Annotated in this window: 55 protein-coding genes and 1 pseudogene (1 of these 56 only partly in view); 21 read left to right on the top strand and 35 right to left on the bottom strand. The window is 46.7% G+C overall.

The window, feature by feature from the left end:
• The 6 genes from HMPREF1548_RS23535 to HMPREF1548_RS30680 form a co-directional block, all read left to right on the top strand.
• Positions 1–459, top strand: partial view of a sensor histidine kinase gene (locus tag HMPREF1548_RS23535; protein ID WP_021639187.1) — the end only. Its footprint begins 1,371 nt before the window's first position; only the last 459 of its 1,830 coding nucleotides appear in the window; its start codon lies off the left edge, out of view; it ends in the stop codon at positions 457–459.
• Positions 456–1,817, top strand: a complete 1,362-nt coding sequence (locus HMPREF1548_RS23530; RefSeq protein WP_021639186.1) for an alpha-L-fucosidase — start codon at positions 456–458, stop codon at positions 1,815–1,817. The genes HMPREF1548_RS23535 and HMPREF1548_RS23530 overlap by 4 nt, the downstream gene beginning before the upstream one ends.
• Before the next feature lie 200 nt (positions 1,818–2,017).
• Complete coding sequence (locus HMPREF1548_RS23525) at positions 2,018–2,482, top strand: spore coat protein CotJB (protein ID WP_021639185.1); 465 nt, start codon at positions 2,018–2,020, stop codon at positions 2,480–2,482.
• Positions 2,483–3,109 carry a manganese catalase family protein gene (locus HMPREF1548_RS23520; protein WP_021639184.1) on the top strand — a complete coding sequence of 209 codons (627 nt, stop codon included), beginning with the start codon at positions 2,483–2,485 and terminating at the stop codon, positions 3,107–3,109.
• Positions 3,110–3,348: 239 nt separating this feature from the next.
• Positions 3,349–4,104: a GNAT family N-acetyltransferase gene (locus HMPREF1548_RS23515; RefSeq protein WP_035323616.1), complete on the top strand. Its 756-nt coding sequence runs from the start codon at positions 3,349–3,351 to the stop codon at positions 4,102–4,104.
• Between the two features lie 218 nt (positions 4,105–4,322).
• A complete protein-coding gene (locus tag HMPREF1548_RS30680) occupies positions 4,323–4,448 on the top strand; it encodes a hypothetical protein (RefSeq protein WP_268890904.1) in 126 nt (41 codons plus the stop codon).
• 25 nt (positions 4,449–4,473) lie between these two features.
• Here HMPREF1548_RS30680 and HMPREF1548_RS23510 read toward each other — a convergent pair whose 3' ends face one another.
• Positions 4,474–5,511, bottom strand: coding sequence for a BtrH N-terminal domain-containing protein (locus HMPREF1548_RS23510; protein ID WP_035323613.1), 1,038 nt, complete (start codon positions 5,509–5,511; stop codon positions 4,474–4,476).
• A gap of 208 nt (positions 5,512–5,719) precedes the next feature.
• Here HMPREF1548_RS23510 and HMPREF1548_RS23505 point away from each other — a divergent pair, with 208 nt between their 5' ends.
• Positions 5,720–6,070: an MGMT family protein gene (locus HMPREF1548_RS23505; protein WP_025489910.1), complete on the top strand. Its 351-nt coding sequence runs from the start codon at positions 5,720–5,722 to the stop codon at positions 6,068–6,070.
• 83 nt (positions 6,071–6,153) lie between these two features.
• Here the strand turns inward: HMPREF1548_RS23505 and HMPREF1548_RS23500 are convergent, their stop codons facing one another.
• The gene (locus HMPREF1548_RS23500) at positions 6,154–7,407 is read right to left on the bottom strand and encodes a galactokinase (RefSeq protein ID WP_021639178.1); all 1,254 of its coding nucleotides are present in this window, start codon (positions 7,405–7,407) and stop codon (positions 6,154–6,156) included.
• Between the two features lie 184 nt (positions 7,408–7,591).
• Here HMPREF1548_RS23500 and HMPREF1548_RS23495 point away from each other — a divergent pair, with 184 nt between their 5' ends.
• The 5 genes from HMPREF1548_RS23495 to HMPREF1548_RS23480 all read left to right on the top strand — a co-directional run bounded on the left by HMPREF1548_RS23495 (position 7,592) and on the right by HMPREF1548_RS23480 (position 11,411).
• Positions 7,592–8,665 carry an AraC family transcriptional regulator gene (locus HMPREF1548_RS23495; protein ID WP_021639176.1) on the top strand — a complete coding sequence of 358 codons (1,074 nt, stop codon included), beginning with the start codon at positions 7,592–7,594 and terminating at the stop codon, positions 8,663–8,665.
• Positions 8,650–9,213, top strand: coding sequence for a YdeI/OmpD-associated family protein (locus HMPREF1548_RS23490; RefSeq protein WP_021639175.1), 564 nt, complete (start codon positions 8,650–8,652; stop codon positions 9,211–9,213). Before HMPREF1548_RS23495 ends, HMPREF1548_RS23490 begins: the two co-directional genes overlap by 16 nt.
• A 621-nt stretch (positions 9,214–9,834) precedes the next feature.
• On the top strand, positions 9,835–10,218 hold the full coding sequence (locus HMPREF1548_RS23485) for a hypothetical protein (RefSeq protein ID WP_243003111.1): 384 nt from the start codon (positions 9,835–9,837) through the stop codon (positions 10,216–10,218).
• Positions 10,219–10,404: 186 nt separating this feature from the next.
• Entirely contained in the window at positions 10,405–10,659 is a 255-nt protein-coding gene (locus HMPREF1548_RS29215) for a glycoside hydrolase family 3 C-terminal domain-containing protein (RefSeq protein ID WP_021639170.1), read from the top strand.
• Positions 10,660–10,808: 149 nt separating this feature from the next.
• A complete protein-coding gene (locus HMPREF1548_RS23480) occupies positions 10,809–11,411 on the top strand; it encodes a fibronectin type III-like domain-contianing protein (protein WP_320919948.1) in 603 nt (200 codons plus the stop codon).
• On the opposite strand, the gene HMPREF1548_RS23475 is transcribed toward HMPREF1548_RS23480, so the two are convergent.
• Positions 11,408–12,481: a helix-turn-helix domain-containing protein gene (locus HMPREF1548_RS23475; protein WP_021639168.1), complete on the bottom strand. Its 1,074-nt coding sequence runs from the start codon at positions 12,479–12,481 to the stop codon at positions 11,408–11,410. The two genes, HMPREF1548_RS23480 and HMPREF1548_RS23475, sit on opposite strands and share 4 nt — an antisense overlap.
• Positions 12,482–12,692: 211 nt before the next feature.
• Between HMPREF1548_RS23475 and HMPREF1548_RS23470 the strand changes: the two genes are divergently transcribed.
• Genes HMPREF1548_RS23470 through HMPREF1548_RS23460 form a run of 3 tightly spaced genes read left to right on the top strand, consistent with a single transcriptional unit; the run spans position 12,693 to position 17,817 of the window.
• Complete coding sequence (locus HMPREF1548_RS23470; RefSeq protein ID WP_035323609.1) at positions 12,693–15,164, top strand: glycoside hydrolase family 2 TIM barrel-domain containing protein; 2,472 nt, start codon at positions 12,693–12,695, stop codon at positions 15,162–15,164.
• Positions 15,165–15,187: 23 nt separating this feature from the next.
• The gene (locus HMPREF1548_RS23465; RefSeq protein WP_021639165.1) at positions 15,188–16,444 is read left to right on the top strand and encodes a glycoside hydrolase family 1 protein; all 1,257 of its coding nucleotides are present in this window, start codon (positions 15,188–15,190) and stop codon (positions 16,442–16,444) included.
• Between the two features lie 23 nt (positions 16,445–16,467).
• On the top strand, positions 16,468–17,817 hold the full coding sequence (locus HMPREF1548_RS23460) for an MFS transporter (protein WP_021639164.1): 1,350 nt from the start codon (positions 16,468–16,470) through the stop codon (positions 17,815–17,817).
• 433 nt (positions 17,818–18,250) lie between these two features.
• Here the strand turns inward: HMPREF1548_RS23460 and HMPREF1548_RS23455 are convergent, their stop codons facing one another.
• The 7 genes from HMPREF1548_RS23455 to HMPREF1548_RS23425 all read right to left on the bottom strand — a co-directional run bounded on the left by HMPREF1548_RS23455 (position 18,251) and on the right by HMPREF1548_RS23425 (position 25,907).
• Positions 18,251–19,747: a Rep family protein gene (locus tag HMPREF1548_RS23455; RefSeq protein ID WP_198168677.1), complete on the bottom strand. Its 1,497-nt coding sequence runs from the start codon at positions 19,745–19,747 to the stop codon at positions 18,251–18,253.
• Between the two features lie 329 nt (positions 19,748–20,076).
• Positions 20,077–20,460, bottom strand: a complete 384-nt coding sequence (locus HMPREF1548_RS23450) for a plasmid mobilization protein (RefSeq protein WP_021639162.1) — start codon at positions 20,458–20,460, stop codon at positions 20,077–20,079.
• A gap of 122 nt (positions 20,461–20,582) precedes the next feature.
• On the bottom strand, positions 20,583–21,722 hold the full coding sequence (locus HMPREF1548_RS23445) for a plasmid recombination protein (RefSeq protein ID WP_035323606.1): 1,140 nt from the start codon (positions 21,720–21,722) through the stop codon (positions 20,583–20,585).
• 536 nt (positions 21,723–22,258) lie between these two features.
• A complete protein-coding gene (locus HMPREF1548_RS23440) occupies positions 22,259–22,855 on the bottom strand; it encodes a GNAT family N-acetyltransferase (RefSeq protein ID WP_198168676.1) in 597 nt (198 codons plus the stop codon).
• 168 nt (positions 22,856–23,023) lie between these two features.
• Entirely contained in the window at positions 23,024–23,473 is a 450-nt protein-coding gene (gene dtd, locus HMPREF1548_RS23435; RefSeq protein WP_035323604.1) for a D-aminoacyl-tRNA deacylase, read from the bottom strand.
• 30 nt (positions 23,474–23,503) lie between these two features.
• Complete coding sequence (locus HMPREF1548_RS23430) at positions 23,504–24,547, bottom strand: GNAT family N-acetyltransferase (RefSeq protein WP_021639156.1); 1,044 nt, start codon at positions 24,545–24,547, stop codon at positions 23,504–23,506.
• A gap of 25 nt (positions 24,548–24,572) precedes the next feature.
• On the bottom strand, positions 24,573–25,907 hold the full coding sequence (locus HMPREF1548_RS23425; RefSeq protein ID WP_021639155.1) for an AI-2E family transporter: 1,335 nt from the start codon (positions 25,905–25,907) through the stop codon (positions 24,573–24,575).
• Between the two features lie 185 nt (positions 25,908–26,092).
• Here HMPREF1548_RS23425 and HMPREF1548_RS23420 point away from each other — a divergent pair, with 185 nt between their 5' ends.
• The gene (locus HMPREF1548_RS23420; RefSeq protein ID WP_021639153.1) at positions 26,093–26,830 is read left to right on the top strand and encodes a tRNA lysidine(34) synthetase; all 738 of its coding nucleotides are present in this window, start codon (positions 26,093–26,095) and stop codon (positions 26,828–26,830) included.
• Between the two features lie 63 nt (positions 26,831–26,893).
• Positions 26,894–27,946 (top strand): tyrosine-type recombinase/integrase, encoded by a 1,053-nt coding sequence (locus HMPREF1548_RS23415; protein ID WP_035323654.1) that lies wholly within the window; start codon positions 26,894–26,896, stop codon positions 27,944–27,946.
• A gap of 51 nt (positions 27,947–27,997) precedes the next feature.
• Here HMPREF1548_RS23415 and HMPREF1548_RS23410 read toward each other — a convergent pair whose 3' ends face one another.
• From HMPREF1548_RS23410 to yneA, 7 genes are all read right to left on the bottom strand, one after another.
• The gene (locus HMPREF1548_RS23410) at positions 27,998–30,472 is read right to left on the bottom strand and encodes an ABC transporter permease (protein WP_021639151.1); all 2,475 of its coding nucleotides are present in this window, start codon (positions 30,470–30,472) and stop codon (positions 27,998–28,000) included.
• A complete protein-coding gene (locus HMPREF1548_RS23405) occupies positions 30,469–31,203 on the bottom strand; it encodes an ABC transporter ATP-binding protein (protein WP_021639150.1) in 735 nt (244 codons plus the stop codon). The genes HMPREF1548_RS23410 and HMPREF1548_RS23405 overlap by 4 nt, the downstream gene beginning before the upstream one ends.
• Before the next feature lie 108 nt (positions 31,204–31,311).
• Entirely contained in the window at positions 31,312–32,457 is a 1,146-nt protein-coding gene (locus HMPREF1548_RS23400; protein WP_051358460.1) for a sensor histidine kinase, read from the bottom strand.
• Positions 32,427–33,104 carry a response regulator transcription factor gene (locus HMPREF1548_RS23395; protein WP_021639148.1) on the bottom strand — a complete coding sequence of 226 codons (678 nt, stop codon included), beginning with the start codon at positions 33,102–33,104 and terminating at the stop codon, positions 32,427–32,429. The genes HMPREF1548_RS23400 and HMPREF1548_RS23395 overlap by 31 nt, the downstream gene beginning before the upstream one ends.
• Positions 33,105–33,179: 75 nt before the next feature.
• Positions 33,180–36,032 (bottom strand): histidine kinase dimerization/phospho-acceptor domain-containing protein, encoded by a 2,853-nt coding sequence (locus HMPREF1548_RS23390; RefSeq protein WP_021639147.1) that lies wholly within the window; start codon positions 36,030–36,032, stop codon positions 33,180–33,182.
• A complete protein-coding gene (locus HMPREF1548_RS23385; RefSeq protein ID WP_021639146.1) occupies positions 36,007–36,729 on the bottom strand; it encodes a response regulator transcription factor in 723 nt (240 codons plus the stop codon). The genes HMPREF1548_RS23390 and HMPREF1548_RS23385 overlap by 26 nt, the downstream gene beginning before the upstream one ends.
• A 322-nt stretch (positions 36,730–37,051) precedes the next feature.
• The gene (gene yneA / locus HMPREF1548_RS23380) at positions 37,052–37,405 is read right to left on the bottom strand and encodes a cell division suppressor protein YneA (protein WP_025489924.1); all 354 of its coding nucleotides are present in this window, start codon (positions 37,403–37,405) and stop codon (positions 37,052–37,054) included.
• Between the two features lie 222 nt (positions 37,406–37,627).
• On the opposite strand from yneA, the gene lexA reads away from it, so the two are divergent.
• Complete coding sequence (gene lexA, locus HMPREF1548_RS23375) at positions 37,628–38,248, top strand: transcriptional repressor LexA (protein WP_021639143.1); 621 nt, start codon at positions 37,628–37,630, stop codon at positions 38,246–38,248.
• 246 nt (positions 38,249–38,494) lie between these two features.
• Here the strand turns inward: lexA and HMPREF1548_RS23370 are convergent, their stop codons facing one another.
• On the bottom strand, positions 38,495–38,722 hold the full coding sequence (locus HMPREF1548_RS23370) for a hypothetical protein (RefSeq protein ID WP_035323601.1): 228 nt from the start codon (positions 38,720–38,722) through the stop codon (positions 38,495–38,497).
• 119 nt (positions 38,723–38,841) lie between these two features.
• Positions 38,842–39,621, bottom strand: coding sequence for a GNAT family N-acetyltransferase (locus HMPREF1548_RS23365; RefSeq protein ID WP_021639140.1), 780 nt, complete (start codon positions 39,619–39,621; stop codon positions 38,842–38,844).
• 163 nt (positions 39,622–39,784) lie between these two features.
• Between HMPREF1548_RS23365 and HMPREF1548_RS23360 the strand changes: the two genes are divergently transcribed.
• Complete coding sequence (locus HMPREF1548_RS23360) at positions 39,785–40,627, top strand: AraC family transcriptional regulator (RefSeq protein ID WP_035323599.1); 843 nt, start codon at positions 39,785–39,787, stop codon at positions 40,625–40,627.
• Between the two features lie 95 nt (positions 40,628–40,722).
• Here HMPREF1548_RS23360 and rsfS read toward each other — a convergent pair whose 3' ends face one another.
• The 13 genes from rsfS to HMPREF1548_RS23295 form a co-directional block, all read right to left on the bottom strand.
• On the bottom strand, positions 40,723–41,082 hold the full coding sequence (rsfS, locus tag HMPREF1548_RS23355) for a ribosome silencing factor (protein WP_021639138.1): 360 nt from the start codon (positions 41,080–41,082) through the stop codon (positions 40,723–40,725).
• Between the two features lie 10 nt (positions 41,083–41,092).
• Complete coding sequence (gene yqeK / locus HMPREF1548_RS23350; RefSeq protein WP_021639137.1) at positions 41,093–41,725, bottom strand: bis(5'-nucleosyl)-tetraphosphatase (symmetrical) YqeK; 633 nt, start codon at positions 41,723–41,725, stop codon at positions 41,093–41,095.
• Positions 41,718–42,410 (bottom strand): nicotinate-nucleotide adenylyltransferase, encoded by a 693-nt coding sequence (gene nadD, locus HMPREF1548_RS23345; protein WP_051358467.1) that lies wholly within the window; start codon positions 42,408–42,410, stop codon positions 41,718–41,720. The genes yqeK and nadD overlap by 8 nt, the downstream gene beginning before the upstream one ends.
• Before the next feature lie 35 nt (positions 42,411–42,445).
• The gene (gene yhbY / locus HMPREF1548_RS23340; protein ID WP_021639135.1) at positions 42,446–42,736 is read right to left on the bottom strand and encodes a ribosome assembly RNA-binding protein YhbY; all 291 of its coding nucleotides are present in this window, start codon (positions 42,734–42,736) and stop codon (positions 42,446–42,448) included.
• 21 nt (positions 42,737–42,757) lie between these two features.
• The gene (gene obgE, locus HMPREF1548_RS23335) at positions 42,758–44,047 is read right to left on the bottom strand and encodes a GTPase ObgE (RefSeq protein ID WP_021639134.1); all 1,290 of its coding nucleotides are present in this window, start codon (positions 44,045–44,047) and stop codon (positions 42,758–42,760) included.
• Positions 44,048–44,149: 102 nt separating this feature from the next.
• The gene (rpmA, locus tag HMPREF1548_RS23330) at positions 44,150–44,434 is read right to left on the bottom strand and encodes a 50S ribosomal protein L27 (RefSeq protein WP_021639133.1); all 285 of its coding nucleotides are present in this window, start codon (positions 44,432–44,434) and stop codon (positions 44,150–44,152) included.
• A 5-nt stretch (positions 44,435–44,439) separates the two neighbouring features.
• On the bottom strand, positions 44,440–44,769 hold the full coding sequence (locus HMPREF1548_RS23325; protein ID WP_021639132.1) for a ribosomal-processing cysteine protease Prp: 330 nt from the start codon (positions 44,767–44,769) through the stop codon (positions 44,440–44,442).
• Between the two features lie 9 nt (positions 44,770–44,778).
• Entirely contained in the window at positions 44,779–45,084 is a 306-nt protein-coding gene (gene rplU / locus HMPREF1548_RS23320) for a 50S ribosomal protein L21 (RefSeq protein WP_021639131.1), read from the bottom strand.
• 199 nt (positions 45,085–45,283) lie between these two features.
• Positions 45,284–45,931: a hypothetical protein gene (locus HMPREF1548_RS23315; RefSeq protein ID WP_021639130.1), complete on the bottom strand. Its 648-nt coding sequence runs from the start codon at positions 45,929–45,931 to the stop codon at positions 45,284–45,286.
• Positions 45,932–46,047: 116 nt separating this feature from the next.
• Positions 46,048–46,584 (bottom strand): NUDIX hydrolase, encoded by a 537-nt coding sequence (locus tag HMPREF1548_RS23310; RefSeq protein WP_276946432.1) that lies wholly within the window; start codon positions 46,582–46,584, stop codon positions 46,048–46,050.
• 74 nt (positions 46,585–46,658) lie between these two features.
• A complete protein-coding gene (locus HMPREF1548_RS23305; RefSeq protein WP_021639128.1) occupies positions 46,659–47,891 on the bottom strand; it encodes a ribonuclease E/G in 1,233 nt (410 codons plus the stop codon).
• On the bottom strand, positions 47,888–48,661 hold the full coding sequence (locus tag HMPREF1548_RS23300; RefSeq protein WP_021639127.1) for a TIGR03936 family radical SAM-associated protein: 774 nt from the start codon (positions 48,659–48,661) through the stop codon (positions 47,888–47,890). The genes HMPREF1548_RS23305 and HMPREF1548_RS23300 overlap by 4 nt, the downstream gene beginning before the upstream one ends.
• Positions 48,658–50,709 carry a TIGR03960 family B12-binding radical SAM protein gene (locus tag HMPREF1548_RS23295; protein WP_021639126.1) on the bottom strand — a complete coding sequence of 684 codons (2,052 nt, stop codon included), beginning with the start codon at positions 50,707–50,709 and terminating at the stop codon, positions 48,658–48,660. The genes HMPREF1548_RS23300 and HMPREF1548_RS23295 overlap by 4 nt, the downstream gene beginning before the upstream one ends.
• Before the next feature lie 1,140 nt (positions 50,710–51,849).
• Here HMPREF1548_RS23295 and HMPREF1548_RS23290 point away from each other — a divergent pair.
• Both HMPREF1548_RS23290 and HMPREF1548_RS23285 read left to right on the top strand, forming a co-directional pair.
• On the top strand, positions 51,850–52,404 hold the full coding sequence (locus HMPREF1548_RS23290; RefSeq protein ID WP_021639123.1) for a TetR/AcrR family transcriptional regulator: 555 nt from the start codon (positions 51,850–51,852) through the stop codon (positions 52,402–52,404).
• Positions 52,394–54,427 carry a DHA2 family efflux MFS transporter permease subunit gene (locus tag HMPREF1548_RS23285; protein ID WP_021639122.1) on the top strand — a complete coding sequence of 678 codons (2,034 nt, stop codon included), beginning with the start codon at positions 52,394–52,396 and terminating at the stop codon, positions 54,425–54,427. Before HMPREF1548_RS23290 ends, HMPREF1548_RS23285 begins: the two co-directional genes overlap by 11 nt.
• 339 nt (positions 54,428–54,766) lie before the next feature.
• Here the strand turns inward: HMPREF1548_RS23285 and HMPREF1548_RS30950 are convergent.
• The 3 genes and pseudogenes from HMPREF1548_RS30950 to HMPREF1548_RS23275 all read right to left on the bottom strand — a co-directional run.
• A pseudogene (locus tag HMPREF1548_RS30950) lies at positions 54,767–54,931 on the bottom strand (hypothetical protein); the annotation flags it as partial.
• A gap of 109 nt (positions 54,932–55,040) precedes the next feature.
• Positions 55,041–55,436: a hypothetical protein gene (locus HMPREF1548_RS23280; protein WP_021639121.1), complete on the bottom strand. Its 396-nt coding sequence runs from the start codon at positions 55,434–55,436 to the stop codon at positions 55,041–55,043.
• Positions 55,437–55,513: 77 nt separating this feature from the next.
• Positions 55,514–56,890 (bottom strand): MATE family efflux transporter, encoded by a 1,377-nt coding sequence (locus HMPREF1548_RS23275; protein ID WP_021639120.1) that lies wholly within the window; start codon positions 56,888–56,890, stop codon positions 55,514–55,516.
• Between the last annotated feature and the right edge of the window lie 781 nt (positions 56,891–57,671).

The raw sequence follows: 57,671 nt of genomic DNA, 5'->3' as shown, positions 1-57,671 counted from the left end.
GTTTACCAGCTGCGCCATAACAACCGGCTGCACCTGGATACTTCCGTTGACAACGAGGATATCAGCATTCCCAAATTTACCCTGCAGCCGCTTGTGGAAAATTCCGTGCGCCATGCCAAAACGGTGGATGGGGAGGATCTGTGCATTGACATACACGCCTGGAAGGAAGGCCGTACGGCGCTGATAGAGGTCCATGACAATGGCAGAGGCTGTGACGCACAGGAACTGAACCGCCACATACGTTATGAAAAAACAACGCTGCAGGTTTCCAGCGGCTTTGGCATCCGTAATGTAAATGAACGGATCGCGCTCTGGTATCACGGAGGAAGCGGCCTGATTTTCCGGAATGAGGAGGATGGGAGCCTGACAGTACGCATTATACTGGATATCACACAGGAAAAAGAAAATCCTGACAAAAGCAGTTTGCCCGGGGAAACGGGCGGAAAGGCAGAAAAATGAAAAAAGAAATTGTAACCAACGGCGTGCATACCTACACAGCCGCCGAGCAGTATGTGCCTCCGAAGGAGCCTGAAGTACAGGCGCATGTAAAATGGTTTATGGGGCTGAAGCTGGGCTTTATGATGCACTGGGCGCCGGGCTGCCAGCTGGGAACCATGGAATCCTGGCCCCTGTCAGACGGCGATGCTTCCTGGTCACAGGCGGATGTGGACTGGACCGATATTGAAACCTTCAAGCAGCAGTATATCAATGCCAACAAAACCTTCAATCCTGTAAAATTCCGTCCGGATAAATGGGCGCAGCTGGCTGAGGAATGCGGTTTCAAATACCTTCTTTTCACCACCAAGCACCATGACGGCTTCTGTATGTTTGATACTGCGACCACCGATTATAAGATTACCGATCCTTCCTGTCCCTTCCATACAAGTCCTTATGCCGATATCACGCGCAGCCTGTATGAAGAATTCAGGAAAAGGGGAATGGCCATTTCCGTTTATTTTTCCAAACCCGACTGGCACTGTGATGATTACTGGCATCGTGATTTCGGAACAGCGCCCACAAGAAATGTGAACTATTCCATTCAGGAATACCCGCAGCTGTGGGACCGCTTTGTATCCTATACGCACAGGCAGTTGGAGGAGCTTGGCACCGATTATGGAAAAATTGACTGTCTCTGGCTGGACGGAGGCTGGGTTAACAAGGATAACCTTAATCAGGATATCCGCCTGGGGGAAATCGTGGAGAAGCTTAGAAAAGGCCCGCAGCCTCACCTCATTGTCTGTGACAGGACGGTGGGCGGAGAATACGAAAACATTGTAACCCCTGAAAAACAGGTGCCGGAGGAGCCGCTTTTTATCCCCTGGGAAACCTGCACCACAGTAGGAGAGAAATTCTCCTTTCATTATACGGATCACTTCAAATCCGGCAGGCAGCTTGTCCATCTTCTTTTGGACATCGTCTCCAAAGGCGGCAACCTGGCCCTGAACCTGGCTCCGCAGCCGGACGGCGAGCTTCCTGCCGGGGCTGTGGCTTCACTGCGCGATATGGGCAGATGGCTCAGGATGCATGGAGAGGGCATTTATGAAACCGATATTATCAAACCCTATTTTGAAAGAAATGTGAAATACACTGCCAAAAATAATATCCGATATGCTTTTTATCTCTACGATGACTGCGTCCGTCTGCCCCTGCGCGTATACCTTACTGCCACTGAAGACATAAAGAGTGTCAGGCTGATGAGAACCGGCCAGGAAATTCCTTTTAAAAAACAAGGCAGCCAGCTCCTCCTGGATACTACAGACGTAGACAGAAACTCTGCCTTTTATGCAGACTGCTTTATCCTGGAAGCTATGCCGTAATATAACAAAAATGACAGCTGCAAATAAGTAATGTATCAAACTCCCAACATAAATACATTCTCCCGGAAGCATACTAAGCTTGTCGGAGGATGTATTTTTTTGTGGTAAAAAGACCCTTTTTTACTTAAAAAAAATACAGATTCCGGCGGCATGAAGCTACGAACTCCATGTCATTTTATGCAACAGAAAGGAGTTTTACAATGGATAAAAACGGTAACCAGCTTGCTATTGCAAGCATTCCCTGCCAGAAGTGGAAATCAGTCTATGAACCTGCGGCGGCATTGAGAAAAGGAACCATTTTCCCGGAGCTGAACCTGCCATTTTTTATGGCTGACGACACAGAGGAAATCCCCGCGGGCCAGGGTTTTGACAACGGCGCTGAAGAAAAAAGTACGCAACAGGAGGAAAGAGAACAGCTGCTTTCCAAAATTGACGAAGCCGGCTTTGTGGTAAATGACCTGACACTGTATCTGGATACCCACGAAGAAGATGAGGAAGCCCTCCGCATGTTTGAGGAATATTCCAACCGTAAAGTGCAGCTGACAAAGGAATTCGCGCAGAAATTTTACCCGCTTTCCGAAGCAGCCATGGTCCTTTGCGGCAAGGAAATGAAAAAATTCAGCTGGACAGACGGTCCGGCCCCCTGGGAAGGAGCGTGTGTATAAATGTGGGCATATGAAAAAAGACTGCAGTACCCCGTAAAAATTACCAAAACCTGTCCGAAAACAGCACAGCTGATCATCAGCCAGTACGGAGGGCCGGACGGTGAGCTGTCCGCCTCCATGCGTTACCTGGCGCAGCGTTATTCCATGCCGGTAAAGGAAGTGGGCGGCCTTCTTACAGATATTGGTACAGAAGAGCTTGCGCATATGGAAATCATCTGCGCCATGGTTTACCAGCTGACGAAGCACCTGACCGTAGAGCAGGCACAGGAAGCCGGCTTTGACGCATATTATATCGATCACACCGCGGCCCTTTGGCCCCAGGCCGCCGCAGGCGTCCCCTTTACAGCACTTGAGTTTCAGTCCAAGGGCGATGCCATTGCGGACCTTACAGAAGACCTGGCGGCAGAACAGAAGGCCAGGACCGTATATGACAACCTGCTGCGCATGATTACCGATCCGGAAGTCAGGGAACCTCTGAAATTCCTGCGTACCAGGGAAATCGTCCATTTCCAGAGATTCGGTGAAGCGCTGGAAAAAACAAAGGATAAACTGGATCCCAAAAACTTTTATTATTTCAATCCTGAATTTGATAAAGAAATGAAGGATAAGAGCAAATTTAAGCTTTAACCCTCGCACCATATCCGGTAAAGGGGCCGCCTGCAAGCATCAGATGAACGCTGCAGGCGGTCCCTTTTTTCACCAGCCGAAAATGCAGCCTTTATCCTGCCAGACAGCCTGTACGGGACCACTTGGAGCATGAAATTACTTGGATTATGGAACCACTTCAATTATGGATCCGCTTCGATAGACGGGCTTACCGGTTTATGATAAAATATTGACAAACAGTGAAACAGGAGGGGCATTACATGAATATGGATTTTGTAAATTTAACACCGGAAAACCTTGCCAACGAGCATTTATGCTGTATCATCCGCAGTAAAAAGCCGCACCAGGGGGTGGAGGCAAAACGGCAATGGCTTTCGGATCGGCTGGCGGAGGGCCATGTATTCAGAAAATTGAATGAAAAGGCCACGGTTTTTATTGAATATGCCCCTCTTGAAACTGCCTGGGTACCCATTATCGGTGACAATTATTATTACCTGTATTGCCTGTGGGTATCCGGCAGCTGCAAGGGGAAAGGGTATGGGAAAGCCCTGATGGAATATTGTATTGCAGATGCCAGGGAAAAGGGAAAATCCGGCATTTGTATGCTGGGGGCCAAAAAACAAAAGGGCTGGCTTTCCGATCAGGCGTTTGCGAAAAAATATGGCTTTAAGGTGGCTGACACCACCGAAAACGGATATGAACTGCTTGCCCTTTCCTTTGACGGAACCATGCCGGAATTCACTCCCAGGGCCAAAAGCTCCAGAATCGAAAATAAAGAGCTGACAATCTTTTATGATATGCAATGTCCGTTTATACCGCAGTATATCGAAAGGATAGGAGATTACTGTGAAACAAATCATATCCCTGTTTCTTTCATCCGGGTGGACTCACTCCGGAAAGCAAAAGACCTGCCCTGTGTATTTAATAACTGGGGCATTTTTTACAATGGGATTTTTGAGACAGTGAACCTGACAGATGCTGCCGGCATACAGAGAATACTTAAAAATAATGCCTGAGCAGCTTTTTTCAATTTAAAACAGCTATATAGTTAACATAATTTATTTATGTAACCTTAATACAATCTTATAAGGATATGAAGTTAACATAATATATTTATGTTAACTTCATGTAAAATGACAAAATTAGGATCCGGCAGACTGACATGCAATTCTTTATCAGGGGAATACTAATCTCAGATAAAATTCACCCCAGCATTCCACATTGGAGAAAATTCATGAAAAGTAAAAAGCCCGGTCTGTTATATGTCCTGTTCAGCTTCAGCACCGCCTGCGCCATGCTTTATCTGTTGGGAGCCCATGCGCTGAGAAAAAGTCTGCTGTATTTTCGCGTTATCTATTGAAAACCGCGTCTTTTTCTGTGCGTGTTCAAAGCTTCGTCAGCTGGCTGTATAAATCATATTCCGCGTCATGCAGCGCCCTGATTTCTTCAGATATATGGAGCAGGAGACTGCTATGCCCATCTTCAGACACCTCCCACAGTTCATTTGCCACAATATCCCACTCCTCTGCAATTTCAAAGAAGCGTGAGCCAATCGTCCGGATACGGCTGTTTTCAAGCAGTTCTGCCGCCTCAAGCAAAAATCCGCCGTACATTTTTCTGAAAATCCCGCCGCCGGTCCCCCCATCCGCACTTATCTGAAAATAGTTGGTTATTGCCGCTGTCCGCAGCTTTGCCGCATCGAAGGAACCCCATTTTATAATTTCCTTCCCAAATTTTTCAATACCGCAGATTCCCTTCAGCCTGGCCTGGGGATTTAACATTTTATCACACACTGCCATGATAGCCTGACGAATTCCTGCATTATCCGCATTTTTAAAATTACTGAAATCAAACATGATATACTTATTATTCGCAGGAAAAGGCCGGAAGGCGCTGGCACGGGCCAGTTCCATCTGTTCATAGCTCACCATATGATAAGCTTCCGCAATCATTCCCCCGGGAGTCCTGACCGGGAAGTCCGGGTTATCACGATCACTGACGTAAAAGCAGCCCTGTTCGTCATCATAGCCGAACAAAACAACGGCATGGCCGCCGAAATGGCTGTCCGGATCCAAGGACATATACGGAAGATATGGCATATCCGCATATATAAGTACCGGCTGGTTGTCATCAATCATTTTCCTGGCCGCTTCAAAGCTCTTGTTGTTATCGCGTCCTTTCCTGAATTTCATCCCCACCCCAAGGCGTTTCGATAATATCCCCTCAAATTCCATTATTTTCGAACGCCCCGATACCATCGGCGAATGGGCCATATTTATGTATGCAAAGTCAAGGCCTTCGCCAAGCCCGAACAGCATTTCCTCCGATAAAGGATGCCCATAGAAATTAAAGATTTGTTTCATTGCGTTGGTGATGCAGTGCATGCCGCCTGCAGGCTGAAAATTATCCACTGTTTTTTTCATTCCTGTTCCCGCTTTCTGTAATGAATACCGGCATTTATTTCCAGATCCGCCGTCTTGATTTTGGTTGCTGAATACAGCATAACGCCTCCTCTGCGGGGGAAGGTCAAGGGGCATTTGGTTTATCAGGTGTACATTGACGCAGGCCGGCCCTCATTATATAATCAGGTTGAAAAACAGGAAAATGGCCGATGTTATGGGAGGGATAAGGATGGATTTTTATAAAAGACTGGCGCTGGTTGGTTCACAGATTCCCTGTGGGAAAGTGGCTACCTATGGGCAGCTGGCGCTTTTATGCGGCCGGCCGCGCAATTCCAGACAGGTAGGCTACGCCCTGAACAGAGGGCTTGCCGGTGATCTTCCGGCGCACCGCATTGTTAATTCCCAGGGGATTCTTTCCGGTTCCCCCGCCTTCGATACGCCGGATATGCAGCGGCTTCTATTGGAAAAGGAAGGTGTCCCGGTAAAGGATAACAGAGTGGATTTGAAAAAATATGCCTGGGACAATACCATGGAGGATGCGCTTTATTTGAAAACATGCTTTGAAGAACAGGGAATATAAAAACGTATCCCAGCGCAGGAAAAAGCATCCGCATATATAAGTACCGGCTGGTTGTCTGGCATTTCCTGCGCCGGCATATTATTTTACCCCAGATGAATTGCGCCCTGACTGCGGATTGTGATGGGAAAAACATTGTCACATCCCGCATAAGCGGAAATATATTCCCTGTATACATCGGCAGCTTCCCGGGGAAGGATGCACATGATGACACCGCCAAAGCCTCCTCCATGTATCCGGCAGGCCCCTTTTCCGATTTTGGCCAGAAACAGCTCTGTAAGAGCGAGCATTACGCTCACGCTTTGCTCTGCCGGCTCAGAAGGGACACAGCAATTCTGAAGATATTTCCAGGAAGAATTGCCTGACTGGCAGACAAGAGAAAGGAAACCGGGAATATTGCCTTGACCAAGCGCTTCCCTGGCGTCGTCAACCCGTCTGTTTTCTTCAAAAAAATGGATGGCTCGCAGCAGGCTGCGGTCACCGCAGGTTTGCCGGACAGCCGATGCTTCCTGCAGGAGCGATTCCAGGCTGGTATCAGACAGCTGCCGTTTTCCAAGACAGGAAGCTGCCTTTTTCATCTCCGAAGGGATTTCCGAGTATTCCCGGCTCAGGTTTCCGTGGCCTTTTCCGGTATTTACCAGGATGATTTGATAGCCCTCCTGTTCCAGCGGGAGAGTGAGTTTTTCCACCACCGGATTCTCCTTATCTGAAAAATCAAGGAAGACCGCTCCGCCCACCGCACAAGCCAGCTGATCCATCAGCCCGGACTGCTTTTTCCAGTAATGATGCTCCGCATACTGCCCGATTTTTGCATAGTCAAGGCAGGACATACGGCCTTCATTGAAGAAATGATTGATAATGGCGCAAATCAGCATTTCAAAGGAAGCGGAAGAGCTGACGCCGGCCGCGCTGATCACCTCAGTGGAAATACAGGCATAAAAGCCTTCTACCTTAAAACCAAGGGAACGGCACCCCCGGAAAATACCTGCCAGCAGGGAAAGGGTTCCGTCCCCCTCCGGTACTGCATCCAGATGTCCCAAATCAAAAACAAAGGGCTGTGAAAAGCCCTGGCTTCGCACAATGACACACTCGGAATGATTCGGCCAGGCAGCAGCGATGGTATCCATCCCAATACTGGCCGCAAGCACCTTGCCTCCATTATGGTCCGTATGGTTCCCTATTATTTCCGTTCTTCCCGGAGCAGTAAAATATTCGGCTCCCTCCGCATTAAATTCTGTTTTCAGCTGCCGTTCAAGCACAGTGAAGCGGGCAAGGCTCCGGGTTCCTTCGCCATAAACAGCATAGAGCATTTCCTTCAGACTTTCCTTTGATTTACACATTTTTTTCTTTCCTTTCCGTTTTTATCCGGGCGCCCTTTACAGTTATTATTATAGCGGTTTTAGCTATGTACTCCTTAAAAATTCTGCGCATTATAAGGAATATATTGCGCAGAATGTAAAATAGTAATTGCATAGTCAGTCTGATAATGCTATCCTTCTTATAAGAAGGTTGTAAGCAGGGAATGTGGGCAGATTGCAGAAGGAACAGTCCCTTACACGGACAGGAGAGCAGATGGACAGGCAGGAAGAAAAAACACAGATAATCACCAACCCCTCCGGCCGGGAATTAAAGGAGCACGGAAGCTATCGATTTCCTTTCCTGGTCAGCAGGGAAAGGCTTTCCCGCTATGAGACAGGCTCTTTTCTCTGGCACTGGCATACGGAAATTGAATTTACGCTGGTAACGGACGGATGCATGATTTATCAGATAAATGACAGCAGCATCAGCCTGAATGAAGGAGACGCCCTGTTCGGCAATTCAGGAACGCTCCATTCGGCGCACAGAGCGGATGAAGGAGACTGCCGCTACATTTCCATTACCTTTTCTCCCAGGCTGCTCTATGGCTATGAAGGCAGCCTGCTCCAGGAAAAGTATGTGGAACCTCTGATCCATAATTCCGGCCTGGCTTTTCTGCATTTTCACAGGAAAGAATTTTTTCACGGCAAAGAAAATTATTATGGCAAAGAAAGCTTTAACAGCGAAGAGAGCTGGCATGGGGAGGTAATAGAAGGCCTCCGGCATATTACCGCCGTATATGAAGAAAAGAAGCCCTTATATGAACTGCGCCTGCAGGAGGAGCTGCTTCACATCTGGAGACTGATGCTGGAGCACTGCTGCCTGGACAGAGCCTGTAACAGTAATGGAAGGGATGAAAAAAATTATGAAAGAATCCGCAGAATGATTACCTTCATCCAGGAAAATTACCAGCAGAAGCTGGAGCTGGATGATATCGCCCGGCATGTGCACCTGTGCAAAAGTGAATGCTGCCGCATTTTCAAACGATATATGAAGGAATCTCTGTTTGACTATTTACTGAAGTACAGAATTGAACAGAGCCTCCCTGACATTCTGGCAGGAGAGGAGAGTCTCACGGAAATTGCCCTGCATTCAGGTTTTGCGGATTCCAACTATTTTTCCAAAGTTTTTCACAGGCTGAAGGGCTGTTCTCCCCGGGATTACCGCAAAAAAATCTATCATTTTAAATCAGTTCCAGAAAAATCAGATCCAGAAAAGGAGATACCATGGACGACAATATAATGCAATTTGCCAACAGAACAGAATTCAGGGCCTGGCTGGAGGAAAACTGCCAGACAGCCAGCGGCATATGGCTGCTGTTTGGCAAAGCGGGCGGCCCTGAAACGCTGACGGCCGGCGAGGCTCTTGAAGAAGCACTTTGCTTTGGCTGGATTGACGGTCAGATGCAGAGAATTGACGATAAGAGTTATAAAAAATATTTTTCCGCACGCAGGGCAAACAGCAAATGGTCAGAAAAAAATAAGGCTCTGGTCCAAAAACTTGAAGCCCAGGGCATTATGACAGATTATGGCAGGATAAAAATTGCGCAGGCCAGGGAAAACGGGCAATGGAATGCCAGAAAGCCGCCGGAGATTACCGAGGAGCAAATAGCCTTAGTATCCGGCCTCCTTTCAAGATTTGAACCCGCCCATACGAATTTTATGGCAATGCCTCCTTCTGTTAAAAAGACCTATACACGTGCCTGGCTGGATGCCAAAACAGATGCCGGCCGTGAAAAAAGACTGGCCTGGATGGTTGAACGGCTGAATAAAAACCTGAAGCCCATGTAAACAGGGATGCCTGGTGCCTGTCATTTCTCCTGTAATACGTGGACTGCATTTTTAGCTTTTGTTCTTTTAAATGATAAGTTACCCGGACAGATTAAATTTGATGAATTAGTGAAAATTTTATTGAACTAATAGCGAAATATAGATCCTTGATAATTGAATATTGATGGTTTAAAGCTTATAATGATGATAAAAATATGCATGGAGGTACATATGAAAGAATTAAAAAATGATGAGTTGATATCATTATACATGGCATATGAAAGTGAATGAGAGTATAGAGATTCTTCTATATGGAATATTGTAACAAAAATGTTTGTAGTTACATTGACCGCCATTTTAATTCCGTTTTTATATAAAGAATATTGTGGAAATTATGTACCTCTCATTATTTTTCCTGTTGCAGGTATTATAATGGCTTCATTTACTTTTTTTATGCTTTTAGGTATTCTAACAATAATTGTTTTAATGCTTCCTAAAAAATAAGTTAGTCAACCATCAATATTTGATGGTTGTTTTTTTGTGCGTTGCATGGCTAAACTGAAATTTAGATGGGAGAATATTTATGGTAGGAAAATATAAAGTAATTACATTATGTGGAAGCACAATATTCAAAAAGAGTTTATGGAAACGCAAAAACTTTTAACATTACAAGGATATATTGTTATATCTGTTGGTTTATTTGGACATTCAGGAGATGAAGAGGTCTGGGAAGGTATGGATGAAAATACATTGACTCAGACAAAAGTCATGCTTGACGATATGCATAAAAGAAAAATTGATATGGCAGATGAAATTTATGTAATTAATGTTGGTGGATATATTAGTGAATCAACTAAATCTGAGATTAAATACGCCAAAGAACAGAAAAAGCGTGTAAAGTATTTGAAGCATCCTTTAATTGGAAAAAATATTCAAATTAACAAAAATGAAGAAATAAGAATTATCACAAATGTAACGAAACATGAGGGGGCTCCAGATACTGGAGCCCCTTTTTGTTGGCTTTAGGCAGCTGAAAGAGGCAGCGACTGCTTTGTAGGACGGCATATAAGCCAGGATTTTCATTGTAGTGATGAATTCGAAGAGTCATGCAGCTATTCAATTCCCCATTTCATGAGCCGATGATTCCGAAGATCCGTGATGAGGACATTCAAAGGGCAGAAACAGATATTGCCATTTATGTGATTGCCCGTAATGCCGGAGAGGGAAAAGACCGCCAGCTATGAGAATGTCATTGTCATTCTAAATGTCTGCGGAGTAATCGATACGAAGTATCTAAGACAGCAGCCGGGGATCGGGGCAGTGCTTCTGATGAGTCAGTCCGGAAGTATCGGAGGATATGCACTGGCGGACGTATTGACCGGAAAGGTGTCACCGAGAGGTCACCTGACAACTACATGGGCCAAACAATACCGAGACTATCCGGGGCGGAGTCATATAGTTTTTTAGATGATGAGTTCTACCGGGAAGGAATCTATGTGGGGTACCGGTATTTGACACATTTAATGTTACTCCGGCCTATCCGTTTGGATATGGAAAGGTAAGCCATAGTCATTTTCTTATACAGAGTTTGAACTTGCTGTGGAAAAGGTTACGGCATCTGCACAGAATGTTTCGGTAACGGTAAAAGTCACAAACGTCGGGAAGAAATTGCAGGTCGCGAGGTTGTACAGGTCTATTATTCCGCCCCCAAAAGAATGCTGGAGAAACCTTACCAGGAACTGGCGGCATACGGAAAGAACGGCGTGCTTGCCCCGGGGCAAAGTGAGGAGCTGCAGATTACATATCCGCTAAAGACAATGGCTTCTTACGATTCTGAACGTTCCATGTACATTCTGGAAGCTGAGGAATATTTTATCCGGGTGGGAAGTCATTCACGGGATACCAGCATTGCAGCGGCAATAAGGCTGGATGAAGAAGCAGTTACCGTGGCTGCCAAAGACTTACTGCCCCTTCAGGAAGACTTGCGGGAGCTGAAGTCAGAGGGCATTGTGCCTTATAGTTATCAGGAAGAGGCGCAGGAGAAGGACGCAGCAGTCAGGATTCCGGTCTCGGCGAAAGAGATTGATAAGCAGGTGTATGTCTATCAAAAGGAAAATAACCGGATGCATACAAACACACATGTAAGTGAGCGTACGGTCCGTGAAATATATTTGAAAGGATTTGAAATTGCCGTAAAAATTAGTATCCAAAACAGCTAAAAGTTACGATAATTATGGCGGTATTCATCTAATGTCACCTGATATTTCTTCTTAAACTGACGATAAAAAGCAGTGCGGTTTTCAAAGCCGAGCCGGTGAATGATCGCAGAAGCGCTCAGATCAGTATTTAACAACAGGCTTGCAGCTTCCCGCAGGCAGACATTCCGGATATAATCAGCGAGGGTCTGCCCGGTCTGCTTATAGAAGATCTGGCTGATGTAATCGCCATTATAGTTCAGGGCATCAGCCAATTCACTTCTGCTGACCTTTCTCTTTTGAAGATTGATGTAAGTGACGGTATCCTCAAACAAATTTTGCTCCCGAATCGCTTTCAGCCGGACATAGGAGTGGGTATACTCAATCGGCGACTGCAAATGAAATAGAAGTCGTTTCAGGCTGCCGGAAACAATATCTTCATAACCGGGGGCTTTGTCTTTGGATTCGCTTACAATCCGATAGATAAGCTGCTCCATGCCATTTGAAATACCCTCATCCGGTGCGGGCATCGGAGTAAAATCAATATAATCTTTACGGTCTTTCTGATCAGCCTGAATATTTTGGCTGAGAAACCAGGGAAGGCCGTCTTTTTGTGTATCCAAAAATAGATGCTTGGTCAGAGCAGACAGGTATTGGGGGGAGAAATTGAGGTAGACCGCCAGAAAGGCGCTGCGGTACTCTTCCACATGGCGGGCATTGCAGTTGATCAGACAAGCCTCTCCGCTCTCATACCGATGATGGCTCCCCTCAATCATAATATCCAAATGCCCATCTAAAATATAAAATAGTTCGAAGTAGTCGTGTTTATGCAGGCGGCTTAACTGCCTGGTGTCAACCGCAATGGAGAAGGCCGTTTCTGCCCCTATAAAGGCGAAGAGATAAGGTGCGTCGGGCGTATAGTCAATGATGGTCAGGCTGAAAGGCGAGTTCATCGTATAAAGGTCATATGATTCCTGTTTTTCGGGATTAAAGGGCAGGAGTTGGAGAAAATCACGGTTTTTATGATGCGATTTGGCTTCTACTTGTAAGGCTGAAACGAGTTTTTTTAATTCTATTTTGTAATCAACAGACATTTTTGACCTCCTAAGATATACGGAAATAATACAGCTTAATTTTTTGAACTACGGAAGAAACATTGAAGAGGACCGTAGAAATCATTAAAATCATGTTAAGAGTTATAGATATTTTATCATGAATGAACAGGTGTATCAACCACAACAGTGGGAAGTTGCAGCTGGAAGGTAATGAAAATGATACAAGATACAAGTGAAGGAGGAAATAGAGATGATCAAAATCCCATTTAGTCTGGGCTGGGAACGGGCAATCGGACAATCAAAAGAATTTTGGCTGGGGAATGATAATCCCAGAGTCAAGGTGGATCTCCCCGATGATTTTATTATTAACCAACCAAGGACGGCAGAAGCAGTTGGCGGAGCTTCCACAGGATATTTTACGGGCGGCCGCGCGGTTTATACAAAATGCTTTGAGGCACCGGCCGAGTGGAGCGATAAGACGGTGGTGCTGGATATTGACGGTGCATACATGAATGCGGAAGTGACAATGAATGGGGAAGCCTTGGGTGTGCACCCATATGGATATACACCATGGCAGCTTGACTTGAAGGACGCAATCATTCCGGGTGAAAAAAATGAGCTGGAAGTGGTCACGAGGTGCATTCAGCCGAATTCACGCTGGTATTCCGGCGGCGGATTATACCGGGAAGTCAGTTTATGGATCGGTGAGGCATGTCATATCCGGCCGTGGGATATTGCGGTGACAACCGCCAAAGTGCGTGATTCCCATGCGGTGATACATATAGAAGCGGTAGTGACAAATGAATCAGAAAAGGATGCTCAGGGAACTTTACAGATCAGGGTGGGAGAGACAAAAGCCTCATTACCGGTGAAGGTGGCCGCCGGCAGTACACGAAAAATGGAATCGGATATCGAAGTGGTGGGACCTGTGCTTTGGTCAGCCGAGTCTCCGCATTTGTATCATCTGGAACTGGAATTGCAGACAAATCTCGGCACCGACCACAGCGAGCTGCCGGTGGGAATCCGTAAGATCGAGATCGATGCAAAGAACGGTATGCGCGTAAACGGTCAGCCGGTAAAATTGTTGGGCGGATGCATTCACCATGATAATACGCTGCTGGGTGCAGCGGCCTTTCCGCGGGCGGAAGAACGTAAGATTGAACTGCTTAAAACCGCCGGATATAATGCGGTCCGGTGTTCGCATAATCCGCCTTCCGAAGCCCTGCTGAATGCCTGCGACCGGCTGGGGATGTATGTGATCGACGAAACCTTTGACTGTTGGCGGGTCGGGAAGAACGATCAGGATTACCATCTGTACTTTGATGAGTGGTGGCAGCGGGATACTGAAGCGATGGTACGGCGTGACCGCAATCATCCATCGGTATTCTGCTGGTCGGTTGGCAATGAACTGGTGGAAGCCGGCGGCATGAGTAAAGGCGTGGAGCTGGCCGGGATGCAGGCAGACTTCGTACGGAGCCTGGATCCGGACCGACCGGTCATGGCAGCCTTCCACAGCATGATCAAAACAAAGCGTGAGAAGGATAAGCCGCCCCGCATGCCGTTTGCAGCAGCCAGCCAAAAGAATGATTCAGAAAAAGGCGGCAGTGAAGAGGTTATGAAGCGGATGGCTGATCCGGCTGTATTTGAAAAAATGATCGAAAACATCGCGACCAATAATATGGGCGATGGGTTTGTAAACGGCGAAGACGTCTGGGGCGAAATCTCAGAAGACTGTGCGGCTATGTTGGATATCGTTGGTTACAATTATCTGCCCAAACGATACACAGCCGATGCAAAAAAATATCCGGACCGAATCATCTGCGCCAGTGAAACACATGCCAATAATACGTATGATTATTATCAGGCGATGATGGAAAACAGCAATGTAATCGGTGATTTTATCTGGACGGCATACGATAATCTGGGCGAAGCCGGTGCTGGCCGGGTCCTGCGGAGCGTGCAGGATATGGCGAGCGGGATGCTGGGAGCCTGGCCGTGGCTCAGCTGTTATCAGGGAGATTTTGATCTGGATGGCAATCGCAGGCCCCAAAGCTATTACCGGAAGGTGATGTGGCAGAAAGACGATGGCATTCATCTTTTTGCCAAGCCGCCGCAGTATACCGGGAGAAAGTCTCAGGGGTTGGGATGGCAGTGGAGTGATGTCTGGAAAAGCTGGACCTGGCCGGAAGCCTACATCGGGAAAGATATCGATGTAGAATGTTATGCGGACTGTGATACGGTTGAATTCATTTTAAATGATGAGGTGGTGGGAACCGCTCCGGTGACACGTTTTAAAGCGGAGTTTACGTTACCTTATCAGCCGGGGACACTCAAAGTGATTGCGCACAAAGAGGGAAGAATAACCGCCGAAGATACACTCATTACCGCGGGTGAACCGAAAGGAATCCGATTGATACCGGACCGAAAGGAGATCCGGGCAGATGGTATGGATCTGTGTTTCGTTAAGGTCTGCCTGGTCGACGGTGAAGGTGAGATCGTTCCGACCGATGACCTGGAGGTGACAGCGGATGTGGAAGGCGGCAACCTGGCGGGATTTGGTTCAGGAAATCCCTGTACCGATGAAAACTATGGTACCGGGAAACGAAAACTCTGGAAAGGGCAGGGGCTGATCTGTCTGCGGGCACCGATGGAACCTGGAAAAATAACTTTAAAAGTGACGGGTAAAGGGTTTGAAGAAGAGCTGGAAATCAGATGTAGCTAAGTGAAAAAAGGAGGCAGGATATTATGGAAGGAATGAAACAGTTTATGCTGGGGGCATCAACAGCAGCCTATCAGGTGGAGGGAAATAATGTCCAGAGTGATTTCTGGGTAATGGAACAATTGGAGCACAGTTCATTCAAGGAACGCTCCGGTGATGCGGTAGATCACTATCATCGTTATGAAGAGGATATTAAGCTGATGAAAGCAGCCGGCCTGAATGCTTACCGTTTCTCCATCGAATGGGCTAGGGTCGAACCGGAGAAGGGAAGATACTGTGAAGCGGAAATCAACCATTACCGTGAGGTTCTGGCGTGCTGCCAGGCCAATGGAATTACACCGGTTGTTACCATGCACCATTTTTCTTCACCTCAGTGGCTGATCAAAGAAGGGGGCTGGGAGTCGGAAAAGGTGGTTGCATATTTTCGGGATTACTGCGCTTATGTCGCGGCGCAGCTGGGGGATCAGATGAAATATATCTGTACCATAAATGAAGCGAACATGCGCCTGCAAATGACTTCGGTCATGCGGACCTTTGCTAAGAATATGGGCATCAATCTGCAGATCGGTGTGAATCTGGAGCTGCCGGAACAGTTTATGGTGGGACGAAGAGAGGCTTGTGCGGCTTTTGGTGGTGTGGCAGCGGTGAATACCTTCCTGGATCCATGTACGGAAGCGGGCGATCTTTTGATCATGCAGGCTCATGAAGCGGCCCGGGATGCGATGAAAGCAAAATGCCCGCATCTGGCCATCGGTATTACCCTTTCATTGCATGACATCCAGCCGGTCGAAGGCGGGGAAGAGGTTGCCAGGCAGCACTGGGCGGAGGAATTTACCCATTATCTTCCGTATCTGCAAAAGGATGATTTTTTCGGACTGCAGAACTACACCAGAACGCTGGTCAATGCTGAGGGTGAGCTGCCGGCACCGGAGCATGCCAAGCGGACCCAGATGGAGTATGAGTTCTATCCGCAGGCACTTGAGCATGTGATTCGCAGGGTACACAGTGAGCTTAAAATTCCGATTCTGATTACCGAGAATGGAATCGCAACACTTGATGATACGGAACGGGTCGCATTTATCGAAGAAGTACTTGGTGGAGTCAAACGTTGCCTTCAGGATGAAATACCGGTAATCGGCTATCTGCACTGGTCACTGATGGATAATTTTGAGTGGCAGCTGGGATACAGCCGGAATTTTGGTTTGATCAGCGTGGACAGGGCGACACAAACGAGAAAGCCCAAAGACAGTTTTTATCAATTAACCAAGTCGTGGAATCAATGAGAGGATGAGAAGGAGGAAGCAAAATGAAATCTGAAGGTAAGAAAAAGGCGAATAAAGTGCCGACAAAACTGATGTTAGCCTGGAACTCACGTTCCGTTTCGATGGCGATCAGTGTGGTGCTGATGATGCAGGTGACCTATTATTCAACCGAGATCCTGGGGATCGGTTCAGCGGCAGTTGGAGCATTGTTTATGGCAGCGAAGCTATTTGATGGGGTAACCGACCTGATTGCCGGTTTTATCATCGATAAAACCAATACAAAACTGGGGAAAGCAAGGCCTTATGAATTATTTATCATTCCCTTGTGGCTGCTGATCATTGCATTTTACAGTACGCCGGATATCGGAACCACCGGAAAGATGATCTACATATTTGTTACATATGTCCTGATCAACTCTGTCTGTGCTACTTTTCTGCAGTCCTGTGAAACCGTTTTCCTTGGCCGGGCGGTGAAAGAAGATGCCAAGCGGGCGAAGATCCTGTCAATTGGCGGCGTAATCGTGATGCTGTTCAGCGCTGTATCCAGTATTTTGCTGCCGCAGCTGATGGCGAATCTGGGCACGCAGCCGGGGGGCTGGTCGAAGATCGCACTGATCTATGGGGTGCCGATGCTGCTGATCGGAATCTGCCGTTTCCTTTTTGTAAAAGAGATCCCGATTGATCAGGAAAGCGAAGATAAGAATAAGGTGGGATTTGTTGAAGGACTGAAGCTGGTAGCGAAGAATAAGTATATTTTTATGTTCTCCTTATTGGTACTATTGTCATTCTTGCTTACGAATACACTTTCGATTGTAGGAACATACTATTTTACCTATATTTTTGGAAATCTGGGATTGATGTCAGTCATTGGTATGCTCAGCCTGTTGTCACCGTTCTTCTTCCTGCTCTTCCCGGTGGCAATCCGGACGATCGGTTCTATTTCATTTGTCAAGTTCGGGCTGGCGGTAGCTTTGATAGCAGCGGTTATCCGCTTCTTCTTCCCATCCAATCTGATGGTGATCGTAGTCACAACACTGTTGATTTCGGTCGGTTCACAAACGTTGACTATGATGAACCATTACTTTATCCTGCAGTGTATCGACTATGGAGAGATTAAGACTGGTAAACGTGTGGAGGGAACACCGACGGCAATTGCTAGTTTTGCGAATAAGGTCGGAAGCGGTGTGGCCTCACTGCTGGTTGGTGGATTTATGGCACTGTTTGGCTTTATCAGCTCGGCAAGTGTGCAGACGGATAGTGCGATCCTTTCGATCCGCTTGCTGTATTCGGTCATTCCAGCGGTCATCCTGGTCATTATGCTGATCGTGGTTCATTTCTTTGATGTGGAAAAGGTATTGGCCAAACTGCGTCCGCAGGCGGAAGCAGAGTCATAAAAACGAATCAGCCGCTCATTACAACGAAGATTTATCCGGTTGTAGTTGAGCGGCTGGTTTGATGCATTTATTTGATTTTTCAGCCAGTATTCCTGCGGCGTGCATTTGTAGTAGCTTTTAAAATGTGATTAGAGAGCAATTGACTTTGAAAAAATGCAAGCGGCAATTGACGGAAATGCAGACGTATGCAAATATAGCAAATATAGATTCAGGGTTGTTGATTGCGAAGATGAAGAAACAGAATTAACTTGAGGATTTATAGGAGGAACCGATAAATGAGGAATTACATAGAAGAGCATCACAGCTTACAAATAGGACTATTCGCAAAACACAAGTTTAACGAATAGTTGGCTCTTGACAGACAGGCTTTATGTATCTTAAAAAAAGGAGCCAACTACCACACGCTATAGCGTGCTTTCGTTAAACTTGCACGTCATTCTTCAAACGGGCTTGGCCCTTCATAAGGAATAATACCCATTGCGTATATAAGCGGATTTTCCTCAATCCATTTTCTTAGACTGGCGGCACGTTCATGCCTTTTGCGTTGTGCATCAAGCTGTTCCTTTGTTTTTCGCTCGTCCAGCATCAGTCCGCTTTCGCAAAGGGCTTTAGACAGTGATACCTCCCCCTCATTATTCTGCCCGATTGCATCAAACGCTCTATGATGCTGTTCGACAACTGGTTTGACCACCATTCCTTCTATCTCTCTTCGCAGTGTTTCATATTTCGAGCATGTTTCTGCAACCTTCCGCATATTAGCATAGAACCCCTTATGTTCTTCATATTCCAAATACGTTTCATGTTGAGAAATGAAGCCTTTATTGATGTAAATATCAAATTCTTCGGGATGTATGTTTATGATAAGCGGAAAGCGCCTATAGGCTTGGCTTTTTTCCGCTCCGTCGTTCGTACTGTCGTTATCGTCTTTTGCCCCTGCAAGTGTTTCCAGAAACTCCACATAAGGCTGTACACTGTTTACGATGTTTACCCTGTTTATAAGACCGACCGATGAAAACTTTATATTCTGCCTTTGCTTTGATGGATGAGTATCGAAAACATTGTAAACATTGCTCCTGCCGCCCAATTCCTTTATTAAGTTTCCAGCCCGCCTGTCGTGCCATATCAAAACTGGCTGTCCGTCGTATCCTTCAAACAAAGCGTTGTCTGCCCCGACTTCAAAGAAGATTTCTTCGTCGTTTATAAGTTCAGGGAACAATGCTCTTGCCACTGCCTTGGACATAACGCCTTTTCCTGCCCCTGCATCACCACACAGATAATAGTTTATTCTGGTTTTCGGCGGTTCTAAATCCGATAGATATACGCCGCGCATCTTTCGGAAGAACTCTAAATTATCGGCGTAGAGAAGAGGGTCTTCTGCTTTCACCTGTCTAAGCGTTAATCCCTCTAACATTATCCTCTGTCCCATAACCTGCCTGTCCGATAATTCACCCTTGCCCCATTTTGCTTTCATTTCGTCGCGTTTATCCAGTTCGGCTCGCCAGTCAAAATTGGCCTGAATTTCCAAATCAGCATAGCGGAATTTTCCCTGTTCCTGTTGTTCTGTACGTTCATGCGTCATGTATTGGACGCAATCCAGAAAAGCACCGCGTCCCTTTGGTATCTCTACATAATTAGGCAGTATACCGAACCATTTTGCAACCGTATCAAGTTCGATACAGTTATCCTTCATTTTTAAAGCGATATGGAAATGTTTCGGTTTCTTTGTCCCTGCTTTATGGTCAGGGTTTGCTTCTTCGTTTGCTTCGGTATATACGTCTTTGTCGTGTATGATATACGCCCACCTGTCGATGCTTTTATACTTTGCTACAACGCTTTTTATCTTTTCTTCTGTCAGCAGTTCGTCTCCCGTTTCGGGGTGCTTCTCATACTGCATGATATTATAATTGTAAAACCCTTTTTTCTTTGCCATTATATTGCTCCTTTCTATGATGATTAATTTTCCCAAAATTTTTCGGGCGCCAAAGGCGCCGCCCTTCCCCCGCTTCTCCATTACCTATATTATACCCATTTTTATTCTTTCTGAAAACAAATGAAAGGGGGTATTTATGGGTATTTATACCTAGTTATACCTAGTTTGTGCACCCACCAACACGAGCCCTAGTTGGTGGGTGCAGGCGTTAAAAAAACCGCGTAGAATGGGCATTCCCGATAGGCATGAAGCGGGGGAAGGGCGGTTTTATACCTAGTTTACCTAGTTTACCTAGCAGGTGACGATAGTAGGTGTTGTACCTCTTTTAACTAACTATTACTGTCCTGCATCTCTTTGTATTCCGTTATCATGTTGTAAAAGGTAGCCCTTTTAACACCCGCCTGTTCTATAAATTCCTTCGATGACAGTTCCTTTTTCTCCCACTTTTCATACAGTTCTTCCCAATTATCTGGGAACGGCAGTCTGTTGCGTCCTACATGTTCTTTAAACAAAACATCTTCAAATCTTAGTTGCCCCTTACACTGTTCTTCTGGAAGGTTTAAATCCGCCACCTTGAAACCATTTACTTTTTTATTCACAGCCGCCTGCCTGATGTATTCACTAATCCCAGTGTCCAGCATTTCAGCCTTTTTTTGAATTATTTTATATTCCAGTTCCGAAACCCTTATTTCTATCCTTTTTTCCTTTTTCATGTTTTTCTTATCTCCTTTTTTGTACGGTACTTTGTACGTACAAATATATTGTATGCCTTTTATCCTTCATTGTCAACAGAACGGCAAAAGAGACTGACTATCTTTTGATAATCAGTCTCTTTTTATCTTCCGTTAACGGTCATTTCTCTGTCATGCTCTTTAGTATGGATTGGTTCCATGATTCCATATTCCTCCAATCTATCTAATGCCTTGTTTCGTTCCTTAGCGTTGTCTATCGTTCTCCCGATTTCAACGGCTCGGTCACGTTCTTGAAGGGCTAAATCACGTTCGTATTCGGCTTGTTCCTTGTCAGCCACCGTTTTGTCTATGACAGAGATAGCTTTATCTTTCAATTCCATATAGGATTGTTTCTGTTGTTCCAGCATAGATAACAGGGTGTTTCGTTCAGTGACGATTTTCTCAACGTCACCTTTGTTATATTTATACGTTCCTAAAAGAATGGTCTTTCGTGGCACAGGCTCATTCTTGTATTTATCTATTTCATGTTGTAATTCTATCTTTTTAGCGTTTACAGACTGTTCCTTGTCAGTTATACCTTTTTCACGTTCCAGAACAGCTTTTTCCTTTGTTTGAAGGTCTTTCCATTCCTGATGGGACATGTGCTTTCTGTCTTCCCTGCTGATTCCTCTTTCTAAGTTCCAGTTTCTTGACATATCTTTATACACATTGTCCTGAAAGTCACGCATGAATGTACAGCCGCGCATTTTGTATGACTTATATAATTCCTTGTAATGTTCGTCCCCGCCTTGGCTATATGTAGCATTCATCTCCATTCTATCCCGCGTTTTGTTATATACTACTGGTAAAGCTGCCGCCTGCAAGTGTGGAGTTTTTTCGTCATAATGAATTTTAACATCTACCCAATGGTATGTAGGAAATTGTTTTTTTAGGCTCTTAAAGGAATCATTGAAAAATCTATCTTGCTCATGTCGGCTAAGTCCGTTTAAATACTCTGGGCTTGCCGTAACTACAAATTCCGTTAATGTCTTTGTGGCTTTTTCCCCACTTTTTGTTATTCTTCCTTGTACGTCATTCTCTTTTACATAGTCATTAATATATTGTTCAAACGTCTTTCCGTCCCTGTTAGCATCATGGAAGAGAGTAACATTTTCTTCCGTTTTTTCAGGTTTCCAGTCTGGGTTATTATATCCCTTGTCTTTGCTATGTTCTAGTTCTCCCAGAACAGCCCCCGCCGATTTTGTTGTGTAATTTTCTAATCTACATATTAGATAACTTGACATGTTTTCACCTCCTTTCATGCCACGGCGGACGCTCCACGCGTCCTGCCTATATGTGTATTATAGCGCAGCTTTCTCGGCGAAATCAAGTTGATTAGACTCACTCTATTCACTTTCAGTGAACCGTTCGCAGGGGCTTGCCCCTTGACCCCCTTCATGGTCACTTTCGTGACCATTGCGCGCCCTATCGGGCTTGCCCTAGTTTCTCTTTGCTGGCACAATACGGAAGGTCAGGAACGCTCCAATAGAATAAGACAGACCACTGCAAGTTTTCGGGTCTGTCTTTTTTATTCCATTTCCGCTTATCCTTCCCAACCTCATGTGTCGGCGATTCGGTCGCTAACTACCGACTTCGAACTTGTTCTCCGTCTTTCGTTAAACCTATATTTCACAAATAGTTGACAGGCAAGGCGGCTCCTACGGGAGAATTAATGTCGCCGCCTGTCAACTACCACTCCATTCGACAAGCTCATTCCGTTTTCGTGAAACAGGACAAGTTTAACGAATAGATAGCGCTTTTTAACACTTAAATAGCGCTTTCAACCGTCCTTTTCCATTTTCTGCCTGCCAAAATAGTCCTCTGCAAGAATTGCGTAATTCACCTTATCAAAGATACCGCGGTTACACAGGCAAGCCTGGCGCATAGTGCCCTCGTAAAGCATCCCGCATTTCTGCATCACTCTGCCGGAAGCAGGGTTTTCATGAGCATGGTAGGCATAAACCCGGTTAAAGCCAATCTCACGGAAAAAGTAGTCCAGAACTCTTTTTACCGCTTCGGTCATGTAGCCCTGGTTCCACCAGTCAGGGCCGATTTCATACGCAAGTTCAATTTGTTTAAGCCGATCCTCCGGGTGCATGCCGAAGAACCTGCCGATGACATCGCCGGACGCTTTCATCTGGATTGCCCAGCTGTATCTGTTTGGCCGGGAATATGCACCCAGCCATTCCTCAGTAAACATCTCCGCAGTCTTAACAACATCTTCGGTGGTTTTCATAGGCTTATAATTTGTCCACTGCCAAACCTCAGGCTTGCTCCAGCAGTTATTAAAAACCGGCTCAAGATCGTCAATAGTAAACCGGCGAAGGATAAGACGTTCAGTTTCAAGCACCACAGTACCTTTATGAGTTATTGTCAATACAGAATCCTCCCGGGAAAAAATTTGTGAGCCAAGAAGTTTAACGAAATGTTGCAATGTGAAATCTCCGGCATGCAATTGATTATAAACAGCAAAATATAACAATTCGCGCAAAAGGTTTACATAACATTATTATGTAAACCTTTTGTGTGAATTTCCCCGTCCTGTTTACATCAGCTCCTCTGAATCAAGCACAACGGTAAACGGCCCGTCATTCACCAGTTCTATTTTCATATGCGCACCAAAAATTCCACACTGCACATTACCGCATTCCTTACGGCATTCTTCAATAATATATTCATACAGCTGCTTTGCATGTTCCGGCGCCCCTGCCTTCACAAAAGACGGCCTGTTACCCTTTCTGCAGTCGGCATACAGGGTAAACTGGGAAACGAGCAAAAGACTTCCGTTTACGTCCTTGAGCGCCAGATTGGTTTTTCCGTTTTCATCTTCAAAGATTCTGAGGTTCAGCATTTTACGAAGCATTTTATCGGCAACAGCCTCCGTATCGGTATCAGTTACACCGATAAGCACCAGGAAACCGTTCCTGATGGCTCCAACATTTTCTCCTTCCACAGAAACGCTGGCGCTGGTTACTCTTTGAATCACAAATTTCATGATGTATAATCTCCTGTATGTAATATTCATTTATTCCGGAACAATGACTCTCCCAATTCGTTCATCAATACGGCGTACAACGCCCTGGGTATAGGCGGCAAAATATTTGGACCAGAATCTATCGGCTGTTGGATTTATGCTTTCAAAATCTACGCCAAGGCGCGTATATCCTTCTTTTTCCAGAATATCCACAGCATAGTCCAGCAAATTTTGATACAGTCCTCTTCCCCTATATTCCGGCAGGCAAAATGCGCCTGTAATATGAATATAGTCGGAAGACTGCGTAATGAAGGTTTCCCCTGTATCTGAAAGTTTCAGGTATGCACATGGCTCCCCCTTTTGGAACGCGGCAAAGCATCTGTCTTTATTCCTCACACATTCCTCACAAAATTCTTCACAGCTTTCCAGCCTGCGGTTCATAAAAAAAGGGCTTTTCCGGAAGTGACTGTTCAGCATGCTTTCAAGCGGATATATTTGGCAATATTCCTCTGGTTTCAGCTCCGTAAAAACAAATTCCCCCAAAGACGACATACCTGTCTTTCCCTCATGAGCGCTCCCACTCTTCAAAAGCCGTTGCCCATCCATCCGCCGCATCGTATCCAACTGCTGCATTGTATCCAACCGCTGCATTGTCCGGATTGAATCCACGCAGCGCAGGCCGAATCCATAACGGAAAAACTGCCCCAAGGCAGCTTCATCATGGGCATAAAGGCAGACCGCATGGCTGTACGCTCCCGCCTGCACCCACTTAAGCGCAGCGTACTGATACAATGCGGCATAAATTGCGGCCCTGTTTTCCAATATGGCAGCATTGGCCAGCATAGGTGAAAAAACACCTTTCACATCCGTGGTTCGAAATACATTATCAAAAGGGGCAACCGAACACAAAAAGCCAACCAGCCGCCCATTTTCAAGGGCTGCTGCCCCCATATGATTGTCTGCAAAGTCTTTCAGGGCCGGCACCGAATGGATTTCCGGCAGAGCCGGAACCTCTCTGCGCTCCTCATCATAGCAGGACAGCGCCAGCGCCTCCGCCTCCGGAATGTGCTCATATCTGAAATCTGTAATTATCATAATTAATTAAACCATCTCTTTCAATTCACTTATCTTCCCTGTCGTCATCCGTTCCCTTTACAGAAGACTCTGAATCGGACCCTGCCTTCTCCGCCGGCTTGCCATCCGCATTTTCCGGCTGGTAAGGAACGAATTCCCTGCTGCCTTCTTTAATACTTCCCAGGTTTTTATATTCGTCCGTTTCTGTAGGCAGATTCTTTTTCTTCAGATTACGGTTGATGCGGCGCCTGCACAAAGCATAAATTACGGCAAAGGTCGGAACACCGATTACCATTCCGGGAACTCCCATGATACCGCCGAACAGGGTGATGGAAAAGATTACCCAGAAGCTGGAAAGCCCCGTGGAATCGCCAAGAATTTTGGGTCCGAGGATATTGCCGTCAAACTGCTGCAGAATCAGGATGAAAATCAGGAAATAGAGACACTGCATCGGATCGATCATCAATATCAGGACCGCACTGGGAATGGCGCCCAGATAGGGCCCGAAAAAAGGAACGATATTGGTAACGCCGATAATAACGCTGATAAGCACGGGGTAAGGCGTACCCATAATACTGGTTCCTGCAAAACAGAGAATTCCGATAATCAAGGAATCCAAAAGCTTGCCGCTGATAAAACCGCCGAAGGTGCGGTGCACAAAACGGATGTCTTCAATAAAAGCATTGGCACGCTTGATATCCATGGCCGCATACACAGTTTTCTTTGCCTGGCCGAAAAATTTTTCCTTGCTCCCCATGATGTATACCGAAATAATCAGACCGATTATCAGGTTCCACATGGCCTTCAGAAGGCTGAACGCGTAGTTGGAAACCACCTTGAGTACGGCGTTCATCTGAGGCAGCAGGGTTTCATTCATCCAGTTTTTCAATTCAGGTGTATATGTGCTGATGAGATCGTTGATAAAAGTCTCCACATCAGGGTTGTCCGCCAGGACCTTTTCCAGCCAGACGGTAAGGTTGTTCACATAGACGGGAAATTGAAATACAATGCTCTGTATACTCTTGAATAACTGAGGAAGCACCATGGAACAGAATGCGTAAATGATAAAAACAACAAACAGCAAGGTAAGCGTAATGGCGGACATTCGCAGCATTTTGCGCTGCTTTTCAGTCATATCCCCACGCTTTTTCTTGAAAATATACTTAAGAGCCTTATGTTCAATAAAATTCAGAACCGGAGTGAGCAGATAGGCAAGAATCAGGCCATCGATGATGGGCATGGAAATAGCGATGATTTTGGAGACTCCGTCCTTGAAATTGGCGCCCCGGAACATCAGGAAAAAGAGGCATATGCTGGCTCCTATGACCAGAAGGGCCGTGATGCCCCAATAGAGATATTTTTTGTCCCAGCGGAATTTCATAATTGCATGGTCTCCTTTTGTTTAAGTATTGTCGGCAGGAACCCGGATACAGGTGTGCACGATATCTATTATATAACACCCGCATTAAAAAATTAAGCAAAATTAATGAAATTTCTCTAAAATAATTGTATAATATCTATTCAGGATTTATAAAGAGACACGTGTTACAAAAGAAAGGATGATTTATGAGACTGCAACAGGTTTTAAGCTATGTCCGCAAGGCTGTGGATGATTACCATATGATCGCCGACGGGGATAAAATTGCGGTAGGTATTTCCGGAGGAAAGGATTCCCTGACACTTTTATATGCGCTGCACGGCCTGCGCCGCTTTTATCCGCAGAAGTTCGATATCCATGCGGTGACTGTGGATCTGGGCTTCGGCAATCTGGATTTAAGCCGTATTGAAAGCATCTGCGCCGACGAACTGCAAATTCCATATACCATTGTGAAAACGGATATTGCAGATATTATTTTTGAGCAGAGAAAAGAGTCCAATCCCTGCTCCCTTTGTGCTAAAATGAGAAAAGGAGCCTTAAACGAGGCCATCAAGAAGGAAGGCTGCAATAAGGTTGCCTATGCCCATCATAAGGATGATGTGGTGGAAACCATGCTGATGAGCCTGATTTACGAAGGCCGCTTCCATACCTTCAGCCCGGTCACCTATCTGGACCGGATGGATTTGACGGTGATAAGGCCGCTCATGTATATGAATGAGGCGGATGTCATCGGCTTTGTGAATAAGAACCAGATCCCTGTGGTAAAAAGCCCCTGTCCCGCCGACGGCTATACCAAACGGGAATATGTGAAGCAGCTGCTTAAGAAACTGAACCAGGAAAATCCCGGCGTGAAGGAACGCATGTTTACAGCCATCCAGGACGGCGGAATGACAGGCTGGCCGCCGCCGGACACCAGCCGCAGGTAACAATCGTACCACCATTCCACAAAGATCATGACAACGGAGGGACTGCAGCGGAGGAAAAAGAAAATGGCAGAGAATAAAAACTATCATGACGAATTAAATAAAAAAAACATACTGAAGCTCCGGGAGCTGCTCGCTGCTCTCCCGCCCTTCTGCAAACAGTTTTTCCGCGGGATCGAGAATACCACGGCATCCAGGACGCGAATCGCCTACGCCTATGATTTGGGCGTCTTCTTTGAATTCATCCATGAGACGAACGGCGTATACCGGAAAAAGGATATCGTTGACTTTCCGTTGTCCATTCTGGATGAAATCGGCAGGGAGGATATTGAAGAATACATGGAATACCTCTCCTATTATGTGAAGGACGGCGTGGAGTACACGAATGACGAACGGGGAAAAAAGAGAAAGCTGGCCTCCCTGCGCAGCTTTTACAATTACTATTACAGAAATGAGCTGATAGAAAATAATCCTGCCGTTCTGGTGCCTCTTCCCAAGCTTCACGACAAGGAAATCATCCGTATGGACCCAAATGAAGTGGCAGTCCTTCTGGATGAGGTGGAGGACGGCGGCAGGCTGACAAAAAACGAACAGCGCTACCACAACAAGACAAAAACCAGGGATCTGGCGCTGCTGACGCTTCTTCTTGGCACCGGAATCCGTGTGTCCGAATGCGTGGGCCTGGATATCCAGGATGTGGATTTTGACAACCAGCGGCTGAAGGTGCGCAGGAAGGGCGGCTACGAGGATATCGTTTATTTCGGCGAAGAGGTGGAGGATGCCCTTTATGATTATCTGGAAGAACGTGAGCGCATCATTCCTCTGAGCGGTCATGAGAACGCTTTTTTCCTGTCCATGCAGAATCGCAGAATTACAGTCCGCAGCGTGGAGAATCTGGTGAAAAAATATGCCTCCAGGGTAACCACCCTGAAAAAAATCACCCCTCATAAGTTGCGCAGTACCTACGGCACCACCCTGTACCAGGAAACCGGGGATATTTATCTGGTTGCCGATGTGCTTGGACATAAGGATGTGAATACCACAAGAAAGCATTATGCCGCCATGCAGGATGAAAACAAACGCAAAGCGGCCAAAGCCGTAAAATTAAGGGAACCGTAACCGTCGGTTCCCTTAATTTATGGTGCCGCCTGACTTATATGGCCTTTCGCATCAGGAAAAACGTATCCTGTCGATCAGGCTCTGCTTCCGGAAGCTGCGCGCCAGAATCCAGGTCATGAGCAGCTGGATTGCCGCTATGGCAATAAAAAGAACCAGCGTCTGCGTATATGGATAATGGTAGCTTACGATACTTAAAAAACCTGAATCCTTTGCTTTAACGTAAAACACATAACCAAACAGGCTCCCAAAGGCTGTGGAAAAAGCGAGGGAGCCAAGCGTATAGAACAGTCCCTCCAACCGGAACAGCCGTGACAGCTGTTTTTCCGACATGCCCAGCGCCTGCATCATTCCCAGCTCACGTCTGCGGACATAAACACTGTTGGTCATGGTGTTTATCAGGTTCATAATACAGATTCCGCCCAGAATAGAAAGGAACAGATAACATATGGCCGAGGTGAAGCCGGAAAGCTCGGCACGTTCCGCAAGCTCTTCTTCAAAAGTTCTCAGCCTCAGGAACTGGTTTCCCTGAGCCATCTGACGCAGCTGCGCCTCTGCCGCCTTTAACTGCCCGGGTTCCGTCTGGATGGACCAGTGGTACGTCTGATTGTTTACACACAGCTTTTCCAGCACTTCAGAAGGAACCATAAAGGGCGCATAGAAGTTCAGGTAAACCGGCGGTTCTGCAATTGCCGCGACAACGAAGGTCTTCGGAATCTGTCTGCCGCCGTCCTCTATCAGCATGGAAATCCTGCTGCCGATCTGCCATTCCGGAGACCAGTTATAGGCTTTTTTGTTCAGTATTATTTTATCCCCGTCAAGCAGCTCTTCATAGGAAACCTTCCCCTGAATCACCGATTTTTCCATGGCATCTGCCAACTCTTTGGGAACGCCTGAAACAGAGGTAGACCAAAGCTCATCCCCGTCATATACATTCGTCAGCAATACATCGGTACTCAGCTGGCGGATCAGCTTTGTAACCCCGGGAATGCTTCGCACCTGCTCTTCCAGCGCGGCATCCAGCGGATTGTCCTGCTGAATGGATGTCCATTCGAATTCAGGACGCATTTTATCACCGGAAACGGAATAGATGGAAAGCTCAAAATCGTACAAAATCCTGTCATGGGCGATTTCGGAAGGATTGGCGCAGGAAAGGACGGCGGATACCGACAGAAATAAAACCCCTGTCACACTGAGTGCGGCAAGCGTGATCATAGTCCGTTTCCGGTTGCGTGACAGATTGGCCCTGACAAGACGGAAAAGGCTGATATCCGCATAACCTTTGCGCTGCTTTGCTTTTGTCCGGCAGCCGGGACCATCATAACGCATGGCTTCCACCGGCGATATTTTAGAGGCAATCCGTACCGGCCTGCGCAGGGAGACGGCTGTTGTGAACAGAGTGACTGCTGCTGCAAAGAAATAAACCCATCCCTGCAGAAGCGGAAGCTCTCTGCTGTTGAACGCCGCCCTGAGCGCTTCTCCCAGCGCATCATTGCTGGAAAAGGTATTCAGGAAAAAGGAAAAGGCGCCATAGGATGCCCCTGTCCCTGTCAGCAGTCCCACAGGGATGGCCAGAAGCGCAGTCAGCATTCCTTCCCTGAAAACGATGCTGCGTACCTGCTTTGAGGTAGCCCCCAATGCTTTCAGTTTTCCGTATTCCTGTACCTTGTACATGGTAGATACATAGTAAATACTGTAAATCGTAATAATGCCCGCAAGTACAACGATAATAAGAACTGCTGTAATAGCGGAATAAAAGGTCGGATCAATATAGTTCGCTAACAGATAAGGGGTATTTTCGGAAATATTGCCTTTGGGGATTGAAAAAGCTTCAGCGATGTTTTCCCCCTTCTGAATAATCGCATCCGTGGTGTAGGACCGTGCATTTGAAAAACGGACCATAACCCTGTACAGCCGTTCTGATGCAGGAAGCAGTTCCCTGACAAACGGCTCTGACACCAGAGCGGAATACAGCCGGTTATCCTCTTCAGCTTCCGGCGTGGGCAAAATACCGCATATGGTAAAGGTATACTCCTGCTCAAAGCCAAGCCCATGGGCTTCTATCGGCTGGACAGGCAATGTTATCTCATCTCCGATATCCGCTGAATCAGCAATGGAAAAGGCCTGCAGCATGCCCCGGGAAACAGCGATCTCATTTTTTTCAACAGGGAAACTGCCGCTTTCCAAATCTATCCTGCCAAGCTCCCTTCCTGTTTCATCCAGGTATATCAGCCGGCATATGGTATCTTCCTGCCGTATCTGTGCCGTATCCTGCCTCAGCCCCAGCTTCTCAAAATCTGCGCTGCGCGCCAGCTCTGCGGCAGTCTGTTCCGGGACATCACGGTACATGATATGATAAGTCGGGTACAGCTGATTGGCCGCATGGAACTGAAACCGGATCACGCCGCTTCCCAGGGTAGTAATGGAAAAAATAAGGAAGGCGGTGAGCATGATGGCGATCCCGGTGAGAAGGTTCCTCCCCCTGTTCAGTTTCAGGTTCGCACAGGCGGTTGCATTGATGGTATTCATTCGCTCACCACCTTCCCGTCTTCTATAACCAGGATGCGATCCGCCATTTGGGCGATAGTTTCATCATGAGTAATGACCACAAGCGTCTGACAGTAATCATTAACACAGGATTTCAGGAGTGCGATTACCTCCAGCTCCGTTTTGGAATCCAGGTTGCCGGTAGGTTCGTCGGCAAGTATGATGGCCGGCCGGGCCGCCAGGGCGCGCGCGATGGCAACCCGCTGCTGCTGTCCGCCGGACAGAGTGTTTGGAAGCGCCCTGAGTTTATCCTGGATACCAATGCGTTCCACAATGGAAGAAGCAAACTCCTTATCAGCCTTCTTTCCGTCAAGTCCTATGGGCAGAACGATATTTTCCCATACATTCAGGGAAGGAACCAGATTGTAATCCTGGAAAATGAATCCTATTTTCCGCCGCCGGAATCTGGCCAGCTCTTCATCCTTCAGGCAAGAAATATCCTGTCCTTCAATCAAGACCTTCCCGGAATCAGGACGGTCGAGTCCGCCGAGCATATGCAGAAGCGTACTTTTTCCCGAGCCGGAACGCCCTACAATCGCCGTAAATTCTCCCCTCTGCAAATCCAAAGAGGTATGGTCAATGGCCCGGACCAGATTTTCACCGCTTCCATAATATTTTACAAGATCCCTGGTGAGCACGATGGGATAGCGCTGCCCCTCCGGCTGCTGTCCCGCCTTCTGCCGGCCGTCCTTGTCTGTTTGCAAATGTTTCATAAACAGTCATCCTTTCTGTGTTATCCTTTATCATTCCATCATAGCCCCCGATTCTTACAGAAGGATTGCAAAAAGAATAACAAAATTGTAAGAATGACACGGATTATTCTATTTATCATCTGCTATTCCAAACCGGCGTTTGGGCAGCGTAAGCTGAAAGACGGAGCCCTTTTTCCCTTTCTTAACGCGAATGGTTCCGCCCTGTTCCTCAAGGATTTTCCGGGTCAGGTAAAGTCCTACCCCGCTCCCCTCCTCCTGCCTGACCTGCAAAGAAGCCCCGCGGTAAAAGCGCTGGAATATATGGGAATACTCACTTGCGGGAATGCCGATCCCTTCATCCTCCACCTCTATAAAAATGTAGCTCACCACAGGTATCACCCGTATTTCGATATGGCTGCCGGAAGGAGAATATTTAATCGCATTGTCCAGCAGGTTAATCAGGGCTTCCTGGGTCCATTTGGGATCATGGGGAAGCACGAAGTCCGTAAAGTCGTTCAGTTCTATGGATATCTCTTTCCGGAACGCCTTCATGTAAACTCTGTTTACCGACTGGATGATAGTATCCTTCAGACCGGAATCCACCGGCTGTATACATATCATATGGGCTTCCAGGCGGGAAAGCTGCAAAAAGGTATCCAGCAGGTTCTCAATTTTCAAAATTTCCGCAAAGCCCTGCTTCACGAAGCTTCGCTGCTCCTCCAATGTCAGGCTCTCGGTATCTGCCAGCTCATAGCTCATTTTCAGAGAGGCCAGCGGATTTTTCAGCTGATGGGAAATATCTGTAATCAGAGCCTTGGTCTTTCCTTCCTCTTTACGTAATCTGTCCGTGACAAGCTGATTTTTTTCTTCCTGCGTCCGCATCTTTTGCTTCAGCTCCTGATACTCGTCCTCCAGCCTGCGGCGGCGCACATCACTGCTCCTGAGAGCCAGAAAGCACAGAACGCCGGCAGTACCTGAAAGAACGCAGAACAGGAAAAAATATCTGCCAACCAATAAAGTCGCAGACCTGTTGAAGGCATGATAACCATAACGTTTTTCCAGTTCCCGTCCTGCCTGGTAATAAAAATCCCGGCGGTTTATTTCATCCAGGAATTCTCCGGCCTGCTCCGGCGCCTGGGCGGACATAAACCCAAGAAGCATGCGTTCCCTTTTTTCCAGATTCCAGGCGAGAGAGCCAAAAAGAAGCAGACAGCCCATAGCAAGGGCTGCTGCCGCCGTAAGGCTCAGAATTCTTTTGTTACGGAATTTGTCCATAGATACCCCATCCCCCTGACATTTTGAATGAAATCCCCGCCAAGCTTCCCGCGCAACCTGCTGATATTGACCGGCACGGTATTGTCGTCTACGAATTGACCATCCTGCCCCCAAACCGCATCCAGAAGCTGTTCCTTTTTGAGAATCTGTCTGGGATTTTCCATAAAATACGCCAGCAGCAGCCATTCCTTTTTGCTCAGATCCACAGGGACATCCCCCTGCCATACCTTCATTTCCCGGTAATCAAGACAGATATCGCCGGAACAAAGACGGCAGCCGGCCGGTGTTTCCACACGCTTCATCAGGGCATTTACCTTGGAAAGAAGTATGATCAGGCTGAACGGCTTGGTAATATAATCATCCGCACCAATATCATAACCGCTTACAATATCAATTTCCTGATTCAGCGCGGTGAGGAAAATCAGGTATACACTGCTGCTTTTTCTTACCTCACGGCCAAAATCCAATCCGCTGCCGTCCGGAAGAGTGATGTCACTTATGATCAGTGATACCTCATTCTCATGAAACAGCCTGCGTGCCTGGGAAATATGAAAGGCTGGCAGAACACGGTAGCCTTCCTTTTCCAGCCTCAGTGAAATGCCTCTGTTCAGATTTTCATCATCCTCCAAAAGTAAGATTGTTTTCATAAATAGCTTCTTACGATTCCTTTCAGTACATGCCGAAAACCGCTGCACGTACTGGCGGTGCAGCGGTTTTGGTATTTATTCTTCCTCTGTCTGATTTTTCTTCCGTTCTTTTCTGATCCTTTTTTTAAAGAAGGAACCTTTTGGCTCCGATGCTTCCTGCGGCACAGCTGCAGGCTGGGAGTTCATTCCCTCCTGTGAAAAAGGAGGCCGGGGATTCTGCCAGGCTGTATTAGGCGCAGGCTGCGTTCCCATGCGTCCTCCGCCCGGATAGCTTCCGCCATTGTAAGGCGCAGCGCCATAACCGCTGCCGTTTATTGGCCTGCCGGCGCCATAGCCGGTGCGGGGTATTTCCTGCCCGGCGCCGTAATTTCCTGTGCGGGGCATTCCCTGGGCGCTTCCGTACATTCCGGGATACCCACCGTAAAAGTTCTGCGCGGAGGGGTTATTGTACGTACCTGGCCCGCCATAATAACCCTGGGGATTCTGTACGGGATAAGGCATCTGCTGCCTGGAAAAAGTACTGCCTTCACCGGTAAGCACGTTATTTTGCTCAGGCTTTTCTTCCTGTATGGAAACGGCTTTCTTCTTAAACCGGAGGATTACCTTAAACAGGTCGCCGTCTATGGCAATCTGCATGGAACCTCCCTGCAGCTCGGCAAAACTCTTGGCAATTGCCAGGCCGAGTCCACTGCCTTCCGTATTTCTGGAATCATCTCCTCTGACAAAACGTTCCGTCAGCTCTTCAGGGGCGACGGACAGCTCCGTTGCAGAAATATTCTTCAGCTCTACCCTCACATAATCACTTTCATCTTTCAGATTGACATAAACCCTGGTCCCACTAAGGGCGTATTTGATGATATTGCTGTACAGATTGTCAAAGATCCTGTAGGTTTTCTGGCTGTCCAGAGGAAGGATAATCCGTTCCTTTGGCAGGTTAAATTTGAAATCCAGCCCGGCGGCTTCAATACGGTCATCCTGTTCCAGATAAGCCTGCCGTAGCAGGTTGCAGATATCCACGTCCACAATCTGAAGGGTTACGGATTTGCTGCTGGCCTTGCTGATTTCAAACAAATCCTCTATCAGCACCTTCAGCCGGTTGGACTTGCGCTGCAGGATATCCAGATATTCCGTTTTCTTTTCCTCTGTAATATCCGGTTCCCTGAGCAGCTCTATATAGGTAATAATAGCAGTCAGAGGCGTCTTCAGGTCATGGGACACATTGGTGATCAGCTCTGTCTTCATGCGCTGGCTCTTTACTTCTTCATCCACTGCGCGTTTGAAGTCCATCTGAATCTGCCGCAGCTGTGATTTATAGCTTTCGAATATACCGAAATCCTCGGAAAGCGCAGTATCCAGATTGCCCCGGGCAATAGAACGGGTAGCACCCAGCAGCTTCCGGTATTTGCTCTGGATATCCTTCACATATCTTTTCAGAATGAAGTAAATGATGACTGAATAAATAACCAGGCCAAATATACCGGCAAACCAGAAGCAGCATATAACAAGAAGGATGGCAAAATTTACAAGGATTACCTTTATAATAATGCTGTTGGCATCCGTCCCGATATCATAGGTCACCAGATCTGTGTAAAAGCTGTGGCACAGACTGCGTATCTTACCAACAATGCGGTTCCAGTATTTACAAATCAGGCTGTGCTCCTTCAGAAAGCCCTTTCGGAAACCGGATAAACCTGAGCCTATCAGGAAGGAGACAATGAAAATGACCGTAAGCATGAGGAATATAACTGTTTTGTCAAGGGGCAGAATGCCCAGCTTGCCGTTGGCCCCGATTCCTGCCCTTACATTGCGCAGAAACAGGCCGTTTTGATATTCATAAATATACTGGATAACCAGGGATGTAGTGGAAAATAAAACCACGGCAGCAACGGTCAGAAACTCTAACGGAATACGGCTGATGAGCGGCAGCAGTTCCTCTGAGCGAAGGCTTTTCTTCCGACAGAGGAAAAAGCCGGCCAGGGCCATCGCCAATATAAAGGCCAGATAGGCCGGAGCGATACCCGCTTCAAAATAACTGTCCCGCCCCGCAAAATGCATGCTCTGGAAATTTGCCATATAAACATAATAATTGTCAGGCTTCATCAGCTCCGTATACTGCGCCTGTGTCAGGCCATAAATAATTCTCATATCAGCCGGCGAGGATATGCTCAGACGGAGCGTTGGTGAGGAAGCGGTTTCATAATCATCGCTGTAAAGCGTATACTCGGCAACACGGCCATTCACCTCAGCATCATAATCATAGGAATAAGAATACTCATTGGGAGTTTCCTTACTCAGCTTCAGAGGGAACTCATGCCCTGCATTCTGGACGCGGCTTAAAAACTGTTTTGCATTATTCCGGCACTTTACATTGACATTGGTGATATTGCCGGCGCTGTCATACTGCAGGTTCAGGTAATACATATATTCGGAATTCGCCTGCTTATCGGAAGAATCCTCTCCGCCCACTGCATCAGGCAGGCCGGATCCGCTGTTTGAGATAACAGTTCCGGTATTCAAATCCTCAACATAATAATCCATCATTTCACTGAGGGAACTCAGCATGCTTTCATAGGACGTACACTGGCTGTTAATCGCCTCCCTCTGCAGAGCAAGGAAGGACTGTATGCTGGAATCCATATAGGAATCTGAGGGATTATCTGATGCCGGCATCTCAATATCAAGATAAAGATCCGAGTATTCATATTGCTTTTGATCTGCTTTTTCACGAAGGTATTTATATTGGACCAGATTGATTGAAAACAGGTCGCTTATAAAGTCCTGTTCTGTAAGAGGATCAATATAGCTTTCTTCCGCCTTTTTCTGAAAAAGAGGAAACAGACTCATGAAAAGAATGCTGGCAGCCGCACTGATCGCAATTACCGGCAGCAAAAAAGAGCTTCTTTTATTGCTTTTCCATTTTGTATCCAACGCCCCACACCACCTTTAGATATTTCGGATTTTTAGGATCGATTTCAATTTTCTCCCTGATTTTGCGGATATGGACCATAATAGTATCTGTGTTGATTGCTTTTTCGTTCCAGATACGTTCATATATTTCATCTGCACTGAATACCCGTCCCGGATTTTTTATGAGAAGAAGCAATATCTTGAATTCGATAGGCGTAAGCTTCACAGGATTGCCGTCTACAAAAACTTCCACCGTTTCCTCGTTAACCTCAATGCCGCCCAGACAATGATATGTATCATTTTCCGGCTCCGCGGCTTTGTTTACGGCGTCCAGATAACGGCTGTAGCGGCGCAGATGGGAATTTACCCTGGCCAGCAGCTCCATGGTAGTAAACGGTTTTGTCACGTAATCATCAGCGCCCATATTCAGCCCCATGATTTTATCAACCTCTTCAGATTTGGCTGAAAGCATGATAACAGGGAAATCATATCCCTTATCTCTTACCTTCATCATCATGGTAATGCCGTCCATTCGGGGCATCATAATATCTACAATAGCAAGATGAATCTCTTCCCGTCTAATAATTTCCAGGCCTTCCACTCCATCTCCGGCCTGAAATACCACATAGCCCTGATTCCTAAGATATATTTCAATTCCTTCTCGGATATCCCGGTCGTCCTCAACTACCAATATACGGTTTGCTTCCAATTTTAACATCCTCCCTCTGCTGTCAGCAATTTTTGCAGCTATCCGGCCGCATTTTTAAAACATTATAGCATACTTTCCTCCTTTTTTCCTCTAAATTACAAAATCGTAAGAGGTAAACAGTGGTAAAGCAGTTACAGGGCAGCCGCAGGCTAAGCTGTAACGTAAAGTACATCCGGGGAAAAGGCACAATCAGGTTTATAAACAGAATAGACCAGAAAACTGAAAAATCCATACAGAAAAAACCAAAGAATTTCTAAAGAAACTCTTTGGTTTTACGGAAATCAGGCAGTGTAAAAGCTCTTATATATCAAACTGGCAAACTCTGTGGCAGTTACTTGAATTCTGCCGAATAGTACGGGATGATCAGGTAGTCTCCTGCGTTAATATTCTCATCCAGGAGATGGTTCGTCCGGATTACTTCCCTGATAAACGCTTCCCTGGATTCAAAATTCCCATCCGCATAGGTGTCGGCAAGTGTCCAGAGCGAATCTCCCGATTCAATACGGATGCTGGTAAAATATTTATAATAAACGGTCTCCCCGGGAGCCTGTGCCCTGGATATGAAGCTGCCGCCAGCAATAGCAAGAACAAGTATAATGGCGGCAGATACGACAAAAAGAAGGATATGCCGTCTGAGCTCCTGTTCTCTTCTGATTCTGTTAAGACGAATTCTTTCCTCAATCATGATCTGCCCCTCCTGACCTGTCCGAACAGGTGTAACGAACACACGTTCTTTATACTTTGCATTATATCGAACATAGATTCGATTGTCAATACCCGGGAGCAAAAAATCGAACAGTCATTCGGAATATATGTTTGCTTTTTAATTTTCCCTATGATATACTAAAAAAAACGGCACCGGCAGGATACTACCGGTGTCTGTCAGGAATTTAAAGGAGGATGAAATATGGCACAGGGCAAAATTACTGCAAAGCAGAAAGAAATCCTGGACTACATAAAAGAACAGATACTGGAAAGGGGATATCCGCCGGCAGTAAGGGAAATCTGTGAGGCGGTTCACCTGAAATCCACCTCTTCCGTGCACTCCCACCTGGAGACGCTGGAGAAGAACGGATACATCAGAAGAGATCCCACCAAGCCCCGTGCGATTGAGATTTGTGACGACAGCTTCCAGATGGTCAGGACCGAGCTGGTGAGCCTGCCTGTGGTCGGCAATGTAGCGGCCGGGCAGCCCATACTTGCGGAAGAGAATATTGAAAGCTACTTTCCTATCCCCGCAGAGTATATACCGACCGGAGAACCCTCATTTATCTTAAAGGTACGCGGGGATTCCATGGTCAACGCAGGAATCAATAACGGCGATCAGATATTCGTACAGAGCTGTGCTACGGCTAGGAACGGCGATATGGTGGTTGCCCTGATTGACGATTCCGCAACGGTCAAGACCTTTTACAGGGAAAAAGGCCATATCCGCCTGCAGCCGGAGAATGACAATATGGCTCCCATTATTGTAAATGACTGTAAGATCCTCGGTAAGGTGTTCGGTGTGTTCCGTATCTACCATTAATCGTTTCCGCAGGCCAGAGAAGCTCAGCCATAATAAATAAACACTAATTTTCCCAGACATAAAAGCGCCCGCTTACGGAAAGTCCCATTTCTGTAAGCGGGCGCTTTATATTGTACTGTCTTATAAAATTACTATAATTTTTTTGCAGAGACCAAACCTCGTTTGTGCTGGACATGTCCGTATCGGCAATAAAGCAAACTATTGACCCGGTCGGTCATTCGTCAAAAATGCAAATCCAGAAGCCAGTTAACGAAACATAAAGGTTATTTCACAGCCGTCCGCTACTCTTCTGCAGATATTTACCGTCCTGTCCATAATCAGGCTGAAGCTGTTTTCCTCAGCCTCCACATCCAGTTCCTTTAAATCCTCAGAAATACTGACCGAACGGACGCCTTCCAGACCGTCCATTTCACGAAGAATTTTTTCAGCCTTACCTGTATCCGTCAAATGGGTCAGATGATAGCTTCTTAACATAAAGAGTCTCTTCCTTTCCGGTTTTATCTGAAGTATTACCGGAAATTGGAAGTTTAAACAGATGCCGGCCCGGAATTGGTGCATAAAATAAAACGGGATACAAAAAGGCACCGTCCAGTTTATCTGATGCGGTACCAGTAAGTATAGACTTCTTCAAAACCAATGCTTTGATACAATCTGACAGCAGGCCTGTTGGCAGCGGACACCTGAAGGAATGCGGTATCAGCTCCCTCTCTGCGGCCTTCCTCCATTATGGCGCGGCAAATGCGGGCGCCGATTCCTTTCTGGCGGAAATCATTGTGTACCCGGATATCATATAAGCCTATTTTGCCATCCTCCACAACCCCCAGGCCGCAGCCGATAATTCTGTCATTTTCATATAAAGCGGCACAGTATACAGGATTTCTGATTGCTGTGAGCATGGCCCTTGCGGATTCCGGGCAGATGCAGTCACCGCCGTCTAGAGAAAGAAATGCCTCCAGCCAACTGTCGTCCATTGTACGGGTCAGCCGGATTTGGGTGCCGGAAGCTGCTGATGCGCCTGCGGCATCTCCCTGTGCGTTTTTGAGGCTTTCACCTTCATTGGTTAGGCGGCATTCCATGATATAGGTTTTGTCCTGCTGCTCATATTCCCTCATTGCCAGCTGCTGATCCAGAGCGGCCGGTACGTTGGCTGTCATTTTAAATACACAGGGAAGCCCTTTTTCCCTGAATTTATTTTCACAATACTCTATTTTATCCTCATATGCTTTTGTAGAAAGATAAAGCGGACTGACACAGTTCCCCTCATGGGCCGTTCCGCCGGAAAACCGGAGAATCCAGCCATCGTAAACCTCAGTATGCAAAACGGGAAACGCGTTAAGCGCAAGCTCTTCATAACGCAGTGCTGCAAAGTTCATAGTGTAAGCCTCCTCTACTATCTTCTATTTTACCCGGCATTTTCCATACAAAAAACAGAACAGGTGCTTTCAATCTTGCAAATTGTGCTTTATAATAAGGAATAAGAAAAATTTATGTTAGAGCATGTTTGAAAATTGTTCCAGCGTTGTCAGGAGAGTGAAGATGGAAAATTATGAAAAGACGGGGTATCTTAAGAATGATTTCAGGATTTTTCATTTGAAGGATGCCAGAAAAATGGATATTGCCTATCATTATCATGACTTTGACAAGATTGTTTTGTTCCTGAGCGGGGACGTGACGTACTCAATTGAGGGACGGCGGTACGAACTGAGGCCTTATGATGTTATTCTGGTAAAAGCCGGAGAGATCCACAGACCGGTGATTCACAGCGATATGCCTTATGAGAGGATTATTATTTATGTGTCTTCCGGGTTTATGCGGGAGTACAGAGATGAGAATTATGATTTGAGCCGGTGTTTTCAGGAAGCGAGGGAAAAACACGGAAATGTTCTGCGTATAGATAATCTGGAAAAAAGCAGCCTGTTTGCGGTGTGCAGGGAGCTGGAGCGTTCTTTCTCCAGCCAGGAATATGCCAATGGGCTTTATCAGAAGGTGCTTTTTCTGGAGTTTATGATATGGCTGAACCGGGCGCTGATTAACAATCATGCGAATTATCTTGAAAATGAAGTGTCAAACGAAAAGATTGCGGCTATTGTGGATTATATCAATGCTCATTTGAAGGATGAAATTACTGTGGATGGCCTGGCAGAGCATTTTTTTGTCAGCAGGTCTTATCTGATGCATCTGTTCAAAGCGGAAACCGGATATTCCATCGGTTCCTACATCAGTGAAAAGCGTCTGCTGCTGGCGAAAACACAGATTCAGAACGGAATGAGCGTTACGGAAGCATGCTATGCATGCGGTTTTAAGGATTATTCCACTTTTTCCAGGGCGTTTAAGAAAAAGTTCCAGACCACGCCAAAGCATTCTGGTAAGATTATCTGAACAGCTCTGTGAAATTATGAATCGAAGGAATCCATGAATCGCCGCAATCATTTCGCAGACAGGTAATTTGCCGGGCTTTCGCCAACTACCGGGAATTAATTGAAATCTTCCCGTGCAATTCTTTTTCCGTCTCTCCAGATTCTTTCAAGATCGTAGAAAAGGCGGTTTTCACGGTCGAAAACGTGGACGATAATATCGCCGTAATCCATGAGTATCCAGTTGGCTGTGTCATAGCCTTCAATTTGTTTCGGGCTGTAGCCGGCACGGCCCAGCTTTTCTTCCACGCTGTCCGTAAGTGCCTGGATCTGGCTGCGGTTGCTGCCGCTGGCAATCAGAAAATAATCTGCCAGAACGGATACTTCGCTGATGTCAATAATGCTGATGTCTTCCGCTTTCTTATCTTCCAGGGCTGTAATAGCCAGTCTGGTCATTTCCTTGGAACGTGTATCTGTCATAAAAGTACCTTTACCTTTCCGTATTTTGTTCTCTCAGTGATTTATAGTAATCATAGGTCTGACGGGTGGCTTCATCTATTTCCATCTTGGATGCGGTCAAATAATCAAGCGTATCCCCGAGTATCCGGAACAGACAGTCGTCCAAATCCGTGAAGGCAAGCCTGCGTACCTCCGGCAGTCCAGGAGCCTGGCTGCGGCCAGGTTCGATATAATCCGCAATGTAAATAATTTTATCCATAACGGTCATATCAGGGCGGCCTGTTGTATGGTAGGTGATGGCATCCAGGATTTCCCGATCAGAAATGCCGTATTTCTTCTGTGCAAGATAGCTTCCCACCTTTGCATGGAGGAGGAAAGGATTCTTCTCCTCTGCGGCATTGATTGGAATATTGTTTTTCCGGCAGATGTCCACTCTCTTCTCATTTGTCAGATTTTTGGCGCAGTCATGAAGGAGTCCCGCCGTCTGCGCTTTATGCACGTTCTGTCCGTAACGCATGGCCAGGGCGGCTGCTGTATAGGCGACGCCCAGCGTGTGCTCATATCTTTTTTCTTCCAGGGCCTTACTCATGGCTTTTCGTAAAGCAATGATTTCCTGATTTTCTTTGGGACGCTTTGCATCGGAATGTTTTGCTTCTTTATTCATGTCTGTTCTCCTGCGAAGCCGGGACTGTTAAATCCCGGTAAAGATTATTTTTTTCAATATATTCCCGGACGCTTTCATGGACAAGATAACGGATGGAACGTTCCTCACGGACCCGTCTGCGGATATCCGAGGAGGAAATATCTATATTCCCAATAGGTACCAGATGGATCTCGGCCTTAAATTTATCCTTCAGCTGCCCGGCCTTTTCCAGAAGCTCTTTTATATCACGGCCCTCACGCACCGCCGCAAGAATAACGGCCTTCTGAAAAATAATTTCAGGATCCTTCCAGCTTTCCATCTGGAACAGGCTGTCGGCTCCCAAAATAAAATAATAATCAGTTTCAGGATTCTCTTCCCCCAGCTGTTCCAGCGTCTGACAGGTATAGGTATAGCCGCCCCGGTCAATTTCCATGGAGGACAGGAAAAAATGCGGATTATCCGCAATGGACAGCCGCGTCATATGCAGCCTTGTGGCGCCGTCCAGAATTTCCGTCTGATCCTTCATATAAGAACAGCCGCTGGGAATAAAAAGAATTTCATCCAGCGAAAACATGGAGTAGGCATTTTCTGCCAGGAGCAGATGCCCCATATGCACGGGATTGAAGGTTCCTCCCATAATGCCCACTCTTCTGTGCCTTTTTTCTCCTTCTAAGGAGTGTGGTTCCTGATCTTTGCCTGTATTCATGAGGGATTCCTCCATTCAGACAGTTTTTCCTCTTACTATTTGGGAAGCTCGATCTTTTTATGATCCTTGCTTTCCTTGTAAAGGACGATTTTTTTACCGATGACCTGAACTACCTGGGATTTTGTCCGTTCTGCCACGGTAGCGGCGATTTCATTCGGATCATCAAAACAGTTCTTTAAAACGGCGATCTTAATCAGCTCCCGTTTGTTAAAAGCCTCCGAAATAGCTTCCGTCACTTCCGGAGTCAGGCTCCCCTTTCCAATCTGGAAAATTGGCTCCAGACTGCTGGCAAGGCTTTTGAGATAGGCTCTCTGTTTGCTTGTCATTTGTATTCCTCCCGCGCTTGCTTATTTATAGTAATCAAATTTCAATCCGTACATGCGGACCGTATCCCCCTCCTGAATTCCCAGTTCCTCCAGCTGTTCCAGTATGCCGGTTTCCTTAAGGAAATTCTGGAAGAAGGTGAAGCCCTTTTCCGAGTCCAGATTGGTATAGCCCAGCATCTTTTCGATACGGGGGCCTTCCACCACGTACTCATTTTCTTCTTCGTTATATTCCACGGTGTAGGGTTCATTGGAATAACCGTTTTCAAATTCCGGAAAATACTCCTGTTCGAAAACGACCTGCTTTACCTCAGTCTGATCCAGCAGGCCGCTTACATAATAAAGCAGCTCCTTCAACCCTTCCCCGCTTACCGCTGAAATCGGGAAAACCCGGATTCCCTTCGGCTCAAACTCAGCCTTCAGGGCATCGATGGGATTGTTTTCTGTATCTGTTATGGCATCAATTTTATTAGCTGCGATTACCGTGGGGCGGGAAGCGATTTCCATATTATATTCTTCCAGCTCCTTATTGATGGCATAAATATCTGCGATCGGGTCACGTCCTTCGGTTCCCGCCGCATCCACCATATGAATGATAACCCTGGTTCGTTCAATGTGGCGCAGAAACTCGTGGCCCAGGCCTACACCTTCCGAAGCGCCTTCAATCAGCCCCGGGATATCCGCGATGACAAAGCCCTTTGCGCCGTCCATATCCACCACGCCCAGATTAGGGATGATGGTGGTGAAATGATAATTGGCAATTTTAGGCCTGGCATTGGTAACTCTGGAAAGAAGCGTGGATTTTCCCACATTAGGAAAGCCTACCAGGCCAACGTCAGCTATCATCTTAAGCTCCAGAAGCAGCTCCAGTTCTCTGGCCGGCTGTCCCGGCTGGGCATATTTGGGAGCCTGCATGGTGCTGGTGGCATAATGCTGGTTGCCGTTGCCGCCGCGCCCCCCGGTAAGGAGAACGATTCTCCGGTTGTCACCGGACATATCGGCAATGACTTTTCCGCTTTCGGCTTCTTTGATGACAGTGCCTTCCGGAACCTTAATTATGATGTCTTCGCCATCCTTGCCGCGGCAGTTGCGTTTGCCGCCTTCCTGCCCGTCTACCGCCTTATATTTGCGGACATGCCTGAAATCGGTCAGGGTGTTCAGGCCTTCGTCCACCTGGAAAATAACATCTCCGCCCCTTCCGCCGTCTCCGCCGTCAGGGCCGCCGTTCGGTACATACTTTTCTCTGCGGAAAGAAACGTGACCGTCCCCGCCTTTGCCGCTTCTGACATAAATTCTCGCTCTGTCTGCAAACATAATTAATCCTTTCAAAAAACCGCAAAATGCGGCAAACTTTACAATAAATAATAATGGAAAGGGCTTCAAACAAAAGATGTTTGAAGCCCGGCAGATACGTACTTATTTTTCTACAGGATAAACGGAAGCCTGCTTTTTGTCTCTTCCTTTTCTTTCGAATCTCAGTACACCGTCTACTAATGCGAATAAAGTATCATCGCCGCCGCGTCCTACATTAACGCCGGGATGAATCTTTGTTCCACGCTGTCTGAAAAGAATGTTTCCTGCTTTAACGAACTGTCCATCAGCTCTCTTGGCGCCTAATCTCTTGGACTCGGAGTCTCTGCCGTTCTTTGTGGAACCAACTCCTTTTTTATGAGCAAAAAACTGAAGGTTCATTTTTAACATTGGGTCTACACCTCCTCGAATTGAAGTTTCAGGTATTTACTACCATATTGTTCTTTCACTTCCTGCAAGCCAAGCAACATGGAATCCATAAGGAGTGCGGTCTTCTTATTAACAGGATTGGCAAATCTGACATCAATTAAACCTTCCTCTTCATTGGTAATTACTGACATCTCCTCACCGGCAAACTGCTCGATGGAATTGATGGCGTTAATTACAAGGACGGATACGGATGCGCAGACTATATCCCTGCCTGCTGCGGCAAAACCGCTGTGGCCGATACAGGTGAACCCTGCATAGCCTCCTGTGCTTGTCTTTCTGACTAATATCTTCGTCATGATTTCTGATTAAGCGTTGATCTTTTCAATCTTAACCTGTGTGTAGGGCTGTCTGTGACCATTTTTCTTATGGTAACCGGTTTTTCTCTTATACTTGTAAACGATGACTTTCTTTCCTTTGCCTTCGCCTACTACAGTAGCAGAAACGGTAGCGTTAGCAACATCTTCGCCTACTTTAAGGCCGTTGTCACTCACTGCGATTACCTGGTCAAATGTAACAGCATCTCCTTCTGCTACGTTCAGTTTTTCAACCTTCAGAACGTCACCTTCGGAAACTTTATACTGCTTTCCACCTGTTGCAATAATTGCGTACATAGGGCACCTCCTATTTCCAAAACTCGCTAACTGCGGTGATGTCCCTGAGGACACACTTTTACCTCGTTATGCGGCATACTCATATATAATAGCATCGAGCCGGACAGGTGTCAACAAAAAATACGAAAAATTTGCCATAATTTTTTTTGCCATACATCTGAAAATATCGTAACGGTTCTGATGAGAGAGCTTTCATAAATTACCCAAAATGGTAAATGGTAATCTCCTGCGCATGAAAAGTATCGCCTTCCCAGAAGCCGTTCATTATCAAGCTGCGGCCGACCTCCAGATCCGCCTGGGTTCCCGGCGTGTTTGTCGAAGTGATTCCTCCGTCAGAGCTGCTGCAGATAGTGAACACGGTCTGATCATTATATTCAATATCAAGAAGCGTCTTGTCTTTAGTGGAGGAATAAGAGATCATGGATCCGTCATCCAGTGTTTCGTTAAAAATCTGATTCACCACAAAGCTGTTGGTCCCGATGGTCTCAATTTCGCCTGACAATTCAATGATGGCATGATCTGTGTCTGAAGCCTGTCCTTCTGTCTGCCCGCCGTTTTTGCCGGCATCATCAGCGGATGTATTTGCTGAAGCATTGCCTGAAGCAGGTGCATTACCGCTTTCCGTTATGTCTGCAGCTGACTGGCCGCTGCTTTCTGCAGCGGAAGGGGTTTCAACTTCACCGGGCCGGGAAGTAGGCGCGCCGCTCTCCTGCGTTGCCTGTGAAGGGGAGGAATTCTCTTGTCCGGATTGGGAAGAGCTGCCACAGGCAGCCAGAACGGCCGCGCACAGAAGGACTGCGCACAGGCACCCGGGGATTCTTTTCGTTTTTCTGTCTTGTTTTTTCATTTGCTTTTTTCCTTTCCTGTATGTAATCAGGCGGATTGCCGCCGTAAAAACAGGATATCAGGTTTATCTCTAAGAACCTTCTAAAGGAAACGGTAACAATACGGACGCCCAGACTGTTACCGGAAATGGGCAAAGAAATAGGCGGCGGTCTGGGAACGGGAGCTGAACTCCTCGGTTCTAAGCATGGCCTTCAGCTCTTCCCGGGTATAGAGCCCTGCGGTAATTTCTTCATTGGCAGAGGTATGGTCGGAAAAAGTTCCTTCAGCTTCCAGTATTACCATGTAGGTGCTCGTATCGGAAAAACCTACCGCAGAATAAGAGGGCGGCAGGATATCCAGGAAACGGGCGACGGTAAGGCCCGTCTCCTCATACAGCTCGCGGCGGGCGCAGTCCTCCACGCTTTCACCCTCCTGAAGCATCCCGGCGCACAGGTTATATATGGATTTATTGATGCTCATACGGAACTCCCGAAGTAGGAGCATGCGTTCCTTTTGAAAAGCAATTATCGTGACGCCGCTTGCCTTCCTGCCGATGTCCTGGGGAGAAGCAAGGCGGTTCCGGCTGACCAGTTCGAAAACTTTTTCTTTACCGCTTTTATTCAGATAGGTAAGCTCGTAATGCTTCAGATAGGCGCCTTCATGTATATTTTTCATACGGAGCAGCCGCATTGTTTTTTCCTCCAGCGAAAATGTTTGTAACCGGCAAGTCCAAAGCAGCCGGGAAAAAACTACTGTTCCAGCTGTTCTTTTAAGGGGCGACGGATTTTCTTCCGGGTGATTTCCACCAGGCCCAGAGGGGTCATATCAATCAATGCCGTTTTTACCGGATCCCGTTTTAACTGCGCGGACAGGAATTCCAGCAGTTCCTGTCTGTCGTCAGCCTCCTCCATGTTTATGAAATCCACCAGGATAATTCCGGAAAGATTACGCAGGCGCAGCTGTCTGGCAATTTCCAGGGCCGCCTCCCGGTTGATCATGCGGAAGGTGTCACGAATGCCCTTCTTACCGCTGTATTTGCCTGAATTTACGTCGATAACCGTGAGGGCTTCCGTCGGTTCTATGACGAGATAGCCGCCGGATTTGAGCCATACACGCGTTTCTGTGGCCTCCTTAAGCTTTGCAGACAGGCCGTACAGATTGGAAAGGGATACCCGGGGATCCTCATAAAACTGCAGCCGGGACAGTTCCTCCGGGTACTGGGTTTTCAGGAAATCAGCGGTTTCCTCATATAGTTGTCTGTCGTCCGTTATAATTGCATCAAACTGGTTGGTATAGGTGTCCCTTATTTCCATAAGATAAGGACTGGCAGGACGGTACAGACAGCTGTAGCAGGTACGTTTGTCGGCAACTGACAGAAGCTGGCAGGCCAGCGCAGAAAGCTTTTGGATATCGGAAACCAGCGGTTCCTTCTCCGTCAGCTCCCCGGCGTTGGTGCGAATGATGAGGGAAGCATTTTTCAGGACTTCCGTCAATTCGTCTGCAGGGAGGAAATCCCTCAGCCGCTTTTTGACTGCAGAATCCAGCTTGCCTGAAAAGACCAGCCTGCCGGGAGCTTCGGAAGGAATGAGGACCGCATAACGGCCGGAAAAGGAAAGCTCCGGGGTTACCACGGGATCCTTGGTTTTAACGGCCTCTTTTTCCACCTGGACAAGGATCTCGTCCCCAGCCAGCAGCCGTCCGTCATAGGGGCGGTTCAAAAGCCTGGGCTCCGCTCTGCCGTCCAAAGGAAGGAATGCCCGTCTGCTCTGCGTGAGATCCACAAAAGCGGCATTAATATTTTTCACCACATTGTTGATTTTCCCTACATAAATGCTGCCCAGAATGCAGGTATCGGCATCCGGGGCAGCGGGCGCGCAGGCAGCCGGCTGGTAGGCATTAACCTCCGTCAGCCGGCCTTCATTGAGGAGCAGGGACAGAATATGTCTGTCCTGTCTGAGTAAAATCAGTTTGGAATCGTTCAAAAATCTTCCCCCACTTCATCCAGCGGCACGAAAACGGGAGATTCCGCCGTACCGGTGTTGGTATAGGTTTCTTCCCGGACCTGCTGAAGCGCTATGGACGGCAGTTCTTCCTCCTGCGCATAAGGCTGACCCGCAAAGTATGGCAGCCGCTGCTGCCCGGCAAACCGCCACAGGGCGTTTATCAGCAGGGCCGGCTTGATATTGCCGCCGCTGCTGGCATCCACCAGAAATTCCAGACTGCCGTCTGCCGTTATTCTGCACTCATAAATTCCGGGTCTCAGATCCATCTGAGAGGTTCCTTTTTTTGTTTCCTTGGTAACCATAATGGCCGGCTGGGCAAGAAAGTCCTCCAGACAGGAATCAAGGAAATGGAAATCAAACGCAGGATCCTTAAAGTATACAGTATATCTGGCGGCCGCCACACTGGCCATGGCATTCCCCGCATTTTCCGGCAATGCCTTCACACTGAGGATTTCAATGCCTGGAACGCTCACTTCATTCAGCCTGCGGCACATCTCTGCCGAAGACATTTGCGGTTTCAGGGCATTTTCTGCGGAGTTTTTCACCTCTATGTCCATATATTCCCCATTACTGTACATTCCTACTCCCAGCGGAGAGGCAAAGCTCATGATTTGGTGTGGGCTGTAGCCTGTGGAATAGGCCACGTCAATACCGGCCCTGCGAATCGCTTTCTGGAAAAAGCGCATCACATCCAGATGGCCGATGAATTTCATGCAGCCATATTTAGCAAATTTTACACGTACCTTCATGCCTGCGCCCCTCCTTTCTCTTCCTGTGCCGGCGGCTGTGTTTCTCCTGCAATTCCGCCGGTGTCCTGATGCAGCTGGGCATATTCTGTCAGCGTACGCGCTGAACCGTCTTCAATTTCCCCTTGCGCATTTCTTTCCTCAAAACAGATGCCTCCTTTAAAGCGGGAAGCACCGCAGCCCTGGCACTGCTGTTTACAGTTGGGGGTTACAATTCCCTCCTGGGCACGGAGCCATTCTCTCTTCAGGAATTCCTTGGAAACACCGCAGTCAAGAAAATCCCAGGGGAATATTTCATCCAGGCTCCTTTCCCTTGTGGTATAGAAACTGATATCAAGGCCGCATTCTTCAAAAGCCGCAAGCCAAACTTCATTTTTGAAAAATTCACTCCAGGAATCATAAAGGCAGCCTTTTTCATAGGCCTTCAGGATAACGGGGGCAATCTTTCGGTCGCCTCTGGCAAATACACCTTCCAGAACGCTTACATCGGCTTCGTGCCAGTTGTATTTGATTCTTTTCTGGTTCAGCTGTTCCCTGATTGCCGTTTTCGTCAGATGGGCTTTTTCCAGGAATTCCTCCTTTGTGCTCATCTTCGCCCACTGGAAGGGGGTAAAGGGCTTGGGAATGAAGAACGATGTACTGGCCACAATCTGCACCTGTCCCGTTCTTTTTTCTCTGGGAACCGTCTCAAAGAAAAGCGCGGCAATTTTATTGGAAAGCTCGGCGATGCCGCGGATATCCTCTTCTGTCTCCGTGGGCAGGCCCAGCATAAAATACAGCTTCACTCTTGTCCAGCCGCCTTCAAAGGCCATGGCTGCACCCTTGAGGATTACCTCCTCCGTCAGGCCTTTATTGATAACATCGCGCAGTCGCTGGCTTCCGGCTTCCGGCGCGAAGGTCAGGCTGCTTTTTTTCACATCCTGTACCTTGCTCATGATATCAAGGGAAAAAGCGTCGATACGCAAGGAAGGCAGTGAAATATTCACCATACGTTCACGGCAGGTATCCATAAGGAAGGTTACCAGCTCTTCCAGCCTGGAATAATCGCTGGAGCTTAAGGAGCTGAGGGAAATTTCCTCCTGCCCCGTGCTTTCCAGCATATCGATGGCATACTGTTTAAGCATGTCCACATCCCGCTCCCTCACCGGGCGGTAAAGCTGCCCGGCCTGGCAGAAACGGCAGCCTCTGATACACCCCCTCTGAATTTCCAGCGTAACCCTGTCCTGGGTGATTTTGATAAAAGGAACCACAGGCTTCCTGGGGTAATAGGTATCCGTCAGATCCATCTGGATCTGCTTGAGAATCCTGGATGGGATTCCTTCCACATTCGGGGTAAAAGAGGCGATGGTGCCGTCTTCCTTATAGCTTACATCATAAAGAGAGGGAACATACATACCAGGAAGCTTTGCGGCCTCAATGAGAAACTCCCTGCGGCTGTTGCCGTTTTTGCGGTATTCCTTATAGAGATCCAGAAGCTGCCGGTAGATCGTCTCTCCTTCTCCAATATAGAAAATATCAAAAAAGTCTGCGATAGGCTCCGGGTTATAGGTACAGGGACCGCCGCCGATCACGATGGGGAAGGTTTCATCCCTGTCACGGGAAAGCAACGGAATTCCCGCCAGATCCAGGATCTGCAGAATATTGGTGTAGCACATTTCATACTGAATGGTGATGCCTAAAAAATCAAAATTTCTCACAGGCTCCTGGGATTCCAGCGCGAACAGCGGGATATGCTTTTCACGCATTATTTTGTCCAGATCCACCCATGGGGAATAGACACGTTCACACCAGGTATCCTCCCAGCTGTTGAACATGTCATACAGGATCTGAATCCCCAGGTGGGACATGCCGATTTCGTAAACGTCCGGGAAACACATGGCAAAGCGGATATCTACCTTGTCTTTATCCTTCACAACCGCGTTTACCTCCCCGCCGATATAACGGGCAGGCTTCTCTATATTTAACAATATTTCATCACTTAACGCTAAATTGCCCGTGATTAACTCTCTTGTATTCGTTGAAACATTGTTTTTTGTGGTTATTTTGTTCATTCTTTTTTTCGCCTTTACTGTGCAATTAATACGATTATATTTTCTCTTTTATTTTGACTGGTTACAATTGTTATTACAATATCACTGGCTGATAAATATCATGAAAATCTGGGACAAACTGCTTTTGCTTTTCATACCATGCCCGTTTTACAATGAGTTCATCAATCACCCAGGCTGGAACAGGAACGCACCGGATACTATTTGAAGTTCTTGTTTCAACTTTCTGTGTCGTCAGAATTTCTGTTTCCGCATTGATATTACGTCCCAGCTGTCTCTTAATATATATTGCACCTGATGAAAAGTCAACATCTTATCCGCCAGGTGATAGTTTGACATATATCGCCCTGCTATACGGATCGTATATCTCTCCACATCAAAATTTTCATGCCGGAGACCACGAATCTCTCCTGATCTGAGTCCTGCAAAAAGGCCAGGGAGAATTTCAAAATAGCAGCCGGGATGCTCAGATGATTAATTTCTTCAGCTTTTTTTGGCTTTATACCCTCCTTCCAGTGTGTAATAAACCGTAAAATTATTTAAATTACGGTACGTTTTACATATCTCCAACTGTCGTTTATGAAGTGTACATCATTCTCCATGTAAGCATTACCTTCTAACCGCTTACAATGGAAAACTTGATAATCCGTATAAATTGTACTATATGTTTTTTTTTATGTCAAAGTCTTATGATCCGTTCATTTATCAAAACTGGATTTGATAATCCTATAGATTCAAGAGTTATTGCCGCCCTTTCATTAACAAAGTTTATTCCGTATCCGTCTGACATAAAGATCTGCTAATCTATTACAATGCATATATAGGTGGGCACCCTCCTTATTTACCTGAAGGGCAAATAAAAGATATCATCCAACAAAAATGCGGATATTCTTTCACTTAAAGGATTACCCGAAGAAACATTTCGGCAAAAATTCTTTGAGCTGCATACATGCATTGATGAAGATGATGAACTATATAAGTCATTTATTAATACTCTGAAATGCCAGCCAGATATGGTCCCCAGTATTATCCTGCTCCGAAGATTTTATTATATATGGAAAAAGCTGAAAATCGCCTAAAAAGTTTTACATTTGTAAATTTTTTATGGCTGTGCTATACTAATGCCAGAGGTGAAGTAAAATTATGATTAAAAATACTACAAATCCCGCGGCCATCCGTTCCCGAAATGCCCTTGCCACTTCTCTGGTTTCGCTGCTTTTGGAACGCCCTTTAAAAGACATCACGATTGAGGACATCACCAGCAGCGCCGGCCTGTCCCGGCAAACCTTTTACACGAATTTCAGCCAGAAGGAGGACATTCTGGAGAACTCTTTAAACCAGCTTTTTTCCATGTTTATAAACGGTCTGCCCAAGCTGCCTGAAACGCTGGAAGAGATGCTGGCCGTCTATTTCGAATTTTGGAGCGGTCACAAAAAGTTCCTGTCCGTGCTGTTTGACAATCAGCTTTCCCACATCTTTGCCATCGACAACATTTTTCTTTTCAAAAATGAGTTTTCCTTTTATGCCAAAAAAGGAGCCAAATCACAGGATGAACTCCCATATCTGGAAAATTATCTGGCCGGCCTGACTTTTCAGCTGCTTCGCACCTGGCAGCAAAATGCCTGGAAGGAGGAAACGGAAACAATTGTGCATCTTGCCTGCCGTCTTTTGAAAGGGGATTTTTTGATTGAAAAATAAGAATGTAAACAAGAAACTGATCATCGGCATCATAATCGTCGGTGCATTTATCAGTTCATTAAATCAGACTGTAATGACTGCCTCACTGCCAAGAATTATGACAGAATTCGGCATCACTGCAAGCGTGGGACAATGGCTCACCACCGGATATCTGCTGGTAATGGGGATCATGATTCCCTGTACCGGTTATCTCATGGAACACTTTTCTTCCAGAAAATTATATCTGATCTCTGTTTCCCTGTTTTTTATCGGCTGCGCGGCCGCCGCATTTTCTCCCAACATTTATCTTCTTCTTTTGGCCCGTGTGGTGCAGGCGCTGGGGGCCGGAATCCTTCTGCCGCTTCCCCAGGTTGTGGCATTCCGGCTTTACCGGCCCGAAGAGCGCGGCACCATTATGGGCATTGTAGGGCTCACCACCGGATTTGCGCCGGCTTTTGGCCCTACTTTTGCCGGATGGATTGCGGATTCATTTGGCTGGCGGAGCATTTTCTATATTATGTGCGCCCTTGCTGCCCTGAGCATTGTATTGGGCATAGTAAAACTTCCGGAAGAAGAAAAGCATTCGGAAGGAAAGCTGGATATCCTCTCCGTAATACTGTCAACCATCGGCTTCTGCGGTCTTTTGACTGGCGTCTCCAACCAGGGAATTTACGGCTTTTTCTCACCTGTAGTCTTCGGTCCTCTGGCGGTGGGGATTCTGTGCATCGTGCTTTTCTCCCTGCGGCAGCTGAAGCTTCCCTCCCCTCTTCTTGAACTGCGGATTTTCCAAAACAGGAATTTCACCCTGGGAACAGTCCTTTTGATTTTCGCCTACGGCTCCATGCTGTCGGTTTCCACACTGCTGCCCATTTATATTCAAAATCTGAGACATTATTCCGCCACCGTCTCCGGTCTGGTCATGCTGCCGGGCGCTCTTTTTCTGGCTCTCTTAAATCCCCTGTGCGGCAGGATTCTGGATAAAAGGGGGCCTTATCTACTCTCTCTTGCAGGGCTGGTGCTTCTGGGCGGCGCAACCTTCGGCCTTTCTTTTATCGGTATCGACACGCCGCTTGCAACAGTGGTCATCCTATACGCTTTCCGTACGCTGGGGGTTGTGGCTCTTCTTCAGCCGCTGCAGACCTGGGCGGTGAACTCGGTAGAATCGAAATTTATTTCCCATGGGACAGCCCTCATGAATACGGTGCGCCAGGTGGGCGGTTCCATCATCAGCGCCCTTTTGGTAACAGTCATGTCCGTTTCTGCCAGGGACAATGGGGATATGAAGGGAATTGAGACTTCTTTTCTGGTAACTTCCATTCTTGTTTTTCTCTCCCTAGCTGTCAGCGCCGTATTGATGCGCCCGAAAAAAAGTGCGGAAGAAAGCTGGGAAAAAGAATCTGCCGCCGCTTTGCCGGAAGATTCTTCCCATATTATCATCACAATTGCCCGGGAATACGGAAGCGGCGGCCGGGAGATCGGCCTGAAAGTTGCCCGGGCTTTGAAAATCCCTTTTTATGACCGGGAACTGATCGCCATGGAAGCCCGGGAATGCGGATTGTCCAGCGATTATGTGGAATCAACGGAGGAAGGCCTTTCTCTGCGGGATACCGCATGGAACTGGGCCGCTCAAAGCTATGGTGCCTTTGAGACCCATCTTTTTGCCACCGGAAATCTGAGTGAAGCGGATCGTCTCTTTCAGGCACAGCGGCAGGTCATCAGGCAGATCGCCCGGAAAGGCTCCTGCGTCATTATCGGGCGGTGCGCTGACTATATTTTAAAAGATTATCCCGGCTGTCTGCGCATCTTTATCCGCTCTGATCCAGGCCAAAGGCGGCAGCGCATCCAAACCGAGTATAAAATCCCTCCCGAAAAAACAGACGCCGTCATGAAGCAGAAGGACAGTGAACGGGCTTTTCATCATAAGCGTTACACCGGTCAGACCTGGGGCGCTCCCTCCAACTACCATATCGTTCTGAACAGCTCCCTTTTGGGGATTGACAGATGCGTGCGGCTGATCGTGGAGAGCGTCCGGACAGTAAAATAATCTGATTAAGGTAGGGGCTATCTATTAACTGATAGCCCCTTTCTTCGAAGGAAAACATTAGCTGCCGTCTGTGTATACCCAAAGTAAAAAGATTATGCAATATAAAAATACTAATTATAGGAATAATTAAAAGTACCTGAAAAGTTTTATCATATATTTTTGATACCTTATCGCCAAATATTTTTGCGGCAATTAATTCACATATTAATATGAATATATCTGATATATTCTGAAAATTTTGATTTACCGGTATAACATTATCTTTTTTCATTAGCAAGTTGAGAGCTCAACAAACTGCGATGCAGTTTACTTTAAAGGATAGAGGCATTGTCATATGATTTAAAAAATAAGTCTTTTCCAAATAACGTGAAAATCCCCGTAAACCCGGAAGCTTTCAGGCAATTCTTTTTTTATTTTGTTTCTCCAAATAATCATTTTGAGTAAGCAGTATATACAATACTGATTCATACTAACACCTTCCCATTTTGCCTGCAATGCAAGCTCACGATGAAGGCATTATGGCATCCGCAGTTTAAACGGTCCGGGATACTTCCATAGTTATATCCGGTTCAGAAGATTCCTGGCAGTTTCTGTTATTTCACAACTCCTTAGCTTATTGTCCGGTATCTGACTTATCCTGTAAAATATAAGGAAACTGGCTGATAAAATCAACGAGTTTTGTTTCCTGTACATTGACAGCCGCTTCAATCTGCTGTGCGGTGATGCCCGCAATACTGACATCCTGCCCCCGGCAAAAATAATAAATACCAAATAACAGCACTGCAATAACAAGCCGCAGGCCAAAGGAGGACATATGTACGCTTTCATCCGGACGTGAATACTCCGCCGCAGTCAACGGATAGCCATATTCGTCAAAGCCGCCGTAGCTGTCGCTTTTTCCATAAAGAATTTCTTCCCGTGTACGGATACGCATCTGGTTATTGTGGTTTTCTTCTCTTATCAGGCGCATCAGCTCCAGTCTGCGCTGGGTGTTATTATCCTGGTTCATAAACGACCTCCGGCTCCGGAAGCTTTTTTAATTCCCGGAGCCAGTTTTATTCTTATTAAAAAATATGACCGGATATGTCAGGACATACCAGTTTTTTTGTGGGACAGCCTGCGATATTCCCGTAGGAACAGAATGCTGGTTACAGTAACCGCAATCGTATCAGCCACCGGTTCGGCCAGGAATACGCCGAATACCTTATCAGGAAGTATGGCGGGCAGCAGGAAAATAAGCGGTATCAGCAAAATAACCTTTCTTAAAAGCGCCAGAAAAACAGAGGTCAGCGCGTTGCCCAGGGCAATAAAGGTTTGCTGACAGGCAATTTGGATGCCAAACAGCAGGGATGCCGCCATATAAATACGGATAGCCCATTCCGTATAAACAGCCAGTTCTGCATTGCCTGTAAAAATGGCAATAAAAATCTGTGGCAGGAACATGGCAATCGCCCACAGCAGCGTGCTGTATGCAAGGCATGCAACCAGCAGCAGGCGGAAAGCCTTCTTCACACGGTCAATGCTTCCGGCGCCGTAATTAAAGCTGATAATGGGCTGCGCGCCCTGGGTCATTCCCTGAAGCGGGAGCATGGAGAACTGCATGACACTGGTCATAATTGTCATGGCCCCTACTGCGATATCTCCGCCGTATTTTAACAGAGAGGTATTAAAGCATACGGAAATGATACTTTCCGTAAACTGCATAATAAAGGGAGACACACCAAGACCGATGCTGGGAAGGATAATGGCAGCCGACAACTTCAGATTTTTCCTGCGGATGCGCAGAGAACTTTTATCGGAGGAAAGGAAACGAAGCACCCAGACAAAGGATACTGCCTGTGAAAGAATAGTGGCGAGCGCCGCACCTCTGACGCCCATATTCAGGCCGAAAATAAAAATCGGATCAAGGATAATATTGCAGACAGCGCCGATTGCTACGGTAAGCATACCGGTTTTGGCATAGCCCTGGGCATTGATAAAGGCATTCAGGCCGAGAGATATCTGTACAAATAAGGTTCCTATGCCATAGATCTGCATGTAGGCCCAGGCGTAGCCGATGGTATTTTCACTGGCTCCAAATAACAGCAGAATCGGCTGGCCAAACAGCAGAATTACCGCCGTGAGCACAATTGCCATCAAAACAAGCATAGTGGTACAGTTGCCCAGTATTTTTTCTGCGGTTTCGTTATCCCCTTTTCCCATCATAATTGAGGCCCGCGGCGCACCGCCCATGCTTACCAGCGCCGCAAATGCGGAAATGGCCATGATAACGGGCATTGTTACGCCTACACCCGTCAAGGCGCTGGGACCCACCTCCGGTATGTGGCCGATATACATGCGGTCAACCATGTTATACATGACATTGATGATTTGTGCCAGTATGGCAGGCAGCGCCAGCCTGAAAAGAAGCTTCCCGATACTGCCGTTTCCAAGATCGGCTTCTTTTTCCTTTGTTGCTTTCATAGATAAAATCCCCTTTCAATAGTTATATTGTGGCTGCCCGGAGGGATGCCGCCAAATACAGCATTCTTCTGTCCTGGCTGGGTAGCGGTATCTGGTATACCTGTGAAACCTTAGGCTTTTTCCTAACGCTGGCAGTAATTGAGTTATTGTAACGGCCTTGAATATAATAGCATTTCAAGGTTGGAGTCTCAGATACTGTCCTCTCTTTAAATAAAATAACTTTCGATGACTTTCATAACAAATCATGAGCCTTCCCAGGCATATCAGAATTTTTCCATTAGCCAGGAAAAACAGTGCTTCGGATAGCGGCATATACCAGTAGTTTTTTATATGTTGATTTGTTCTAAAAAGAACTAATCTGATAAATAATATACAGTGAAAGCGAACGGTTGTCAATTAAATTTCTCACTTCCTAAATATACTTGATTTCTATACTCTTCTTCTATGCAGATAATGGGCTCCTTGGATACCCGGGAGCTCGGTGAGCCATAATTTAAATACATTTCCTATATACGGAGGAAGACCTACTGTACATTTGCATAAGGTTCGGTTTAACAAAATTTCAATCCACTTCTTCTATACAGAGGAAGACGCTGTGTGCCATGAATAACTTATAGACTGCACCATTTCAATCCACTTCCTCTATACAGAGGAAGACATTTCCGAGTAAGAAGGATTCCTTTGATAGGATATTTCAATCCACTTCCTCTATACAGAGGAAGACCAGGATGTACCGGACCCTTCCGGTCTGCGGCATATTTCAATCCACTTCCTCTATACA

Source organism: Clostridium sp. KLE 1755 (assembly GCF_000466465.2).
Lineage (GTDB): Bacteria > Bacillota > Clostridia > Lachnospirales > Lachnospiraceae > Eisenbergiella > Eisenbergiella porci.
This window is presented reverse-complemented; position numbering and strand designations above follow the sequence as displayed.

Bases quoted from the DNA above. Each gene is read 5' to 3' on its own strand.
- HMPREF1548_RS23510 (WP_035323613.1), bottom strand. From the start codon at position 5,511: ATGAAAAAAACAGTGGATAATTTTCAGCCTGCAGGCGGCATGCACTGC.
- nadD (WP_051358467.1), bottom strand. From the start codon at position 42,410: ATGAATACAGGCAAAGATCAGGAACCACACTCCTTAGAAGGAGAAAAA.
- yneA (WP_025489924.1), bottom strand. From the start codon at position 37,405: ATGATTGAGGAAAGAATTCGTCTTAACAGAATCAGAAGAGAACAGGAG.
- HMPREF1548_RS23290 (WP_021639123.1), top strand. From the start codon at position 51,850: ATGATTAAAAATACTACAAATCCCGCGGCCATCCGTTCCCGAAATGCC.
- HMPREF1548_RS23370 (WP_035323601.1), bottom strand. From the start codon at position 38,722: ATGTTAAGAAGCTATCATCTGACCCATTTGACGGATACAGGTAAGGCT.
- HMPREF1548_RS23470 (WP_035323609.1), top strand. From the start codon at position 12,693: ATGATCAAAATCCCATTTAGTCTGGGCTGGGAACGGGCAATCGGACAA.
- yqeK (WP_021639137.1), bottom strand. From the start codon at position 41,725: ATGAATAAAGAAGCAAAACATTCCGATGCAAAGCGTCCCAAAGAAAAT.
- HMPREF1548_RS23460 (WP_021639164.1), top strand. From the start codon at position 16,468: ATGAAATCTGAAGGTAAGAAAAAGGCGAATAAAGTGCCGACAAAACTG.
- HMPREF1548_RS23315 (WP_021639130.1), bottom strand. From the start codon at position 45,931: ATGAAAAAACAAGACAGAAAAACGAAAAGAATCCCCGGGTGCCTGTGC.
- HMPREF1548_RS23325 (WP_021639132.1), bottom strand. From the start codon at position 44,769: ATGACGAAGATATTAGTCAGAAAGACAAGCACAGGAGGCTATGCAGGG.
- rsfS (WP_021639138.1), bottom strand. From the start codon at position 41,082: ATGACAGATACACGTTCCAAGGAAATGACCAGACTGGCTATTACAGCC.
- HMPREF1548_RS23505 (WP_025489910.1), top strand. From the start codon at position 5,720: ATGGATTTTTATAAAAGACTGGCGCTGGTTGGTTCACAGATTCCCTGT.
- HMPREF1548_RS23500 (WP_021639178.1), bottom strand. From the start codon at position 7,407: ATGTGTAAATCAAAGGAAAGTCTGAAGGAAATGCTCTATGCTGTTTAT.
- HMPREF1548_RS23385 (WP_021639146.1), bottom strand. From the start codon at position 36,729: ATGTTAAAATTGGAAGCAAACCGTATATTGGTAGTTGAGGACGACCGG.
- HMPREF1548_RS23415 (WP_035323654.1), top strand. From the start codon at position 26,894: ATGGCAGAGAATAAAAACTATCATGACGAATTAAATAAAAAAAACATA.
- HMPREF1548_RS23455 (WP_198168677.1), bottom strand. From the start codon at position 19,747: ATGGCAAAGAAAAAAGGGTTTTACAATTATAATATCATGCAGTATGAG.
- HMPREF1548_RS23530 (WP_021639186.1), top strand. From the start codon at position 456: ATGAAAAAAGAAATTGTAACCAACGGCGTGCATACCTACACAGCCGCC.
- HMPREF1548_RS23520 (WP_021639184.1), top strand. From the start codon at position 2,483: ATGTGGGCATATGAAAAAAGACTGCAGTACCCCGTAAAAATTACCAAA.
- lexA (WP_021639143.1), top strand. From the start codon at position 37,628: ATGGCACAGGGCAAAATTACTGCAAAGCAGAAAGAAATCCTGGACTAC.
- HMPREF1548_RS23300 (WP_021639127.1), bottom strand. From the start codon at position 48,661: ATGAAGGTACGTGTAAAATTTGCTAAATATGGCTGCATGAAATTCATC.
- HMPREF1548_RS23515 (WP_035323616.1), top strand. From the start codon at position 3,349: ATGAATATGGATTTTGTAAATTTAACACCGGAAAACCTTGCCAACGAG.
- HMPREF1548_RS23425 (WP_021639155.1), bottom strand. From the start codon at position 25,907: ATGAAATTCCGCTGGGACAAAAAATATCTCTATTGGGGCATCACGGCC.
- HMPREF1548_RS23420 (WP_021639153.1), top strand. From the start codon at position 26,093: ATGAGACTGCAACAGGTTTTAAGCTATGTCCGCAAGGCTGTGGATGAT.
- HMPREF1548_RS23280 (WP_021639121.1), bottom strand. From the start codon at position 55,436: ATGAACCAGGATAATAACACCCAGCGCAGACTGGAGCTGATGCGCCTG.
- obgE (WP_021639134.1), bottom strand. From the start codon at position 44,047: ATGTTTGCAGACAGAGCGAGAATTTATGTCAGAAGCGGCAAAGGCGGG.
- HMPREF1548_RS23295 (WP_021639126.1), bottom strand. From the start codon at position 50,709: ATGAACAAAATAACCACAAAAAACAATGTTTCAACGAATACAAGAGAG.
- dtd (WP_035323604.1), bottom strand. From the start codon at position 23,473: ATGAAATTTGTGATTCAAAGAGTAACCAGCGCCAGCGTTTCTGTGGAA.
- HMPREF1548_RS23475 (WP_021639168.1), bottom strand. From the start codon at position 12,481: ATGTCTGTTGATTACAAAATAGAATTAAAAAAACTCGTTTCAGCCTTA.
- HMPREF1548_RS23450 (WP_021639162.1), bottom strand. From the start codon at position 20,460: ATGAAAAAGGAAAAAAGGATAGAAATAAGGGTTTCGGAACTGGAATAT.
- rpmA (WP_021639133.1), bottom strand. From the start codon at position 44,434: ATGTTAAAAATGAACCTTCAGTTTTTTGCTCATAAAAAAGGAGTTGGT.
- HMPREF1548_RS23430 (WP_021639156.1), bottom strand. From the start codon at position 24,547: ATGATAATTACAGATTTCAGATATGAGCACATTCCGGAGGCGGAGGCG.
- HMPREF1548_RS23275 (WP_021639120.1), bottom strand. From the start codon at position 56,890: ATGAAAGCAACAAAGGAAAAAGAAGCCGATCTTGGAAACGGCAGTATC.
- HMPREF1548_RS23360 (WP_035323599.1), top strand. From the start codon at position 39,785: ATGGAAAATTATGAAAAGACGGGGTATCTTAAGAATGATTTCAGGATT.
- HMPREF1548_RS23490 (WP_021639175.1), top strand. From the start codon at position 8,650: ATGGACGACAATATAATGCAATTTGCCAACAGAACAGAATTCAGGGCC.
- HMPREF1548_RS23465 (WP_021639165.1), top strand. From the start codon at position 15,188: ATGGAAGGAATGAAACAGTTTATGCTGGGGGCATCAACAGCAGCCTAT.
- HMPREF1548_RS23310 (WP_276946432.1), bottom strand. From the start codon at position 46,584: ATGAAAAATATACATGAAGGCGCCTATCTGAAGCATTACGAGCTTACC.
- HMPREF1548_RS23405 (WP_021639150.1), bottom strand. From the start codon at position 31,203: ATGAAACATTTGCAAACAGACAAGGACGGCCGGCAGAAGGCGGGACAG.
- HMPREF1548_RS30680 (WP_268890904.1), top strand. From the start codon at position 4,323: ATGAAAAGTAAAAAGCCCGGTCTGTTATATGTCCTGTTCAGCTTCAGC.
- HMPREF1548_RS23400 (WP_051358460.1), bottom strand. From the start codon at position 32,457: ATGGACAAATTCCGTAACAAAAGAATTCTGAGCCTTACGGCGGCAGCA.
- HMPREF1548_RS23445 (WP_035323606.1), bottom strand. From the start codon at position 21,722: ATGTCAAGTTATCTAATATGTAGATTAGAAAATTACACAACAAAATCG.
- HMPREF1548_RS23410 (WP_021639151.1), bottom strand. From the start codon at position 30,472: ATGAATACCATCAATGCAACCGCCTGTGCGAACCTGAAACTGAACAGG.
- HMPREF1548_RS23485 (WP_243003111.1), top strand. From the start codon at position 9,835: ATGGAAACGCAAAAACTTTTAACATTACAAGGATATATTGTTATATCT.
- yhbY (WP_021639135.1), bottom strand. From the start codon at position 42,736: ATGACAAGCAAACAGAGAGCCTATCTCAAAAGCCTTGCCAGCAGTCTG.
- HMPREF1548_RS23395 (WP_021639148.1), bottom strand. From the start codon at position 33,104: ATGAAAACAATCTTACTTTTGGAGGATGATGAAAATCTGAACAGAGGC.
- HMPREF1548_RS23365 (WP_021639140.1), bottom strand. From the start codon at position 39,621: ATGAACTTTGCAGCACTGCGTTATGAAGAGCTTGCGCTTAACGCGTTT.
- HMPREF1548_RS23525 (WP_021639185.1), top strand. From the start codon at position 2,018: ATGGATAAAAACGGTAACCAGCTTGCTATTGCAAGCATTCCCTGCCAG.
- HMPREF1548_RS29215 (WP_021639170.1), top strand. From the start codon at position 10,405: ATGCCGGAGAGGGAAAAGACCGCCAGCTATGAGAATGTCATTGTCATT.
- rplU (WP_021639131.1), bottom strand. From the start codon at position 45,084: ATGTACGCAATTATTGCAACAGGTGGAAAGCAGTATAAAGTTTCCGAA.